Here is a 56,976-nt window from a genome sequence, read left to right as displayed (position 1 = left end):
GCAGCGGCTCGATGGCCAGGCGGACGCCGTGCTCCTCGGCGTACGGGCCGAGTTCCGCGAGCGCGTCGGCGATCCGCTCGCGGGCGCCGTGCAGGTCCTTGGAGCCGGCGGGGAGGCCGCCCGAGACCAGCACCAGGGTGTCGGTGCCCAGGGTCGCCGCCTCGTCGACCGCGCGGCGGTTGTCGGCCAGGGCGGCGGCGCGCTCCGCCGGGTCGATCGCCGTGAAGAAGCCGCCCCGGCACAGCGTGGTGACCGTCAGGCCCGCGTCGCGGACCAGCTTGGCGGTCGCGTCGAGGCCGTACGACTGCACGGGCTCGCGCCACAGGCCGACGTTGCCGATCCCCAGCTCCCCGCAGGCGTCGACCAGTTCGGGCAGCGACAGCTGCTTGACCGTCATCTGGTTGATGGAGAAGCGGGTCAGGTCGAGGTCTTTCACTGGGTCACTCCGTACAGGGCGAGCAGGTTCCTCATCCGCTCCTCCGCCAGCTTCGGGTCCGGGAACAGGCCCAGTCCGTCGGCGAGTTCGTAGGCGCGGGCGAAGTGCGGCAGGGAGCGGGCCGACTGCAGGCCGCCGACCATGGTGAAGTGCGACTGGTGACCGGCCAGCCAGGCCAGGAAGACCACGCCCGTCTTGTAGAAGCGGGTGGGCGCCTGGAAGAGGTGGCGGGACAACTCGACCGTGGGGTCCAGGAGTTCGCGGAATCCGGCGACGTCCCCGGTGTCCAGGACGCGTACCGCCTGCGCCGCCAGCGGGCCCAGCGGGTCGAAGATGCCGAGCAGGGCGTGGCTGAAGCCCCTGTCGTCGCCCGCGATCAGCTCGGGGTAGTTGAAGTCGTCGCCCGTGTAGCAGCGCACGCCCTGCGGGAGACGGCGCCGGATGTCGATCTCCCGCCGGGCGTCCAGCAGCGAGACCTTGATGCCCTCGACCTTGTCGGGGTGGGCGGCGATGACCTCCAGGAAGGTGTCCGTGGCCGCGTCGAGGTCGCGGGAGCCCCAGTAGCCCTCCAGCGCCGGGTCGAACATCGGGCCCAGCCAGTGCAGCACCACCGGCTCGGCGGCCTGGCGCAGCAGGTGGCCGTAGACCTCCAGGTAGTCCTCGGGGCCGGACGCGGCGGCCGCCAGGGCACGCGAGGCCATCAGGATCGCCTGGGCGCCGGAGGACTCCACGAGGGCGAGCTGCTCCTCGTAGGCCGCCCGGACCTCGGCGAGGGACCCGGCGGTGATCTGGTCGGTGCCGACTCCGCACGCGATACGGCCGCCGACCGACTTCGCCTCGGCGGCGCTGCGGCGGATCAGCTCGGCCGCGCCCGTCCAGTCCAGGCCCATGCCGCGCTGGGCGGTGTCCATGGCCTCGGCGACGCCGAGCCCGTGGGACCACAGGTGGCGGCGGAAGGCGAGGGTGGCGTCCCAGTCGACGGCGGCCGGCGAGTCGGGGGTCGTGTCGGCGAACGGGTCGGCGACGACGTGCGCCGCCGAGAAGACGGTACGCGAGGTGAAGGGGGCGCCGGGGGTGACGGCGAACGGTTCGGGGCGGGGCTCGTACGTCCTCAACCCGCCCGTCGGGTCCGGGAGTCGGATGGTCACAGCTGGATCTCCGGTACGTCGATGCGGACGCCCTCGGCCGAGGACTTCAGGCCCAGCTCGGCGAGCTGGACGCCGCGGGCGCCGGCGAGGAGGTCCCAGTGGTAGGGGGCGTCGGCGTAGACGTGCCGCAGGAACAGCTCCCACTGGGCCTTGAAGCCGTTGTCGAAGTCGTCGTTGTCGGGGATCTCCTGCCACTGGTCGCGGAAGGAGTAGGTGGCCGGGAGGTCGGGGTTCCAGACCGGCATGGGGGTCATGGAGCGGTGCTGGACACGGCAGTTGCCCAGGCCCGCGACCGCGGAGCCCTCGGTGCCGTCGACCTGGAACTCGACGAGTTCGTCGCGGTTGACGCGCACCGCCCAGGAGGAGTTGATCTGGGCGATCGCGCCGCCGTCGAGTTCGAAGATGCCGTAGGCGGCGTCGTCGGCGGTGGCGTCGTAGGGCTTGCCGTTCTCGTCCCAGCGCTGCGGGATGTGGGTGGTGGCGATGGCCTGGACGGACTTCACGCGGCCGAACAGCTCGTGCAGGACGTACTCCCAGTGCGGGAACATGTCGACAACGATGCCGCCGCCGTCCTCGGCGCGGTAGTTCCACGACGGGCGCTGGGCACTCTGCCAGTCGCCCTCGAAGACCCAGTAGCCGAACTCGCCGCGGATGGAGAGGATCCGGCCGAAGAAGCCGCCGTCGATGAGGCGCTTGAGCTTGAGCAGGCCCGGGAGGAACAGCTTGTCCTGGACCACGCCGTGCTTGATGCCGGCCTCGTTCGCCAGGCGCGCGAGCTCCAGGGCGCCCTCCAGGCCGGTGGCGGTCGGCTTCTCGGTGTAGATGTGCTTGCCCGCCGCGATCGCCTTCTTGATCGCCTCCTCGCGGGCGGAGGTCACCTGGGCGTCGAAGTAGATGTCGACGGCCGGGTCGGCGAGGACCGCGTCGACGTCGGTCGAGATGTTCTCCGGGGCCAGGCCGTGCTGCTCGGCGAGCGCCCGGAGGGCGTGCTCGCGGCGGCCGACCAGGATCGGTTCCGGCCACAGCACGGTGCCGTCGCCGAGGTCGAGGCCGCCCTGTTCGCGGATGGCCAGGATCGAGCGGACCAGGTGCTGGCGGTAGCCCATGCGTCCGGTCACGCCGTTCATGGCGATACGCACCGTCTTGCGTGTCACGTCATTCCCTTCGTACGCGGGGTCCGCGCCGCGTACGCCCCGTCATTCACTGATGAGCGTCACAGCAAGCGCTTTCTATGACATAAGAAGCTAGCCTCTGACAAGCGGTCTGGACAAGACCGTGACGGGGTCGAGTTGTTCGAGGGGGCGAACAACCGGGGGGTGTGGCCGTAAGGTCTGGTCGAAAACCATGGCCGGGGTCCCCGCGAAACCGTGGCCGTGGCCTGTGCGTGTACAACGAGGTACGACGATGATGCGCGACCGGAGGACGACGAGATGACGGTGACCCTGGCGGACGTGGCGGCCCGCGCGCAGGTCTCGCCCGCGACGGTGTCGCGCGTGCTGAACGGGAACTATCCCGTGGCCGCCTCCACCCGTGAGCGGGTGCTGAAGGCCGTGGACGAGCTGGACTACGTACTGAACGGGCCGGCGAGTTCGCTGGCCGCCGCCACGTCGGACCTGGTGGGAATCCTCGTCAACGACATCGCGGACCCCTTCTTCGGGATCATGGCGAGCGCCATCCAGTCGGAGATCGGCGGTCCGGGCGGCCGGGCCGGCGGTGAGCGGCTCGCGGTGGTCTGCAACACGGGCGGTACGCCGGAGCGCGAGCTGACCTATCTGACGCTGCTGCAGCGGCAGCGGGCGGCGGCCGTGGTGCTGACCGGCGGGGCCGTGGAGGACGAACCGCACGCGGCGGCCGTGGCGGCGAAGCTGCGCAAGCTGACGGAGGCCGGGACGCGGGTGGTGCTGTGCGGGCGGCCGCCGGCGCCGGAGACCGGGGCGATCGCGCTGGCCTTCGACAACCGCGGGGGCGGGCAACGGCTGACCGAGCACCTCATCGGGCTCGGGCACCGCAGGATGGGGTACATCGCGGGCCCCGAGGAGCGGACGACGACCCGGCACCGACTGGAGGGCCACCGGGCGGCGCTGGCCGCGGCGGGCATCGAGGAGGACCCGCGCTGGACGGTGTGGGGGCGCTACGACCGGCAGGCGGGGTACGAGGCCACGCTGGAGCTGCTGCGCCGGGACCCGTCGCTGACGGCCGTGGTCGCCGCGAACGACTCCGTCGCGCTGGGGGCGTGCGCCGCGCTGCGGGAGTCCGGGCTGCGGATTCCCGAGGACGTGTCGGTCGCCGGGTTCGACGATCTGCCGTTCAGCGTGGACGCGGTGCCGGCGCTGACGACGGTGCGGTTGCCGTTGGCGGAGGCGGGGGCTCGGGCGGGCCGGATCGCCATGGGGCGCGAGGAGCCGCCGCCCGGGGGGATCGCGACGGTGCGGGGGGAGCTGATGGTGCGGGGGTCCTCCGGGGGGCCGCGGGTGTCTTGAGGCGCCGGTTGTTGTGAGGTGGCCGGGGTTTGGGCGGGCGTCCACTGGGGGCTGCCGCCCCCAGACCCCCGCTTCGGCCCTGAACGGGCCTCGTCCTCAAACGCCGGACGGGCTGGGGGTGGGGGCCTGGACGGGTCTCGTCCTCGAACGCCAGACGGGCTGGGGGTGCGGGCCTGAACCGGTCTCGTCCTCGAACGCCGGACGGGCTGGGGGTGCGGGCCTGAACCGGTCTCGTCCTCGAACGTCGGATGGGCTGGGCCGGGGGTGGGGCCCTGGGCGGGCCCTCGTCCTCGAACGCCGGATGGGCTGGGCTGGGGGTGGGGCCCTGGGCGGGTCTCGTCCTCGAACGCCGGACGGGCTGGGGGTGCGGGCCTGAACCGGTCTCGTCCTCGAACGCCGGACGGGCTGGGGTGGGGTCCTGGGCGGGCCCTCGTCCTCGAACGCCGGACGGGCTGGGGTGGGGGTGGGGGTGGAGTCCTGAACCGGCCCCGTCCTCGAACGCCGGACCGGCTGAAGGGGGCTGGCCGCATCGGCGTGGGGGGCTTACCCTCGGTTCGGCGGGTATCTCTGACTCAGTCAACCATCCGGGGGCGACGACCATGACCGTTCAGGACATCCGGGCCTTCAACCGCTTCTACACGAACGTGATCGGCGCGCTCGACTACAGCCGGCAGCTGTACGCGCCGTACACCCTCACCGAGTCCCGTGTCCTGTACGAGCTCGCGCACTCGCCGCGGACCGACGCGGCCGATCTGCGGGCCGAACTCTCGTTGGACGCGGGGTATCTCAGCCGGATCCTGAACAAGTTCGAGGAGGCCGGGCTGATCGAGCGCACCACCTCCACGTCCGACCCCCGGCGGCGGCACGTCACCCTGACCGCGAAGGGCCGGGAGACCGCCGCGCTGCTCGCCGAGCGGGCCGACGAGTCCGTCGGCGCGCTTCTGGCCACCGTCCCGCCCGATGAGCGGCCCCGCCTCGCCGAGGCGATGATGACGGTGCGGACGCTGCTGGCCGACGGTCGTCCGCCGCGCCGGGAGGACGTGCTGCTGCGCGAGCCCGGTCCCGGCGACCTCGGCTGGATCGTGCAGCGCAACGCCGCGCTGTACGCGGCCGAGTACGGCTGGAACGCGGACTACGAGGGGCTGGTCGCCCGGATCGTCGCCGACTTCGCCGAGGACCACGACCCGCATCTGGAGCGGGTGTGGATCGCAGAGCTGGACGGGCGGCCGGTGGGGTGCGTGATGTGCGTGCGCGACGACGCCCCGGCCACGGCGCGGCTGCGGTTGCTGCTGGTCGAGCCGGAGGCACGCGGGCTCGGCATCGGCGACCGGCTGGTGCGGGCCGTGATCGACTTCGCGCGCGGCGTCGGCTACCACGAGCTGGTGCTGTGGACCAACGACGTCCTCACCGCCGCCCGCCGCATCTACCAGCGCCACGGCTTCGTCCTCGCCGCCGAGAAACCGCACCGCTCCTTCGGGAAGGACCTCAACGGCCAGGACTGGCGGCTGGACCTGCACAGCACTCGGGAGTGACTCGGCAGGGTTGCTTCGGGGATTCCCGGTGACAATAGGGACCATGCGACTGGCCTTCTCCACCCTCGGCGTCCCCGGCCTGCCCATCCCGGACGTGGTCCGGCTCGCGGCCACCCACGGCTACCACGGCGTCGAGCTGCGCGCCCATCCCGAGGAACCCGTCCACACCGGCATCGGCGCCGGCGAACGGGCCGACGTGGCGGGCGAGTTCAAGGCGGGCGGCATCGAGATCCTGGGCCTCGCGGGATACACGCGGGTGGCCGCGCCCGGCGACGACGGCCCCGTGATCGACGAGATGCGCGAGCTCCTCGACCTCGCCCACGACCTCGGCGCCCCGTACGTGCGGGTCTTCCCCGGCGCCGACCGCGAACAGACCCCCGAGCGGGCCGACGCCCTCGCCGCCCGCAGGCTGGGCACCGCCGCGGAGTACGCCGCCGACCTCGGCGTACGCATCCTGCTGGAGACCCACGACTCGCACCGCACCGCCGCCGACGCGATCCGCGTCCTCGGCCTGGTCGGCCACCGGCACGTCGGCGCCCTCTGGGACGTCATGCACACCTGGCTGGGCGGCGAGCAGCCCGCCGAGACGTACGCGGCGCTCTCCCCCTACCTCGGCTACGTCCAGGTCAAGGACATCGCCTCCGCCGACGACACGACCCCGCTGCCGCTCGGCGCCGGCGTGCTGCCGCTGTCCGACGCCGTGGAGGTGCTCTCCCGCCACGAGTGGGACGGGTGGCTGTGCTGGGAGTACGAGAAGCGCTGGTACGAGGAGGCGGCACCCCTGGAGGGCCTGCTGGAGGCGGGGAGCGCGCATCTGGGGCGGCTGCTCAACGATTCGGCGTGATGCGGGTGGCCGGGTCCAGGCACCAGTGAAGGACCGCGGGCCAGTCGCCGTAACCGGCGTCCAGGTCGAGGTGGGCGGCGCCGGGCAGGACGTCGGTGGGGATGCCCAGGGGGTCTCCGTAGAGTGCGCGGGCGCCCTCCGGGCAGTAGGGATCGTCGTCGCCGGCCACCAGCCGGGTGGGGGCGGGGAGGGTGAAGTCCAGGGCGGGCGGCGCGAACGCGGCGACCTCCGGGTGGCGCAGCAGGACGGAGGCGGAGGGCGGCGCTACCAGGAGGACGCGGTCGACGGCGTCGTCCCGCACCAGCCCGCGCGCGACGGCGTGCAGCCACAGCACCGCGGAGGCGCTGTGCGCGACGACGATCCGCTCGGCGTCCGTGCGCAGCCCGGCCAGGTGGCGGGTGAGCTCCGACAGCCAGGTCTCGAGGTCCGGGTCGTCGGGGTCGGGGAGCTGGGGGTACGTCACCAGGTGGCCGAGTGCGGTGAGGCGGTCGGCGAGGCGGTGCTGCCAGTGGGCCTCGGGGCGGTGGTTCTGCCAGCCGTGGAGGATCAGGACGTGCGAGGTCATGGGGTCACCTTCGTGATCAGGCTTTCGTGATCAGGATTGTCGTGCCTGGGGCCGGGTCAGGAACCCCGCCACCCGCTTCTCCAGCCGTTCGCGGCACCGCGGCCACTCCTGGTCGGTGATGGAGAAGATCGCCGAGTCGCGCAGCCGGTCCTCCTCCCCCGGCGCCCAGGACCGCGACCAGTTGCGCAGGACGCCCTCGAAGCGGGCGCCCACGCTCTCGATGGCCGCCCTGGAGCGGCTGTTGCGGGCGTCCGTCTTCAGGTCGACCCGCGACACGCCCCACGCCTCGAAGGCATGGCGGAAGAGCAGCAGCTTGGCCTCGGCGTTCACGCCGGTACCCTGCGCCGAGCGGCCCAGCCAGGTGAAACCGACCTCGACCGCGTCGAGCCGGTCGTCCGTGTGCCGGCACCGCGGCTCCCAGTACGCCGTGGCGCCCACCGCCCGCCCGGTCGCGCGCGACACCTGGGCGTACGGCGCGAGCCGCCCGGTCGACGCCCGTTCCAGCTGCGCCTCGATGTAGCCGGCCACCTCGTCGGCCCTCGGCACCCAGGTGAAGGCGTACGTGTCCCGGTCCTCCTCGGCCGCCGCGGCGAGGTCGGCCGCATGCCGGGCCGCCAGCGGCTCCAGACGCACCAACTCGCCCTCCAGCAAAGGGCCTTGCAACTTGTGTCCCACCGGGCCGAACCCTCCTCGGTCGCGGAACAGGTGGGTGATCCCGGTCAGCCGCCCAGCCCGCTCCTCAACTCCGCCGCGAACTCCGCGAACGCCTTGTGAAAGCCGGGGAAAGTCTTGCGGACGCAGTCGGGGTCGTCGAACGAGATTCCCGGCACGCGCAGCCCGGTGACCGCGAAGGACATGACGATGCGGTGGTCGCCGTACGACGTGATCTCCGCGGGAGTGGGCGGCGTGCCCGGGCGGATCTCGATCCAGTCCGGGCCGGTGGCCACGTCCACGCCCAGCCGCCGCAGGTTGTGCGCGCAGGCCTCCAGCCGGTCGCACTCCTTGACCCGGGTGTTGGCCACGTCCTCGATGCGTACCGGGCCGGAGGCGAAGGGCGCGATCGCCGCGAGCGTCGGCATGGTGTCGGAGATGTCCCGCATGGCGACCGTCAGGCCGCGCAGTTCGCCCGTGCCGCGGACGGTCGTGGCGTCCGCGCCGACCGTCACGTCCGCGCCCATCCGCCGCAGGACGTCGACGAAGCCCAGGTCGCCCTGGAGCGCGCCCCGGCCCAGGCCCGGGACCGTCACCTGGCCGCCCGGTGTCACCGCGGCCGCCGCGAAGAAGTAGCTCGCGGTGGAGGCGTCGGGCTCGATCGGGTAGGTCGTGGCGCGGTAGCCGCCCGGTGGGACGCGGAAGACGTCGCCCTCGCGGTCCACCCGCGCCCCGAACGCCCGCATCATCGCGATGGTGATCTCCACGTAGGGGGCGGAGACCAGGTCCGTGACCCGGATGCGCAGGCCCTCGCGGGTCAGTGGGCCGAGCAGCAGCAGCGCCGTCAGGTACTGCGAGGACTGGCCGGCGTCCAGGGTGACCTCGCCGCCCGCGACACCGGCCGCCCGGACCGTGAGCGGGTGGTGGCCCTCCGTCTCCTCGTGCCGCAGGTCCACCCCGAGGTCACGCAGCGCGCGGGTGAGCGGCAGCAGGGGGCGGCGGCGCATCTGGGGCGAGGCGTCGAAGCGGTACGTGCCGTGCCCGGTCGCCGCCAGCGCGGGCAGGAAGCGGGCCGTCGTGGCGCCGTCCCGGCAGTACACGTCCGCCTCCGGCACGGCCGGTCCGTGCGGGCGGCCGTCGACCTGCCAGGCGTCCGGGGTCCTGCCGACTCGGTAGCCGAGGCGGGTCAGGCCTTCGGCGAAGCCCTCGGTGTCGTCCGAGCGCAGCGGCCGTACGAGGGTGGTGACACCGTCGGCCGCGGCGGCCAGGAAGAGGGCGCGGGCGGTGATGGACTTGGAGCCGGGGATGTCGACAGCGGGCATGGTTCATGATCGGCCGAGCACCGGCTCGGGTGCCGGACCGTCCACGGGATGGACCGCTTCCCGTCGCCGCCCGGTCACCGACGCGAGCCCCACGCCGCCCACCAGGAGTGCCGCCGCGCACCAGCGCAGGCCGCTCACGGACTCGCCGAGGAACAGCGCCGCCGACGACATGCCGAAGACCGGCACCAGGAGGGAGAAGGGCGCGACCGTCGACGCCGGGTGGCGGCGCAGCAGCCAGCCCCACGCGCCGAAGCCGAAGACGGTGGTGACCCAGGCGACGTAGACGACGGTGCCGGCGCCCTGCCAGTCGAGGGCGCGCAGGGCGTCGTAGTCCCGGGACGGGCCCTCCAGGAGGAGGGACAGGGCGAGGAGGGGGAGGACCGGGACCGTGCTGACCCAGACCATGAAGTTGAGCGCGTCGGGCGGGGCGGCCTTGCGGGTGAGGACGTTCGAGACGCCCCAGCAGGCCGCCGCCGCGATGACGAGGGCGAACGCGCCGAGCGGGCCCGAGGTGCCCTCGTCCACCGCGGCGACGGCGATGCCCGCCAGGGCGACGGCCATGCCCACCACCCTTGTGCGGGAGGGGCGTTCGCCGAGCGCGACGAAGGCGACGGCGCCGGTGAACACCGCCTGGATCTGCAGTACGAGGGACGACAGGCCCGCCGGCATCCCCGCGTCCATGCCGACGAACAGCAGGCCGAACTTCGCCACTCCCAGCACCAGCCCGACCGCCAGCACCCACTTCCAGGCCACCTTCGGGCGGCCGACGAAGAAGACCGCCGGGAGGGCCGCCGCGAAGAAGCGCAGGGCCGAGAAGAGCAGCGGCGGGAAATGGGCGAGGCCGATCTCGATGACGGTGAAGTTGACGCCCCAGACGGCGGCGACGAGGACGGCGAGGGCGAGGTGCGCGGGTCTCATGCGTCGAGCATCACTTCCCCCGACCGTGAAGCACCAGCGATGATTACTGCATGGTCGGATGAAGCATCGCTGATGAATGAGGGGTTTCGCCGTGCTCGATCTCCAGCGGCTGCGCGCCCTGCACGCCGTCTCCGTCCACGGCACCGTGGGCGCGGCGGCGTCCGCGCTCGGGTACACGCCGTCCGCGGTGTCCCAGCAGATCGCCAAGCTGGAGCGGGAGACCCGGACCGTGCTGCTCGAACGCGAGGGGCGCGGGGTGCGGCTCACCGCCGAGGCGCACCGACTGGTCGACACGGCGCAGGAGTTGCTGGCCATCGTCGAGCGGGCCGAGACCGAGCTGGAGGAGCGGCGCGGGATGCCGGCGGGGCGGCTGACGATCGCCGCGTTCGCTTCGGCCGCGCGCGGGCTGATGCCGGCCGTGCTGGCCGACCTCGCCGTCCGGCATCCGGCCCTGGACGCCCGGCTGTCCGAGATCGACCCGCACCTGTCCGTGGACCTGGTCGCCAAGGGCGCGGTTGACCTGGCCGTGGCGCACGACTGGGACATCGCGCCGATGCCCGTGCCGCCCGGGGTCGAGCACGCGGCGATCGGCGACGACCGCAGCACGCTGCTCGTGCCCGAGGGGCATGCCTTCGCCGGGCGGGATTCCGTGCGGCGCGAGGAGCTGGGCGGGCAGCGGTGGGTGTGCCAGCCGCCGGGACGGGTCTGCCACGACTGGCTGCTGCGGACGATGCGCGCGGCGGGGCACGAGCCGGAGATCGTGCACCAGGCCGACGAGAACCCCACGCTGGTCGCCCTGGTCGCGGGCGGCCTCGGCATCTGCCTGGTACCGCGCCTGGGCCGCGGCCCCCTGCCGCCCGGGGTCGTCGAGGTCCGTCTGGACCCCACCCCCGTGAGGCACTTGTACGCCCTGTGGCGCAAGGGAGCCGCCCGTCGTCCGGCGATCGCAGAGACCGTACGCACTCTGCAGGAGAAGTGGCCGGAAGTGGCGGCACACCCGTCCCGCTGAACCCTCCTCCACCAACTTCCGGGATTCGTGCGGAAGGCGGGAACCCACCCCGAATACGGTTCGTCCAACCCGCAGGCTGCCGGATGAGTCTCCGCCGTGCGGTGTCGGCCCTCGCTGCTGGCTGCGATCGCTGACCTACCCTCTCCGCCGTACTGCGGCCGGCAGCACAGCCGCCATCGGCGCGCCCCCCTCCAACAGCGCCGATGGCGGCCCCTTTTTGATCTAGCGTGCGCAGTGTCTTGACTGGCAGAAACTCTCTGGATATCTCATCTCCACGGAAGTTTCCTTCAGCGGATCTTCTCCGGAAGGAGCGCACGTGCCCTCCAGACGTACCGTTCTCGCCGCGACGATGGGTGCCACCGCGGCCCTCGCGTTCGGCGGCACCGCCCGGGCCGACGACGACGGGCTGCGCGCCCTCGTCTCCCGTATGACCCTCGAGGAGAAGGTCGGCCAGCTCTTCGTCATGCGGGTCTACGGCAACTCCGCCACCGACCCCGCCCAGGCCGACATCGACGCGAACCTCAAGGAGATCGGCGTCCGCACCGCGGCCGAGCTGGTCGCCAAGTACCGCGTCGGCGGCATCATCTACTTCACCTGGGCGCACAACACCGAGAACCCGCGCCAGATCGCCACGCTGTCCAACGGCATCCAGCGCGCGTCCCTCGGCCTGCCCCGCGGCCTGCCCGTCCTGATCGCCACCGACCAGGAGCACGGCATCGTCTGCCGCGTCGGCAGGCCGGCCACCCTGTTCCCCGGCGCCATGGCCATCGGCGCCGGCGGCTCCCGCGGGGACGCCCGCACCCTCGGCCGCATCTCCGGTGGCGAGCTGCGGGCCATCGGCATCAACCAGGACTACTCCCCCGACGCCGACGTGAACGTCAACCCGGCCAACCCGGTCATCGGCGTACGGTCCTTCGGCGCCGACCCGGACGCGGTGGCCGCGCTGGTCGCCGCCGAGGTCCAGGGGTATCAGCGCTCGCGGGTCGCCGCGACCGCCAAGCACTTCCCCGGGCACGGCGACACGGCCGTCGACAGCCACTACGGCTTCCCGGTCATCACCCACACCCGGGAGGTCTGGGAGAAGCTGGACGCCGTCCCGTTCCGGGCGGCGATCCGGGCGGGCATCGACTGCGTCATGACCGCGCACATCCAGTTCCCGGCCCTCGACGACTCCGGCGACCCGGCGACCCTGTCCCACCCGATCGTCACCGGCATCCTGCGCGGCGAACTCGGCTACGACGGAGTCGTGGTGACCGACTCCCTGGGCATGGAGGGCGTACGCACGAAGTACGGCGACGACCGCGTCCCGGTCCTCGCCCTCAAGGCCGGCGTCGACCAGCTCCTCAACCCGCCGGACCTCTCCGTCGCCTGGAACGCGGTCCTGAAGGCCGTGCAGGACGGGGAGCTGACGGAGGCGCGGCTGGACGAGTCGATCCTGCGCATCCTGCGGCTGAAGGCGAGGCTGCGGCTGTTCGACGACCCGTACGCGCGAGAGGCCGACGTGGACCGCAGGGTCGGCACGAAGGCCCACCTGGAAGCGGCCGACCGCATCGCCGAACGGACGACGACCCTGCTGGTCAACGAGGGCGGCCTGCTGCCGCTGTCCCCGCGCACCCACCAGAAGGTCCTCGTCGTCGGCGCCGACCCGGCCTCGCCGTCCGGCACGACGGGCCCGCCGACGGGTGTCCTCGCGGCGGCCCTCACCGAACTGGGCTTCACGACGACGGCGCTGTCGACGGGCACGGCCCCGTCCGCCGCCACGGTCGCCAAGGCGGTCACGGCGGCGGGGGACGCGGACGCGGTGGTCGTCGCGACCTACAACCTCACCGCGACGAGCTCCCAGAAGACCCTGGCCGAGCAGCTGGTGGCGACCGGGAGACCGGTGGTCGCCGTCGCGATCCGCAACCCCTACGACGTGGCCCAACTACCGGCTCTGAAAGCCTACTTGGCGTCCTACTCGTGGACCGACGTCGAACTGCGCGCGGCGGCCCGGGTGATCGCCGGGAAGGTCGCGCCGCGCGGACGGCTGCCGGTGCCGGTGCAGCGGGCGGACGACCCGGCGCAGGTGCTGTACCCCATCGGATACGGACTGTCGTACTAGAAGGGGCGTAGGGCCCGTACGTCACACAACCGGCGTACGCCCCCCAAGGGGCCCAAAGCATCCCGCGCGTCTGGCGTGCGCCCGCTGTGGCGGGTCACGCTGGGCGGGGGGTATGTGGGGGGAATGCGATGCGTGCGAGATGGTCGGTGGGGGCGCTCGGCGCGCTCCTGTTCCTGGTCGCCGGGGTGTCGAGCGGGTGCGGGCTGCTGTCGCGGTCCGGTCCGGCCGGGGACGGGGCGAGCGGGACGCCGACGGGGAGCGGGGCCGTCGCCTCGGCGCGGCCGTCGGGGTACGGCGCGGTGTTCCTCGCCGTCGACGAATGCAGTTCGTTCGGCACGAGCAGCTTCAGCGAGGTGCCGTGCACCAGTGAGCGGGCGGCGGCCCGGGTGGTGGCCCGCTTCGACGGCACGGTCGCCCAGGGCCCGCTGTGCCCGGCGACGACCGATTTCGTGCTGCACATCAGCGAGCAGAGCCCGTCGTCCGACGAGGACGGCGACGGCTCGGTGCCGCAGGGCTACGCCTGCATGCGCAACCTGGAGCCGCCGCATCCCGGCGACCCGGGCGGCGGGGGCGGCCCGCGCACCGTCGTCGGCGACTGTGTCTACGGCTCGGGCGACGGCCAGGTCCGCGAGACGGCGTGCGACGGCAGCGGCCCGAAGAAGCCGCAGTACAAGGTGGTGAAGGCGGCGGCCGCGCGGGCCGAGTGCCCGCGGGACACGGCCCTGTACGTACGGCTGAGGGGGACGGACCCGGTGGGCTGCGCCCGGCGGCTGTGACGACCGCCGGGCGCCGCACGCGGGTTACGGCCGCAGCGCCGGCTCGCGCTCCACGTCGCGCACGTCCAGCCTCGCGTCGAAGCGGGCCAGCGGCTTCGCCTGTGCCGTGGACCGGGCCGGGACACCGGCCCACTGAAGGATCCGGGCGGTCGCGAAGGTCTTCTCGTCGGCGACCAGACCGGCCACGTTCGCGCCGTGGTTCATGCCGGGCGCGGTGAGGACGTACGAGTCCTTCGCCCCCTTGTCGACGCGGAACCGCTCCGAGCCCCATGGGTCGTTCTGGCCGTACACGTAGAGCGTGTGACGGGCGTGGTGGCGCACCCAGGTGTCGACGTCCCGCATGGCCCACGGCTGGAACCGCGTCGGGATCTCGCGCGGGACGAAGTTCCGGGGCGGCTGGTAGCCGTAGCGGATGTACCGCTTCTCGATGTACGGGAAGTGGATGGTGGGCGCGCCGAGCTGGGTGGCCGCCTGGTAGTAGTACGGCGTGTACGGCTCCAGGCCCTGGTCGGCGTAGGCGGAGAAGCCGGAGACGGTGTCGATGGAGTTCCAGATCTGGTCGTCGCTCGCGCGCTTCGCGTCCGGCGGGATCAGGCTGTCGTCACCGCAGTTGGCGAGCAGGTTGTACTGCCAGAAGCCCCAGACGTAGTCGAGGACGACCGCCTCGTACGCCTTGTCGAGGCTGCCGACGGTGGTGAAGGTGTAGCCGTTGTCGGCCGCGTACGCCGCGTACTTGCGCTCCAGCGGCTCCCGGCGCACCAGCGCCTCGCGCTGCACCGCGTCGAGGCGGTCGCGGCACTGCTTGGTGCCGACCTTGGTGAAGAAGCGGTCGTAGGCGGAGTCCTCGCCGTTGACGACGTCGTTCGGGGCGACGTAGGCGACGGTGCCGTTCATGTCGCCGGGGTAGAAGCGCTCGTAGTACGTGGCGGTCATGCCGCCCTTCGAGCCGCCGGTGGCGATCCAGTTGCCCGAGTAGATCGGCTTGAGCGCCTCGAAGATGCGGTGCTGGTCGCTCGCCGCCTGCCAGATGTCCAGCTTGGACCAGTCGGCCGGCGCGGGGCGGGACGGGGTGAAGAAGCGGTACTCCATGGAGACCTGGTTGCCGTCCACGATCTGCGTGGGCTCGCGGCGGCCGGCGTTCGTGGAGACGTTGTAGCCGCTGGTGTAGAAGACCGTCGGGCGGCTGACGTCCTTGTGCAGCACGGTGATCCGCTGCTGGAAGGTGCCCTTGGACGGGTGCCGGTGGTCGACCGGCTGGGTGTAGTTCAGGACGAAGAAGCGGTAGCCGGGATACGGCTTCTCTTCGATCAGGCTCATCCCCGGTATGGAGAGCAGCCGATCCTTGATGTCGGTGCCGGTGGCCTCCGACCGGGCGGCGGTGGCCGCTCCGGTCGTGCTCAGCGTGCCTATCAGCACCGTGAGCGCGAGCAGCCATCTGAGCGCCTTGCGCATGCACCCTCCCCTGTGAGTACAGATGTCCGCCGGAAGCTAACCGAGCAACGGACGCCTGCGAAAGGGGAGTTCAAGAAATACCCGGGAGAATCCCGTGATTCAGCAAAGGATCCAGCCGGAGCTGACCGTGCCCCGCCCGACGGAGCCGGTGATCCACACGCACCGGTGTCCGGCGTGCACGGTCACCGGGCCCGCGTGGTGGGTGTAGCGGCCCTTGTCGACGACGGGGCGGTTGCCGCGCGCCTGGACGCCGACGGACATGGAGCGCCTGGCGGCCGACGGCTTGGCGGGGAAGGTGACGGCGCAGACGTAGCCGTCGTGCTTGTAGACGTGCACGACCCCGGTGGAGAACGGCAGGTCCTTCACCTTGCGCCCCGCGCAGTACGAAGCGGCCTGCGCGTTCCCCGGCGCCGCGAGCGCGAGCAGTCCGGACGCGCTCAGTACGGCCATGCCGAGCGCGACCCGCCGACGTATCGCACCAGTGTCCACTGTCGTCCCTCCCCTACCGCCGCCAACGAACGTACTGATGTACGGACGCAGGACGTATGTCGGATGGTTGCACGACCGTCAGTGGGACGCGGCGACCGGCTCCTCGGGGTCCGGCTGGCCGATGAACGTCCGCCACAGCTCGGCGTACCGGCCGTCGCGGGCGAGGAGTTCCTCGTGCGTGCCGTCCTCGACGACCCGCCCGTGGTCCATCACCACCACCCGGTCCGCCCGGGCCGCGGTGGTCAGCCGGTGGGCGACCACGAGGGTCGTACGACGGCCCGCCAGTCGGTCCGTCGCCGCGTTGACCTGTGCCTCCGTGGCGAGGTCGAGGGCGGCGGTCGCCTCGTCGAGGAGCAGGACGTCGGGGTCGACCAGTTCGGCGCGGGCCAGGGCGATCAGCTGCCGCTGGCCGGCGGAGAGGTTGCGGCCGCGCTCGGCGACCTGGTGCAGGTAGCCGCCGTCCAGCGTGGCGATCATGTCGTGCGCGCCGACCGCCCAGGCCGCCGCCTCCACCTCGGCGTCGGTGGCGTCGGGGCGGCCGTAGGCGATGGCGTCGCGGACGGTGCCCTGGAAGAGGTACGCCTCCTGCGGGACGACGCCCAGGCGGTGGCGGTAGGAGGTGAGGTCCAGCGCCCGCAGGTCGGTGCCGTCGACCGTGACCCGGCCGCTCGTGGGGTCGTAGAACCGGGCCACCAGTTTCACCAGCGTCGACTTTCCGGCGCCCGTCTCGCCGACGAACGCGACCGTCTGGCCGGCGGGGATCTTCAACTCGATCCCGCCGAGGGCCTCCTCGTCGTCGCCGTAGGCGAAGTGCACGTCCTCGAAGGCGACTTCGCCGCGCAGGGACCGTACGTCGAGGGGTTCCTCGGCGGCCCGGGTGGAGGTCGGCTCCTGGAGCAGCTCCTGGATGCGGCCGAGGGAGACCGTGGCCTGCTGGTAGCCGTCGAAGACCTGGGAGAGCTGCTGGACCGGCGCGAAGAACAGGTCGATGTAGAGGAGGTAGGCGACCAGGGCGCCGGTGGTGAGAGTGGCGTCCTCCACCCGTCCCGCGCCCGCGTACAGCACGGCGGCCGCCGCGACGGACGACAGCAGCTGCACGAACGGGAAGTAGACGGAGATCAGCCACTGTCCCCGGATACGGGCCTGGCGGTAGCTGTCGCTGCGCTCCGCGAACCGCGCGCCGCCGTCCCGCTCGCGCCGGAAGGCCTGCACGATCCGCAGCCCGGAGACCGACTCCTGCAGGTCGGCGTTGACCAACGCGACCCGCTCACGGGCGAGTTCGTACGCCTTCACGCTCGCCCGCCGGAAGAAGTACGTGCCGACGATCAGCGGGGGCAGCGTGGCGAACACGACGAGCGCCAGCTGCACGTCGATCACCAGCAGGGCGACCATGATGCCGAAGAAGGTGACGACGGAGACGAAGGCGGTGACCAGGCCGGTCTGCAGGAACGTGGAGAGGGCGTCGACGTCCGTCGTCATCCTCGTCATGATCCGGCCGGTCAGCTCCCGCTCGTAGTAGTCGAGGCCGAGCCGCTGGAGCTGGGCGAAGATCTTCAGCCGGAGCGAGTACAGGACCCGCTCGCCGGTGCGCCCGGTCATCCGGGTCTCGCCGATCTGCGCCGCCCACTGGGCGAGCACGGCGGCCAGACCCAGCAGCGCGGCCGCCCAGACCGCGCCGAGGGCCATCGCGTTGACGCCCTTGTCGATGCCGTGCCGGATCAGCACCGGCAGCAACAGGCCCATGCCGGCGTCGACGGCGACCAGCCCGAGGCTGATCAGCAGCGGCGGCCCGAAGCCCCGCAGCAGCCGCCGGAGCCCGTAGGACAGCTCGGGCCGCACCGCCTGTGCCTCGTCGATGTCCGGGGTGTCCGTCGCCGGGGGCAGCGCCTCGACCTGCGCGAGAAGTTCGGGCGTGGCCGGCATCCCCTCCGTCGCCGTGTCCCGCGGGGTCCGCTCGCCGGCCCACAGCCGGGGGGTGATGCCCCGCTCGGCGTCGAACTCGGCGTCCAGCTCCTCCCGGACCGAGGTGTCCTCCCGCGGGCAGGCGGGCTGGGTGTGGCCGGGCGAGACCCCGCCGAGTTCGTCGGGGTCGGTGAGCAGGCGGCGGTAGAGGGCGGAGCGGGCCTGGAGCTCCTCGTGGGTGCCGATGTCGGCGAGCCGGCCGTCCTCCAGGACGGCGATGCGGTCGGCGAGGTTCAGGGTGGAGCGGCGGTGGGCGATGAGCAGGGTGGTGCGGCCCCGCATGACCTGCTTGAGGGCCTCGTGGATCTCGTGCTCGACCCGGGCGTCCACGGCGGAGGTGGCGTCGTCCAGGACCAGCAGGCGGGGGTCGGTGAGGATCGCGCGGGCGAGGGCGACGCGCTGGCGCTGGCCGCCGGAGAGGGTCAGGCCGTGTTCGCCGACCTTGGTGTCGTAGCCGTCCGGCAGCTCCGCGATGAAACGGTCCGCCTGGGCGGCGCGGGCGGCCGTCAGGATCTCCTCCTCGGTCGCGTCGGGGCGGCCGTAGGCGATGTTGTTGCGGACCGTGTCGGAGAAGAGGAACGAGTCCTCGGGGACCAGGCCGATCGCGGCCCTGAGGGAGTCGAGGGTGAGCTCGCGGACGTCGTGGCCGCCGACGAGGACGGCGCCGTGGGTGACGTCGTAGAAGCGCGGCAGCAGGAGGGAGACGGTGGACTTGCCGGAGCCGGAGGAGCCGACGACCGCGAGGGTCTCGCCGGGGCGGATCTCGAAGGACAGGCCCCGCAGGACGGGGCGCTCGTGGTCGTAGCCGAAGGACACGTCGTCGAACTCGACGGTGGCGGGCGCGTCGGCGGGGAGCTCCTTCGTCCCGTCCGTCATCGACGGCTCGGTGTCGATCAGCTCCAGGACGCGCTCGGTGCCCGCGCGGGCCTGCTGCCCCACCGTGAGCACCACGGCCAGCATGCGGACCGGGCCCACGAGTTGGGCGAGGTAGGTGGAGAAGGCGACGAAGGTGCCGAGGGTGATGTGCCCGCCGACGGCCAGCCAGCCGCCGATCGCGAGCATGGCGACCTGGCCGAGGGCGGGGACGGCCTGCAGGGCCGGGGTGTAGGTGGAGTTCAGCCGGATGGTGCGCAGGCGCCCGGCGAAGAGCCGGCGGCTGACCTCGCGCAGCTTCCCGATCTCCTGCTCCTCCTGCCCGAAGCCCTTGACCACGCGTACGCCGCTGACGGCGCCGTCGACCACGCCCGCGACGGCGGCGGCCTGGGCCTGGGCGTACCAGGTGGCGGGGTGCAGGCGGGTGCGGCTGCGCCGGGCGATCCACCACAGGGCGGGGGCGACGGCGAGGGCGACCAGGGTGAGCGGCAGCGACAGCCAGGCCATGATCACCAGGGAGATCAGGAAGAACAGGACGTTCCCGATGGTCATCGGGAGCATGAACAGCAGGCCCTGGATCAGCTGGAGGTCGCTGGTGGCCCGCCCGACGACCTGGCCGGTGGACAGCTCGTCCTGCCGGCGGCCGTCGAGCCGGGTGATCGTCCCGAACATCTCGGTCCGCAGGTCGTGCTGGACGTCGAGGGCGAGGCGGCCGCCGTAGTAGCGGCGGACGTAGGTGGCGGCGTAGACGAGGACGGCGGCGCCGAGCAGGGCGCCGGCCCAGGGGCCCATGGAGCGGCTGTGGCCGCCGATCACGTCGTCGATGATCACCTTGGTGATCAGCGGGACCACGGCCATGACGGCCATGCCGGCGAGCGAGGAGCCGAGCGCCAGGACGACGTCCTTCGGATACCGCCACGCGTACGCGGCCAGTCGCCGTGCCCATCCCCGTTGCTCGCTCACGCGGGTGCCCTCCGTCGAATCTCCTGATGTACCGGAAGGCACCAACACACGAAGAAGCGGATTTCATCCCTCCGCAACAAAACGGGAGGCGACGCCCGGCTCCCTGCCCGCGGGTCCGCTCAGATCCGTACCCGCAGGTAGTAGAACCGTGTCGTCTGTACCGCGTTCTGGTTGTCGTCGCTGACCAGCAGCACCTTCAGGCGGCCCTTCGAGTACCCCGTCACCGCCATGCCCTCGATGTTGTCGAGCAGCGGGTTCGGCTGGGGCTGTTTGGCGGTCGCGCCGAGGGAGGGGCAGGCGGCGATGTCGGCGAGGAGGGTCTTCCCGATCGGGCGGACACCCGGCTGACCGGTCAGGTTCTCGACCGCGGAGGTGTCCGTCGCGTGGCGCGGGTCGGCCAGGTAGAGGCGGACGGTGTTGCCGACGCCGGAGGTGAAGCCGCGTTCCAGGACGAGGAGGCGGCCGTCGGGGGTGGCCTGGACCTCGGGGACGCCGAGGCCGGCGTCGACGGGATAGGCGTACTGGGCGGCCGGGCGGAAGCGGCCGCCCTTGCCGCGCGTCCAGGTCTGGAAGCGGACGAGGGTCGCCGAGTCGCCGGAGATCGCGTTCTCCATCGACGCCAGGAGGGTGCGGCCGCCGGGCAGGAGGGTCAGGCCCTCGAAGGTCTGGTTGGCCGTGGCGCGGCCGGCGGGGGCGACGAGGAGCGGGGACGGGACCGGGAGCCGGTCGAGGATCCTGCCGTCGGCGCTGTAGCGGCGGATCGACGGCTCGGTCTCGGAGGTGATCAGCCGGGTTCCGTCCCGGTCGATGACGAGGCCCTCACTGTCGAGCGCGGCGCCGCTCTCGTCCGCGAGCGCGACGACCCGCTTCGGGGCGAGGGTGCGGGCGTCCAGGTCGAACAGGGAGGACCGGTCCTCCAGGGCGGCGATCGAGCCGTCCCTGTCCACCGCGAGCGCGGAGAAGTTTCCGACGAAGGTGCCGTCGTACGTCGTCTTGTCGAGCGCGTCGGAGAAGCGGTCGAGGGAGACGGTCGGCGAACAGGCGTGAGAGGCCTGCGGGGTGGCCGTGGCGGGCCCGGCGGCGGACAGACAGGTGGCCGCCGCCAGGCCCGCGGTGGTGGTCGCGAGTACGGTTCTCAGGCGCATGGGCGCCACCGTAGGACGGGACGGTGACGGGCGGGAGACCGGCAGGCGTCAACTGGCCGCGAGGTCCTTGTGGATGACCTTCGCCACGCCCTGGATGGTCGTGATGCCGTAGTTCATGGTGCTGTTGCCCCAGGTGAGCACCGTGATCATGTAGTCGTGGCCGCCGCCGTTGAACGTGCCGAGGCTGTGCACCCGCCAGCCGTGCGTGGAGCGCTGCAGCCAGCCGTTCTTCACGTGCCAGGTGACCCCGGACGGGGTGCCGTACGGCGTTCCCCAGCGCTGCGAGGAGATGACCTGGCCCATCAGCTTCAGGATGTAGGCACGGGAACCGTCGCTCAGCACCGAGTTCTTGCCGGTGATCAGCTTCAGCAGCTTCTGCTCGTCGGTGACGTTCACCTGCGTCAGACCCCAGTAGCCGTTGGCGCCGGGGACGGTGTTGGTCATCCCGGCGGCGGCGAGGAAGCCCTTGATCTTCGTCATGCCGAGCTGCTTCCACAGCTTGCTGGCCGCGGTGTTGTCCGACTGGGTGATCATCGCCTTGCTGAGCGAGACCTCGGTGTCGGTGAGGTAGCGGTTGTGCTTCTTCGCGTCCCACAGCAGCGTGGCGAGGATGGTGACCTTGACGATGCTGGCGGAGTCGTAGGAGCTGGTGGCGCGCAGCGAGCAGGTCGTGTTGGTGGTGCGGTCGTAGAGGCCGACGGCGATGGTGCCCGTGCGGCCCGCGACGGCGGCGGTGATGTCCTTCTGCAACTTGGTGGCCAGGGCGGCCTTGGAGGACGTGCAGCTGACGGCGGTGGCGGCCGCGGCGGGCGTGGCGGCCACGGCGGGTATGAGGACGCCGAGTCCGACGGCGCCGATGACGAGCGCTCTGGCACGTCTGGTGGAAGTCCCGAGATTCATGCCCCTGTTGACACACGGGTTCGGGTGAAAGGTTGTACGCGTCACCGGCCGCGTTGGGCAAAGCCTGTCCAATGCGTTACCGCGGCTTGGGCGATTCACAGCCGGGAGCAAGGTCCGGCACAGCCCGCACCCACGCCCCCTCTGCACGATGCGCTCGTGACATCTGCCACCGATCCGCACCCCCACACCGAGCCCGCGTCCGCCGACTGGCCGCCGCCCGCCCCACCGACGGCACCGCCGGACCGGGCGCCGCGCTGGTCGCTGCCCGCCCTGATCGCGATCCTCGTCCTGGCGGCCGTCCTGTACGCCTGGAATCTGTCCGGGTCCTCCATGAACACCTTCTACAGCGGCGCCATCTGGGCCGGTACGAAGAGCTGGAAGGCCTGGTTCTTCGGCTCGCTGGACCCCGGCAACTTCCTGACCGTCGACAAACCGCCGTTCGCGCTCATGGTCATGGGTCTGTCGTGCCGCGTCCTCGGCTTCGGCACCTGGCAGATGATGGCGCCTCAGATCGGGGCGGCCCTCGCCACGATCTGGATCCTGCACTCCTCCGTGAAGCGGGTGTGGGGGCATGTCGCGGCGACCGTCGCCGCGCTGGTGCTGGCACTGACCCCGATCACCGTCGCCATCAACCGCGACAACAACCCCGACACGCTCCTGGTGTTCCTCATGGTGGCGGGCGCGGCCCTCGCGCTGCGCGCCACCCGTGACGAGAGGCTGCTGCCGCTGCTCGGCTCGGCGGCCTGCTTCGGTCTGGCCTTCAACACCAAGCTGCTCGCGGGCTGGATCGCCCTGCCGGCCGTCTTCGCGCTCTACGTCTACGCGTCGAAGGCCCCCTGGGCAAAGCGGATCGTCAACCTCCTGCTGGCCGCGGTCGTGCTGGCCGTCTCCAGCTTCTGGTGGGCGATCGCGGTGTCCCTGGTCCCGGCCGCCGACCGGCCGTACATCGGCGGCTCGACGGACGGTTCCGCCTGGGACCTGATCATGGGCTACGACGGCCTCGGCCGCGTCTTCGGCGGCGAGGGCAACGGCGGGGGCGGTGGCGGCGGAGGCGGCGGCTTCTCCGGCTCCGCGGGCCTGGGCCGCATGTTCAACGACATCCTCGGCGGCCAGATCTCCTGGCTGCTGCCGTTCTCCGCGATCGCCCTCGTCGGCGGCCTGGTGCTGTGCGGGCGGGCCCCGCGCACCGACCTGAAGCGGATGGCGCTGGTGCTGTGGGGCGGCTGGACCGTCCTGCACTACGTCATCTTCGCGACCGCCCAGGGCACCATGCACCCGTACTACACGACCGCGCTCGCCCCGGGCATCGCGGCGCTGTGCGGCGGCGGTGGCGTGATGCTGCTGGACGCCCTCCGCCGCGACCGACGCTGGGCGTGGGTCCTGCCGGTCGCCTTCGGCGTCACCGGCATCTGGGCGATCGTCCTGCTGCGCCGCGCCTCCGGCTGGAACACCTGGCTGTGGCCGGTGGTGGGCGTCCTGACGGTGGCGGGCATCGTGGGCATGCTGGTCCTGCGGTCCGGCAACCGGGCCCGGCTGCTGACGGCGTCCGTGGCGGCGGCCGCGGTCGCCGCCCTGGCGGGCCCGACGGCGTACGCGGCGTCGGAGCCGTTCGGCTCCACCGGCGGCGGCATGGGCGGCACCAACCCGACGGCCGGCCCCACCACGGGCAGCGGCTTCGGCGGACCCGGCGGTGGCGGCGGCAACCGGGGCGGCTTCCCGGGAGGCGGCGAACTGCCGGGCGGCGCCGGGCAGGGCGGCCGGAACGGTCAGGCGGGCGGCTTCCCCGGCGGCGGCGAGATGCCGGGCGGCGGGCAGGCGATGCCCGGCGGCGGCAACGGGGAGTTGCCCCAGCAGAACGACGGGACCGGCACCGGCACCGGCACCGGCACCGGCACCGGCCAGGCTCCCGGCGGCGCCGGCGAGACGGGCGGTACGGCACCGGGCGGAACGGCACCGGGCGCGACCGGTGAGGCCGGGCAGCGCGGCGGCATGGGCGGCGGGCCGGGCGGCATGGGCGGCGCGGACAGCGAGCTCATCGCGTACCTGAAGAAGCACCGGGACGGCGCCAAGTGGCTGCTGGCGGTGTCCAACTCCCAGTCCTCCGCGCAGATCGAGCTCAGCGCCAGGGAACCGGTCATCTCCATGTGGGGCTTCACCGGCTCCGACAACGCGATGACGGTAGCCAAGCTCAAGGAGCTCGTGAAGAAGGGCGAGCTGCACTACGTCCAGATCGGCGGCGGAATGGGCGGCGGCATGGGCGGACCCGGTGGCGGCGGCAACCTCAGCACCGAGGTGTCGAACTGGGTGAAGAAGCACGGCACGGCGGTCAAGGAGAGCGCCTACAGCAAGAGTTCGACGTCGTCCTCGACCTCGGGCACGAACTCCTCGTCCCTCTACCGACTGGACCCGTCCGACGTCGGCTGACACCCGGCGACCAGTGAGAACGGCTCCCGACCACCCGGTCGGGAGCCGTTTTTAACGTCCAGTTCATCGACAAGCCCGCATGTCCATGTCACCCTCCCTGTTGCCGCCTTCAATCAACCCGCGTAGATGGGACAACCTTTATGCCGGCGACACGCGTACGGCGATGGAAGTCGGTGGCCCTGGCCACCGCAGCCGTGATGGTGGGCCTCGCGGCCCCGGCCCTGACTGCCTCTCCGGCCGCCGCCACGACGACCGCGTACGACTCGACGTACTACAAGAACGCGGTCGGCAAGACGGGCACGAGCCTGAAGTCGTCCCTGCACACCATCATCAGCTCCGGCGTGACGAAGCTGTCGTACTCGGCGCTCTGGGACGCGCTGAAGGTCACCGACCAGGACCCGAACAACAGCGCCAACGTGATCCTGCTGTACTCGGGCATCTCCCGCAGCAAGTCGCTCAACGGCGGCGACAGCGGCGACTGGAACCGCGAGCACGTGTGGGCCATCTCCCACGGCGACCTCACCACCTCGACCGGTCCGGGCACCGACCTGCACCACATCCGCCCGGAGGACGTCGCGGTCAACGGCAAGCGCGGCAACCTCGACTTCGACGAGGGCGGCTCCACCTTCACCAACAGCGGCGGCAGCAAGGTCGACTCGGACTCCTTCGAGCCGCGCGACGCCGTCAAGGGCGACGTGGCCCGCATGATCCTCTACATGGCCGTGCGCTACGAGGGCGACGACGGCTTCGCGAACCTGGAGCCCGACGACAAGGTGGCCAACGGCTCCAACCCCTACATCGGCAAGCTCTCGGTCCTCAAGCAGTGGAACGACGAGGACCCGCCCTCCTCCTTCGAGGAGAACCGCAACAACGTCATCTACAACACGTACCAGCACAACCGGAACCCGTTCATCGACCACCCGGAGTGGGTGGACGCGATCTGGTAGCCGGTCAGCCCTCCAGGTGGGTGGGCGCGAACATCCGCAGCAGCGCCGGGAGTACGACGACCGCCGGGCCCGGAGAGGCGAGGGCCTTCGTCAGGTCCTGTTCCAGCGTCTCGGGGGTCGTGCGGACCCCCGGGACGCCGAAGGACTCGGCGAGGGCGACGAAGTCCGGGCGGGTCAGTTCCGTCGCCGTGGTCTCGCCGAAGGCGTCCGTCATGTACTCGCGCAGGATGCCGTAGCCGCCGTCGTCGACGATGAGCCAGGTGACGTTCATGTCGTGCTGCCTCGCCGTCGCCAACTCGGCGACGGAGTACAGGGCGCCGCCGTCACCGGAGACGGCCAGCACCGGCCGGGTCGGGTCCGCGACGGCGGCTCCGATCGCGGCCGGGAAGGCGTAGCCGAGGCCGCCGGCGCCCTGGGCCGAGTGCATGGTGTTGGGGCGCCGGGGGTCGAAGGCGGACCAGGCCCAGTAGGACAGGATCGTCATGTCCCAGAAGGACGGGGCGCCGGCGGGCAGCGCCGCGCGGATCGACGACAACAGCCCCTGTTCCAGGGTGAGTTCCTGGGCGGCGAGGCGCTCGCCCACCCGGGACAACAGCTCCCGCACCCGCTCCGGCGCGGTGGCGTCCTCGCGCGGCGACACCGTCTCCAGCAAGGCCTGGAGCGCGAGGCGGGCGTCGGCGTGGATGCCCAGCGCCGGGTGGTTGGCCTCCAGTTTGCCGAGGTCCGCCTCGATCTGGATCACCCGGCCGCGGGGCCTGAACGTGTGGTAGTTCGAGGAGAGTTCGCCCAGGCCCGAGCCCACCACGAGGAGGACGTCCGCGTCTTCGAGGAAGTCCGTGGTGTGCCGGTCCTCCAGCCAGGACTGCAGGGACAGGGGATGGTTCCAGGGGAACGCGCCCTTGCCGCCGAAGGTGGTCACCACAGGGGCCTGGAGGCGCTCCGCCAGCTGCCTCAGCTTCCCCGAGGCGTCGGCCCGTACCGCTCCCCCGCCCGCGAGGATCGCCGGACGCTCCGCACGGGACAGCAAGTCGGCCGCCACAGCGGTGAGTTCGGGGCGCGGGGGAAGATCCTCCGGCGTCGCGTCCGCCGCCGTGACCACCGGCAGCGCCGTGACGGCCGACAGCACGTCCTGCGGGATCTCCACCCACACCGGCCCGTGCGGGGCCGTCAGCGCCGACTTCCAGGCCTCGGCGATCGCCGAGGGGATCTGGGACTGGGCGCGGACGGTGTGCACGGACTTGACCACGCCCCGGAACGAGGCCGCCTGGTCCGGCAGTTCGTGCAGGTAGCCGTGGCGGCCGCCGCCCAGCCCGGCCGTGGGGACCTGGCTGGCGATCGCCAGCACGGGGGCGGAGGCCGCGCGGGCCTCCTGCAGCGCGGCGAGCGAGGTCAGCGCGCCGGGGCCGGTCGACAGCAGCAGCGGGGCCGCCTCGCCGGTGATCCGGCCGTAGGCGTCCGCCGCGAACCCCGCGTTGTTCTCCACCCGCAGGCCCACATAGCGCAGGTCGGAGCGGCGCAGGGCGTCGAACATGCCGAGCGCGTGCTGGCCGGGCAGGCCGAAGACGGTCGTCGCGCCGAGCCCGGCGAGCGTCTCCACGACCAGGTCTCCGCCGGTGCGGCCGGGCGGAGGGTTCAGCGCGGCCTCCGTCTGGGCCGGCGTCGGGCGGAGCTCCAGGTCGTGGTCGTGGGTCACTTCGCGCGGGCCTCGGCAATCTGGCGGGTCATGATGGTGGTCAGTTCGTACGCCGTGTGGGACGCGGCCACCGACGTGATCTCCGCGTGATCGTACGCGGGCGCCACCTCCACGACGTCCGCCGAGACCAGGTTGCAGGACGCGAGACCGCGCAGGATCTCCAGCAGCTCGCGGGAGGTCATGCCGCCCGCCTCGGGGGTGCCGGTGCCGGGCGCGTGGGCCGGGTCCAGGCAGTCGATGTCGATGGAGATGTACAGCGGGCGGTCGCCGATGCGCCGGCGCAGCTGGTCGGCCACCTCGTCGGCGCCGCGGCGGTAGACGTCCGCCGAGGTGACGATGCCGAAGCCCATCTTCTCGTCGTCGGTGAGGTCCTGCTTGCCGTAGAGCGGGCCGCGGATGCCGACGTGGGAGAGCGCCTCGGTGTCGAGGATGCCCTCCTCGACCGCCCGCCGGAACGGCGTGCCGTGCGTGTACTCGGCGCCGAAGTAGGTGTCCCAGGTGTCGAGGTGGGCGTCGAAGTGGAGCAGGGCGACGGGGCCGTGCCGCTTGGCGACGGACCGCAGAAGGGGCAGCGCGATGGTGTGGTCGCCGCCGAGCGTCATCAGCCGGGCGCCGGTGCCGAGGAGGTCGTCGGCGGCCGCCTCGATCGTCTCGACGGCCTCGTTGATGTTGAACGGGTTCACGGCGATGTCGCCGCCGTCCGCCACCTGGGCGAGGGCGAAGGGGGACGCGTCCTGCGCCGGGTTGTACGGGCGCAGCAGCCGGGACGCCTCGCGGATCGCGTTGCCGCCGAAGCGGGCGCCGGGCCGGTAGGAGACGCCCGAGTCGAACGGCACGCCCACCACGGCGACGTCGGTGCGGCCGACCTCGTCGAGGCGGGGCAGCCGGGCGAAGGTCGCGGGTCCGGCGTACCGCGGGACGCGGGAGGAGTCGACGGGGCCGCGGGGCGTCTCGTTGCTGCTCATGGGGTCATGCCTACTTTCCTACGCTTCATCGCGTATGCACTGCTTCCGCTACGACTTTAGTGGGCGGCCGGGACCGGACCGGAGGCGATTTCGGGGGCACCGCGCCCGGGGAGCCGCTTTCGACAGTAGGTGGCCGGACGGCGGCGGCGAAGTGTACGTTTCATCCACTCGGGCCGTACGGGACGGAGGAAACGCACATCATGCCGGATCCGGCCGTCCCGCCCACGCCGCCCGTGACCCTGGCGGCCCTGCTGGCCCGCGAGGATCTGGCCCTGCGGCAGATCGCGGGGCCCCGCGACCCGGCGACGGCGATCCACTGGGCCCACGCCTCCGAGATGGCCGACCCCTACCCCTATCTGCTGGGCGGCGAGCTGCTGCTGACGGCGGGAGTGCACATTCCGCGGGGCGCGGGTTCGGGCACCTCCTTCGACGATTACGTCTCCCGGATCGTCGCGGCGGGCGGCGCGGCCCTCGGCTTCGGCGTCGCGCCCGTGCACGACACGGTGCCCCGGGCGCTGGTGGCGGCCTGCGACGCGTACGGGCTGCCGCTGCTCGAGGTGCCGCCGCAGACGACGTTCTCGCAGGTGGGCCGTGCGGTGTGGCAGCTGATGGCCGAGGCCCGGCTGGCGGAGCTGCGCCGGGTGAGCGAGGCCCAGCGGTCCCTGGCGGCCGCCGCCTCCCGCCCGGACCCGGTGCCGTCGGTGCTGCGGCAGCTGGCCCGGCGGGTCGGGGGGCGGGCGGTGCTGTACGGGCCGGAGGGCGCGCGGAACGCGGCCGCGGGGCGGCCGGCGGGGAGCGGCGCCGAGGAGGCGCTGGACGCGCTCGCGGAGGTGGTGCGCCCCACGCGCCCGTGGACTCCCGCCTCGGCCACCGAGACCGCCGCCGGCGTCCATCTCGCCGCCTACGCCCTCGGCGCCGGGCAGGGCTTCGTCCTCGGGGTCGCCGCCCCGGGGCGCGAGCCGGGCGACCACACGATCGCCTCCGTCGCGTCGGTGCTGCTGTCGCTGCTGACCGGGGAGCACCACGACGGCACCGGCGCCGCCCGCTCGTCGGCGCTGGTGCGGCTGCTGCTGGGGGCGGCGCCGGAGGAGGTCGCCCCGCTGCTCGGCACCGGCCGCTGGCTGGTCGTGCACGCCCGTCTCGACGCGCGGCCGGCCGACCCCCTGGCCGTCTCCGCCCTCGGGACGGCGCTCGGGTCGCCGCTGGTCGACCTGTCGGAGGGGGTCGTACGGGTCCTGGTGCCCGCCGACCGTGAACCGGCCCCGCAGCCCGGCTGGACGCTCGGCGTCAGCGCCGCCGTCGGCCCGGACGCCTGGCCCGCCGCCGACGCCCAGGCCGCCGGCGCCCTCGCCCGCGCCCGGGCCACCCGTGGCGCCCTGGTCCGGCACGGCGAGCGGGCGGCGCTCGCCGACCTGGTGCCGCAGGACCTGGCCACCGCGCACGCCCGTACCCTCCTCGCGCCGATCGCCGGCACCCCGGCCCTGACCGAGACGCTGCGCGCCTGGCTTTCCCTGCACGGCAGTTGGGACCGTACGGCAGTCGCCCTGTCCGTCCACCGCAACACCGTCCGGCAGCGGATCGCCCGGTGCGCCGCGCTGCTCGGCACGGACCTGGACGACCCGGACGTCCGCATGGAGCTGTGGTTCGCCCTGCGGCGGCAATAGGCGGCGGTACTCAGGACGATGAGTACGTGACCCGCGTCGCAGCGTCCGGGACGCCAGGGACTCGCGCAGTCGGCTGCCTCACAATGGGTTTCATGCCGATACCCGGGACACCCAGCCGCGCCGAGCTCGTCGACCACCTCGTACGGACCCGCATCGCGGGCGACGTGGCGACGCCCCGCGAGAACAACCTCAACCACTACCGCAAGCTGGCGAACGGCGACCGCCACTACTGGCTCGGCCTGGAGCTCGGCGACCGCTGGCGGGACGAGCAGGACGTGCTCGCGGTGATGGCGGAGCGGGTCGGCGTCAACGACGATCCGGAGTACCGGTACGGCCAGGACACCATCGACCCCGAGCTGACGGTCGCCGCGCTGGAGCGGATGGCCGGCCGGCTGCGCAAGGCGGCCGAGGGCCGGCAGCGGGTGCTGCTCGCGACCGGCCACCCGGGCGGTCTGCTCGGGGTGCACCACTCCACGGCCGCCGCGCTGCGGGCCGCCGGCTGCGAGATCGTCGTCATCCCGGACGGACTGCAGACGGAGGAGGGTTACGTCATGCAGTTCGCGGACGTGGCGGTCCTCGAACACGGCGCCACCCTGTGGCACACCCACTCCGGCGAGCCGATGAGGGCCGTCCTCACCGCGCTGGAGCGCGAGGGCCGCCCGCTGCCCGACCTGGTCGTCGCCGACCACGGCTGGGCGGGGTACGCCGGCCGGCACGGCGTGGACTCCGTCGGCTACGCCGACAGCAACGACCCGGCCCTGTTCCTCGCCGAGGCCGAGGGAACCGTGCAGGTGACGGTCCCGCTCGACGACCATGTGGTCAGCCCGCGGTACTACGACCCGATGACCGCGTACCTACTGGCGGAGGCGGGGCTCTCCTAGGACCGTCCCGCGCTCCTAGATGCCGGCTATCGAGGCGGGCGCCCGCTCGGAGCGGGACAGGGCCCGGACGACGTCGGCCGGGCCGTGGCGGCGGACCGCGAGACGGGTGAGCAGGTCGATCACCGGGGCGGTCACGGACTCCGGGAAGCCGGGGGCCGGCAGGCCCACGCTGCACGCGAGGTCGTCGCTGTGGACGACGAGCTCCATCGTCCGGGTCAGCAGCAGGTCGTCCAGTTCCAGCGACCACTCGCCCCAGGTGGCCACGTGCACGGGGCGTTCGGCGGGCACGTCCGGCAGCAGGCCCCGCAGCGCGGCGAGGACCTCGTCGACGCGCCGGCGCAGCCCCTCGTGCCCGTCGGCCGCGGCGGCCTCGCCGCCCTGCCGGATGCGCCCGCTGACCGGTGCGTCGACGCCGGCGTCCAGCCAGGTCACCCGCTCCAGGTAGTACGCGCGCAGGGAGACGACCGGCTCGGCCGGAACCGGCGCGGCGAGCATCCCCGGCAGCGCGAACTCCGGCCAGAACATGTGCCCGGCCAGGCCCCGCACGCTCCACTTCGGCAGCACGCTCGGCCCGTCCCAGGCCTCGGCGACGGCGGGCTCGGCCACCAGGCGGCCGGCGATGTCGGCGGCGGTCAGGTAGGCGTCCCGGATGCGTCCGCCCCGCCAGTTCCACGTCTCTGTCATGGGCTCATCCCACTGCGGACGCCCCGCCGCCTCAACCGAATTCAGCGCGGGACGCGCACCACGCCCTCCTGAATGACGGAGATGGCGAGGCGGCCGTCCTGCGTGTAGATACGGGCCTGCCCGAGGCCGCGCCCGCCGTGCGCGGACGGCGACTCCTGGTCGTACAGGAGCCATTCGTCGGCACGGAAGGGCCGGTGGAACCACATGGCGTGGTCCAGCGAGGCGCCGACGACGTCACCGACCGCCCAGCCGCCGCGGCCGTGCGCGAGGAGGACCGAGTCCAGGAGCGTCATGTCGGAGACGTAGGTGGCGAGGACGACGTGCAGGAGGGGGTCGTCGTCGAGCTTGCCGTTGGTGCGGAACCACACCTGGGAGTGCGGCTCGCGCGGCTCGCCGAACTTCCCGTACGGCGGTTCCTCGACGTACCGCAGGTCGACGGCCTCACGTGCCTCCAGGAACCGCTCGACGACGGCCGGGGCGAGGTGGTCGTAGCCGCGCAGCCGCTCGTGGGAGGTGGGCAGCGTGGCCGGGTCGGGCGCGGGCGGCATCGGGGCCTGGTGGTCGAGGCCTTCCTCGTGGGTCTGGAAGGACGCCGACAGGTGGAAGATCGGCTTGCCGTGCTGGACGGCGACCACGCGGCGGGTGGTGAAGGAACGTCCGTCGCGGATGCGGTCGACGTTGTAGACGATGGGCGCGCCCGGGTCACCGGGGCGCAGGAAGTACGCGTGCAGGGAGTGCGCGGGGCGGTCGGCGGGGACCGTACGCCCGGCGGCGACCAGCGCCTGCGCCGCCACCTGTCCCCCGAAGACCCGGGGGACGACGGCGGAGCGGGACCGGCCGCGGAAGATGTCCTCCTCGATCTGCTCGAGGTCGAGCAGATCGAGGAGGTCCTGAAGTGCCTGGCTCATGGCGTCCAGTTGTAGCGGCCAGTGATTGCGGTGGGCTTACAGACCCATGTCCTTGGCGATGATCGTCTTCATGATCTCGCTGGTGCCGCCGTAGATGCGGTTGACGCGGTTGTCCGCGTACAGGCGGGCGATCGGGTACTCGTTCATGAAGCCGTAGCCGCCGTGCAGCTGGAGGCAGCGGTCGATGACGCGGTGGGCGACCTCGGTGCAGAACAGCTTGGCGCTGGCGGCCTCGGCGGGGGTCAGCTCACCGGCGTCGAGGGCCTCCAGGGCGCGGTCGGCGACCGCCTCGGCGGCGTCCACCTCGGCCTTGCAGGCGGCCAGTTCGAACTTGGTGTTCTGGAAGGAGGCGACCGGCTTGCCGAAGACGGTGCGGTCCTGCACGTACTGCTGGGCGAACCGGACGGCGGCCTTGGCCTGCGCGTAGGCGCCGAAGGCGATGCCCCAGCGCTCGGAGGCGAGGTTGTGGCCGAGGTAGTAGAAGCCCTTGTTCTCCTCGCCGAGCAGGTCCTCGACGGGGACCTTGACGTCGACGAAGGCCAGCTCGGCGGTGTCGGAGGTGCGCAGGCCGAGCTTGTCGAGCTTGCGGCCGATGGAGTAGCCCTCGGACTTGGTGTCCACGGCGAACAGGGAGATGCCGTGGCGGCGGTCCTCCGCGGTGGGCGCGGCGGTGCGGGCGCAGACGATCACACGGTCGGCGTGGACGCCGCCGGTGATGAAGGTCTTGGAGCCGTTGAGGACGTAGTGGGTGCCGTCCTCGCTGAGCTTGGCGGTGGTCTTCATGCCCGCGAGGTCGGAGCCGGTGCCCGGCTCGGTCATCGCCAGGGCCCACATCTCCTCGGCGGAGACGAACTTGGGCAGGAAGCGCTTCTTCTGCTCGTCGGTGGCGAGCATCTTGATGTACGGCAGGGCGAGCAGCACGTGCACGCCGGAACCGCCGAAGTGGACACCGGCGCGCGCGGTCTCCTCGTACATCACGGCCTCGAACTTGTACGAGTCGATGCCGGCGCCGCCGAAGTCCTCGGGGACGTTGATGCCGAAGAGGCCCAGCTCGGCGAGCTTGTAGTAGAAGTCGCGCGGCGCCTGGCCCGCCGCGAACCACTCGTCGTAGACGGGGACGACCTCGGCCTCGATGAAGGCGCGCAGAGTCTCCCGGAACGCCTCGTGGTCCTCGTTGAACACCGTACGGCGCACCGCCGCCACCTCCGCTGACTCAATAGCTCCATGTCTAAGCGCTTGCTCAGATGATTAAGGTACCGGCGGGTAGGGAGGGGCGTCCAGAGGAGATCCCGTAACGCTCGTCACTCCGCCCCTGCCGCCGCGAACGCCCCCCTGGCCATCCGGTGCAGCAGCTCGGCGGTGGTCCCGCGGCCCGGCAGGGAACCCGGGCGGCCCAGGTGCGGGGTGGAGTTCAGCAGGCCGAAGACGGAGTGGACGGCGGAACGGGCGGCGGGCTCCGCCAGGCCCGGATAGACCTCGCGCAGGACCGACACCCACAGCTCGACGTACTGCCGCTGCAACTGGCGCACCAGCTTGCGGTCGCTGTCCCGGAGGCGGTCCAGCTCGCGGTCGTGCAGGGTGATCAGGGGACGGTCGTCGAGCGCGAAGTCGATGTGCCCCTCGATGAGCGAGTCGAGGACCGCCTCGGCCGGAGTGCCGTCCACCTCCGCGAGCCGTCGCTTGGCGCCGGTCAGCAGCTGGCCGCTGATGCCGACCAGCAGCTCGGCCAGCATCGCGTCCTTGCCCGCGAAGTGGCGGTAGAGACCGGGGCCGCTGATGCCGACCGCGGCACCTATCTCGTCGACTCCGACCCCGTGGAAACCGCGCTCGGCGAACAGCCGCGCGGCCTCCTTGAGGATCTGCTCGCGGCGGGTGGGGGCGTCGGTTCTGGTGGCCATGGAGGCAATTCTAGACAGGGAGGTTAGCGGTCGTTAACCTGAAGGAAATGGTTAACGCTCATTAACAGTCGATCACTGGGTGAGGGGACCGCAAGGATGCACGAGGCACCGGAGCTTCACAGCGCGGCCGACCCCGCGTCGGAGGCCTGGAAAGCCAACGAGCGGGCTCATCGCGCGCTCGCCGAGGAGCTGCGCGGCAAGCTGGCCGCGGCCCGCATGGGCGGGGGTGAGAAGGCGCGGGCGCGGCACACCGCGCGCGGGAAGCTGCTGCCCAGGGACCGGGTGGACGCCCTGCTCGACCCCGGCTCGCCCTTCCTGGAGCTCGCGCCCCTGGCCGCCGACGGGATGTACGACGGCGCGGCCCCGGCCGCCGGCGTGATCGCCGGGATCGGGCGGGTGAGCGGCCGCGAGTGCGTGATCGTCGCCAACGACGCGACCGTCAAGGGCGGCACGTACTACCCGATGACGGTGAAGAAGCACCTGCGCGCCCAGGAGGTGGCCCTCGACAACCGCCTGCCGTGCGTCTACCTGGTCGACTCCGGCGGCGCCTTCCTGCCCATGCAGGACGAGGTCTTCCCGGACCGGGAGCACTTCGGGCGGATCTTCTACAACCAGGCCCGCATGTCCGGCGCCGGCATCCCGCAGATCGCGGCCGTCCTCGGCTCCTGCACGGCCGGCGGGGCGTACGTCCCGGCGATGAGCGACGAGGCGGTCATCGTCCGCGGCCAGGGCACGATCTTCCTGGGCGGGCCGCCGCTGGTGAAGGCGGCCACCGGCGAGGTCGTCACGGCCGAGGAGCTGGGCGGCGGCGAGGTGCACTCCCGGATCTCCGGCGTCACCGACCACCTCGCCGAGGACGACGCGCACGCGCTGCGGATCGTGCGGAACATCGCGGCGACGCTCCCCGCGCGCGGGCCGCTGCCCTGGGAGGTCACCGAGCCGGTCGAGCCGAAGGTCGACCCGTACGGCCTGTACGGCGCGGTCCCGGTCGACTCCCGCACCCCCTACGACGTGCGCGAGATCATCGCGCGCGTGGTCGACGGCTCCCGCTTCGCGGAGTTCAAGGCCGAGTTCGGGCAGACCCTGGTCACCGGGTTCGCCCGCATCCACGGCCACCCGGTGGGCATCGTCGCCAACAACGGCATCCTGTTCTCCGAGTCCGCCCAGAAGGGCGCCCACTTCATCGAACTGTGCGACCAGCGCGGCATCCCGCTGCTGTTCCTGCAGAACATCTCCGGCTTCATGGTCGGCAAGGACTACGAGGCGGGCGGCATCGCCAAGCACGGCGCCAAGATGGTGACCGCGGTGGCCTGCACGCGCGTGCCGAAGCTGACGGTCGTGGTCGGCGGCTCCTACGGCGCGGGCAACTACTCGATGTGCGGCCGGGCGTACTCGCCCCGCTTCCTGTGGATGTGGCCCGGCGCCAAGATCTCCGTCATGGGCGGCGAGCAGGCCGCCTCCGTCCTCGCGACGGTCAAGCGGGACCAGATGGAGGCGCGCGGCGAGGAGTGGCCCGCGGAGGACGAGGAGTCGTTCAAGGCGCCGATCCGGCAGCAGTACGAGCGCCAGGGCAGCGCCTACTACGCCACCGCCCGCCTCTGGGACGACGGCGTGATCGACCCGCTGGAGACCCGTCAGGTACTGGGTCTCGCGCTGACCGCCTGTGCCAACGCGCCGCTGGGCGAGCCCCAGTTCGGCGTCTTCCGGATGTAAGGGGGGAGGGACCCATGTTCGACACAGTGCTCGTGGCCAACCGGGGCGAGATCGCCGTCCGCGTGATCCGCACGCTCCGCTCACTGGGCGTGCGCTCGGTGGCCGTCTTCTCCGACGCGGACGCCGACGCCCGGCACGTCCGCGAGGCGGACACGGCGGTACGGATCGGTCCGCCGCCGGCGTCCGAGAGCTATCTGTCGGTGGAGCGGCTGCTCGAGGCCGCCGCCCGCACCGGCGCCCAGGCGGTGCACCCCGGATACGGCTTCCTCGCGGAGAACGCGGCCTTCGCGCGCGCGTGCGCCGACGCCGGGCTGGTCTTCATCGGGCCGCCCGCCGATGCCATCGCCCTGATGGGCGACAAGATCCGCGCCAAGGAGACGGTGCAGGCGGCCGGAGTGCCGGTCGTGCCCGGCGGCCGCGACCCCGAACTGGCCGAGGCGGCGCTCGCGTTGGGTGCGCCCGTGCTGCTGAAGCCGTCGGCCGGCGGTGGCGGCAAGGGCATGCGGCTGGTGCGGGACCTGTCCGTGCTGGAGGACGAGATCGCCGCCGCCCGCCGTGAGGCCCGCGCCTCCTTCGGCGACGACACGCTGCTGGTGGAGCGGTGGGTGGACACCCCCCGGCACATCGAGATCCAGGTCCTGGCCGACGGCCACGGCAACGTGATCCACCTCGGCGAGCGCGAGTGCTCGCTGCAGCGCCGGCACCAGAAGATCATCGAGGAGGCGCCCAGTGTGCTCCTCGACGAGGCGACACGGTCCGCGATGGGCGAGGCGGCGGTGCAGGCGGCGCGCTCGTGCGGGTACCGGGGCGCGGGCACGGTGGAGTTCATCGTGCCGGGCGACGACCCGTCGTCGTACTACTTCATGGAGATGAACACCCGGCTCCAGGTCGAGCACCCGGTCACCGAGCTGATCACCGGCCTGGATCTGGTGGAGTGGCAGCTGCGGGTGGCCGCCGGTGAGCAACTGCCCTACACGCAGGACGACATCACGCTGACCGGGCACGCCATCGAGGCGCGGGTGTGCGCAGAGGATCCCTCGCGCGGGTTCCTGCCCTCCGGCGGCACGGTGCTGAGGCTGGCCGAACCGCAGGGCGACGGCGTCCGCACCGACTCCGGGCTCAGCGAGGGCACGGAGGTCGGCTCGCTGTACGACCCGATGCTGTCCAAGGTGATCGCGTACGGGCCCGACCGGGCGACGGCGATCAGGAAGCTGCGGGCGGCCCTGGCGGCGACCGTGACGCTCGGGGTGCAGACCAATGCCGGGTTCCTGCGCCGGCTGCTGGCGCATCCGGCGGTGGTGGCGGGCGAGTTGGACACCGGGCTGGTGGAGCGCGCGGTGGACGACCTGGTCTCCACGGACGTGCCGGAGGAGGTGTACGAGGCCGCGGCGGCCGTGCGCCTCGACGCGCTGCGGCCGCGCGGGCGGGGCTGGACCGACCCGTTCTCGGTGCCGAACGGCTGGCGGCTCGGCGGCACGCCCAGGCCCGTCGGCTTCCATCTGCGCGTGCAGGACCCCGTCGAGTACGTGCCCCGCGGCACCCACACCGTCACCGACGACGCCGTCTCCGTCACCCTCGACGGTGTCCGCCACACCTTCCACCGCGCCGCCGACTGGCTCGGCCGCGACGGCGACGCCTGGCAGGTGCGCGACCACGACCCCGTCGCCGCCTCCCTCACCCGCGCGGGGCACGCCGGTGCCGACTCGCTCACCGCGCCCATGCCCGGCACGGTCACCGTGGTGAAGGTCGCCGTCGGCGACGAGGTGGCCGCGGGACAGTCCCTGCTGGTGGTCGAGGCGATGAAGATGGAGCACGTCATCTCCGCCCCGCACGCCGGCACGGTCGCCGAACTGGACGTGGCGCCGGGCACCACGGTCGCCATGGACCAGGTGCTCGCCGTCATCACCGCGGCGGAGGAGGACCAGTGACGCTCCCCATGGTCGTACCGGCCCCGGACCTGCCCGCACGGGTCCGCATCCACGAGGTCGGCGCGCGCGACGGCCTGCAGAACGAGAAGTCGACCGTGCCGACGGAGGTGAAGGCGGAGTTCGTCCGCCGCCTGGCCGACGCGGGACTGACGACGATCGAGGCGACCAGCTTCGTGCACCCCAAGTGGGTGCCCCAACTGGCCGACGCGGAGCAGCTGTTCCCCATGGTCCGCGACCTGGCCGCGGACCTGCCCGTCCTGGTGCCCAACCAGCGCGGGCTCGACCGGGCCCTCGCCCTCGGCGCCCGCCGCGTCGCCGTCTTCGCCAGCGCCACCGAGTCCTTCGCGAAGGCCAACCTCAACCGCACGGTCGAAGAGTCGCTCGCGGTGTTCGAGCCGGTCGTGCGGCACGCCCGGGACGAGGGCGCCCATGTGCGCGGTTATGTCTCGATGTGCTTCGGCGACCCCTGGGAGGGCGCGGTCCCCGTCGCACAGGTCGTCCGCGTCTGCCGGGCGCTGATGGACATGGGCTGCCAGGAGCTGAGCCTCGGCGACACCATCGGCGTGGCGACTCCGGGACACGTGGGCGCGCTGCTCGCCGCGCTGAACGCGGAGGGCGTGCCGACCGACGTCATCGGTGTGCATTTCCACGACACCTACGGCCAGGCACTCGCCAACACCCTGGCCGCGCTCCGGCACGGCGTCACGACCGTCGACGCCTCCGCCGGCGGACTCGGCGGCTGCCCGTACGCCAAGTCCGCCACCGGCAACCTCGCCACCGAGGACCTCGTGTGGATGCTGCGCGGTCTCGGCATCGACACCGGAGTCGATCTCGGCCGTCTCGTCGCCACCAGCGCGTGGATGGCCGAACACCTGGGCCGACCCAGCCCGTCCCGCACCGTCCGAGCCCTGTCCCACGAGGACACCGGCGCCCCCGAGGAGCAGTGACCATGGACTTCCGTCTCTCCCCCGAACTGGAGGAACTCCGCCGTACGGTCGAGGAGTTCGCCCACGACGTCGTGGCGCCGAAGATCGGCGACTTCTACGAGCGGCACGAGTTCCCGTACGAGATCGTCCGCGAGATGGGCCGCATGGGCCTGTTCGGGCTGCCGTTCCCCGAGGAGTACGGCGGTATGGGTGGCGACTACCTGGCGCTGGGCGTGGCGCTGGAGGAACTGGCCCGCGTCGACTCGTCGGTGGCCATCACCCTGGAGGCGGGCGTCTCCCTGGGCGCGATGCCGATCCATCTCTTCGGCACGCCGGAGCAGAAGGCCGAGTGGCTGCCCCGGCTGTGCTCGGGCGAGGTCCTCGGCGCCTTCGGGCTGACCGAGCCGGACGGCGGCAGCGACGCCGGGGCGACCCGGACGACGGCCCGCCTGGACGAGGCGACGAACGAGTGGGTGATCAACGGCACGAAGTGCTTCATCACCAACTCGGGCACCGACATCACCGGGTTGGTGACGGTCACCGCGGTCACCGGGCGCAAGCCCGACGGCAGGCCGCTCATCTCCTCGATCATCGTCCCGTCCGGCACCCCGGGCTTCACGGTCGCGGCGCCGTACTCGAAGGTCGGCTGGAACGCCTCCGACACCCGTGAGCTGTCCTTCCAGGACGTGCGGGTCCCGGCCGCCAACCTCCTGGGCGAACAGGGCCGTGGATACGCCCAGTTCCTGCGCATCCTCGACGAGGGCCGGGTGGCCATCGCGGCGCTCGCCACGGGGCTCGCCCAGGGCTGCGTGGACGAGTCGGTGAAGTACGCCAAGGAGCGGCACGCCTTCGGCCGGCCGATCGGCGCCAACCAGGCCATCCAGTTCAAGATCGCCGACATGGAGATGAAGGCCCACACGGCGCGGCTGGCCTGGCGGGACGCGGCGGCCCGGCTGGTGTCCGGCGCTCCCTTCAAGAAGGAGGCGGCCCTGGCCAAGCTGCACTCCTCCACCGTCGCCGTGGACAACGCCCGTGACGCCACCCAGATCCACGGCGGCTACGGCTTCATGAACGAGTACCCGGTGGCCCGTATGTGGCGCGACTCCAAGATCCTGGAGATCGGGGAGGGCACGAGCGAGGTGCAGCGGATGCTGATCGCCCGCGAGTTGGGGCTCACCGGCTGACGCCAGGTCCCCGGCGGCACGGGCTGCTCACAGGCTCGGTGCGGGGCGCACCGCCCCCTGGACAACGAGTGAGGTTAGGCTAACCTACATTCGAACTTGTCCGGCGGGCGCTCCGCCCCGTTCGAAAGCAGTCATACCCATGCCCAATGCCCGTGCCACCCACCTTTCCCGTCGCGGCGTCCTCGCCGCGGGCGGGGCCCTCGGCCTCGGTGCCGCGCTCGCGGCCTGTGGGGACGACGACGCGAAAAGCGGGAGCTCGGGCAGCGGCGAGACGGCGGCCGCCAAGTCCGGTCCCTGGTCCTTCAAGGACGACCGCGGCCAGACCGCGAAGGCGGACAAGGTCCCCTCGAACATCGTCGCGTTCGTCGGCGTCGCCGCCGCGCTGTACGACTACGGCATCCAGGCCAAGGGCGTCTTCGGCCCGACGAAGACCAAGGACGGCAAGGCCGACGTCCAGGCCGGCGACATGGACGTCAGCAAGGTCACCGTCCTCGGCAACGAGTGGGGCCAGTTCAACATCGAGAAGTACGCGGCCCTCGCACCCGACGCGCTGATCTCCACGATGTTCGACGACGCCGGCACCCTCTGGTACGTCCCGGAGGAGTCGAAGAAGAAGATCCTCGCCGTGGGCGCGCCGAGCGTCGGCATCTCCGTCTACGACCGCCAACTGACCGAGCCGCTGCAGCGCATGCTCCAGCTCGCGAAGTCCCTCGGCGCGGACACCGCTTCGAGCAAGGTGAAGGCGGCGAAGAAGGCCTTCGAGGACGCCGCCGCCCGTCTGCGCGCGGCCACCAAGGCCAACCCGGACATCAAGGTGATGGCCGGCTCCGCGAGCCAGGACCTGTTCTACGTCTCGGGCTCCAACCTCTCCATCGACCTGGAGTACTTCAAGGCCCTCGGCGTGAACCTCGTCGAGCCGCCGGAGAAGGCCAAGGCGAAGGGCGGCGGCTGGTACGAGTCCCTGAGCTGGGAGAACGTCGACAAGTACGCGGCGGACATCATCATGATGGACAACCGCACCTCGGCCATCCAGCCGGCCGACATCACCGAGGCGACCTGGAAGAAGCTCCCCGCGGTCAAGGCGGGCCAGGTCATCGCCCGCAACCCCGAGCCGATCCTGTCCTACGACAAGTGCACGCCCCTGCTGACGAGCCTCGCCGAGGCCATCGAGAAGGCGAAGAAGGTCGCTTGACATGACTACGGCCGTAGCCGCTCCGTTCCGTTTCTTCTCCCTTCAGGTGACCCGGACGAGGCGGCTCGGCCCGTCCCTGGTCCGCGTCACCTTCACCGGCGAGGACCTGGCCCAGTGCCTCTCGCACGGCCTCGACCAGTCGCTGTCGCTTTTCGTGCCGCATCCCGGCCAGTCGGCGCCCGTGGTGCCGCTCGACCTCGGCGACGGCTGGTGGCAGGCGTGGCGCGAACTCCCGGACGACGTAAGGGCCGTGATGCGGTCGTACACGCTCCGGGCACTGCGGCACGATCCCGACGAGATCGACATCGACTTCGTGCTGCACACCCCCGCCGGCCCTGCCTCCGCCTGGGCAGCCAGGGCGGTCGCCGGCGACAACGTGCTGATCCTGGGCCCGGCGATCGCCGACAACCGCGCGATCCGCTTCCGCCCGCCCGAGGACACCGACCTCATGGTCCTGTGGGGCGACGAGAGCGCCCTTCCCGCGGTCTCGTCCGTCCTGGAGTCCCTGCCGCCCGGCACCCCCGCCCGGGTCTGGCTGGAGGTGCGCGACGCCGGGAACATCCAGGACCTGCCGACGGCCGCGGACGCCGAGATCATTTGGCTGGTCCGGGACGACGACGCCGAGTGCTCTCCGCTGGCCCTCGACGCCCTGCGCGCCGCCCGACTCCCGCTCGCCGAGCGGCCGTACGTGTGGATCGCGGGCGAGTCGGGCTGCGTGAAGGAGCTGCGCCGGCACTTCGTGCGTGAGCGGGGCATCGACCGGCGGCGAGTCACCTTCGTCGGTTACTGGCGCCAGGGCCTGAGCGAGGAGCAGCTGCGCGCACAGGAGTGACGGCGGTCACGGGAGGGGGAGGATTAGACCCAAGTGACTTAGGTTAGGCTAACCTAAGTTGAAGCCGCAGCTTCCTTCTCTCTCCCACCCCGCACGGACTCCCCACCGGAGGGCCCCCACATGCGCTCGCACCTGCTCAATGACCTCACCGCGGAGCACTACCGCCGCTCCGTGACCGAAGGAGTAGAGCGGGTGGCGGCCAAACTCGCCACCACCGACCGTCCGTTCACCGGTGTCACCGTCGACGCCCTCGCCCCCCGGATCGACGCCATCGACCTGGACCGCCCGCTGGGCGACGCCGGCGCGGTCCTGGACGAGCTGGAGGAGGTCTACCTGCGCGACGCGGTCTACTTCCACCACCCCCGCTATCTCGCCCACCTCAACTGCCCGGTCGTCATCCCGGCCGTCCTCGGCGAGGCCGTCCTGTCCGCCGTCAACTCCTCCCTGGACACCTGGGACCAGTCGGCCGGCGGCACCCTGATCGAGCGCAAGCTCATCGACTGGACGGCCGCCCGCATCGGCCTCGGCGCAGGCGCCGACGGCGTGTTCACCTCCGGCGGCACCCAGTCCAACCTCCAGGCGCTGCTGCTCGCCCGCGAGGAGGCCAAGAGCGACAGCCTGGCCCACCTGCGCGTCTTCGCCTCCGAGGTCGGCCACTTCAGCGTGCAGAAGTCCGCCAAACTGCTCGGCCTCGGCCCCGAAGCCGTCGTCACCGTCCCCGTCGGCCACGACAAGCGGATGCAGACCGTCGCCCTCGCCCGTGAACTGGAGCGCTGCCGGGCGGACGGCCTGGTCCCCATGGCCGTCGTCGCCACCGCCGGCACCACCGACTTCGGCTCCATCGACCCGCTGCCCGAGATCGCCGAGCTGTGCGCCCAGTACGGCACCTGGATGCACGTCGACGCCGCCTACGGCTGCGGACTGCTGGCCTCCCTGAAGCACCGGGACCGCCTCGCGGGCATCGAACGCGCCGACTCGGTCACCGTCGACTACCACAAGTCCTTCTTCCAGCCGGTGAGTTCGTCCGCCGTCCTGGTCCGCGACGCAGCGACCCTGCGCCACGCCACCTACCACGCCGAGTACCTCAACCCGCGGCGCATGGTGCAGGAGCGCATCCCCAACCAGGTCGACAAGTCCCTGCAGACCACCCGCCGGTTCGACGCCCTCAAGCTGTGGATGACCCTGCGGGTGATGGGCGCCGACGGCGTCGGCCGACTCTTCGACGAGGTCTGCGACCTGGCGGAGGAGGGCTGGCGGCTGCTGGCCGGCGACCCCCGCTTCGACGTCGTCGTCCGGCCGACCCTGTCCACTCTCGTCTTCCGCTACGTCCCGGCGGCCGTGACCGACCCGGCCGAGATCGACCGCGCCAACCTCCATGCCCGCAAGGCCCTGTTCGCCTCCGGGGCCGCGGTCGTCGCGGGCACCAAGGTCCACGGCCGCCACTACCTGAAGTTCACCCTGCTCAACCCCGAGACGACGGCCGAGGACATCGCCGCCGTCCTCGACCTGATCGCCGGCCACGCCGAGCAGTACCTGGGAGAGTCCCTTGACCGCGCTTCCTGAACCCGCCTCGCACACCTACGACTTCGTGGGCATCGGGCTCGGCCCCTTCAACCTCGGCCTGGCCTGCCTGACCGAGCCGATCGCCGAACTCGACGGCCTCTTCCTGGAGTCCAAGCCGGACTTCGAGTGGCACGCGGGCATGTTCCTGGACGGCGCCCACCTGCAGACCCCGTTCATGTCGGACCTGGTCACCCTGGCCGATCCGACCTCGCCGTACTCCTTCCTCAACTACCTGAAGGAGAAGGGCCGGCTGTACTCGTTCTACATCCGCGAGAACTTCTACCCGCTGCGCGTCGAGTACGACGACTACTGCCGCTGGGCGGCCGGCCGGCTCGGCAGCGTCCGGTTCGGTGCGACGGTGCGCGAGGTGACGTACGAAGACGGGCTGTACATCGTGCGCACCGAGGCCGGCGACGCCTTCCGCGCCCGCCGGCTCGTCCTCGGCACCGGTACGGTCCCCTTCGTCCCGGAGGCCTGCCGGGACCTGGAGGGCGACCTCGTCCACACCGCGCAGTACGCGCACCGCAAGGCGGAGCTGCGGCGCAAGGCGTCGATCACGGTCGTCGGCAGCGGCCAGAGCGCCGCGGAGATCTACCACGAACTCCTCGCCGAGATCGACGTCCACGGCTACGAGCTCAACTGGGTCACCCGCTCCCCGCGGTTCTTCCCGCTGGAGTACACCAAACTCACCCTGGAGATGACCTCCCCGGACTACATCGACTACTTCCGCGCGCTGCCCGAGGAGACCCGCTACCGGCTGGAGAAGCAGCAGAAGGGCCTGTTCAAGGGCATCAACTCGGACCTGATCGACTCGATCTTCGACCTGCTCTACCAGAAGGACGTCGAGAGCGGCGACCGCCCGGTCCCCACCCGCCTGCTCACCAACTCCTCGCTCGTCAGCGCCCGTTACGAAGGCATACGCTACGAGCTCGGGTTCCACCAGGACGAGCAGGACAAGGACTTCGAGATCCGGACCGAGGGCCTGGTGCTGGCCACCGGCTACCACTACGAGCCGCCGGCCTTCCTCGCCCCCATCCGCGACCGCCTCCGCTTCGACGGCCACGGCCGCTTCGACGTCGCCCGCAACTACTCCATCGACACCACCGGCCGGGGCGTCTTCCTTCAGAACGCCGGCGTGCACACGCACAGCGTCACATCCCCCGACCTGGGCATGGGCGCCTACCGCAACAGCTACATCATCCGCGAGCTGCTCGGCACCGAGTACTACCCGGTCGAGAAGACCATCGCCTTCCAGGAGTTCGCCGTATGACCTTCACCTTCCGCCCGCTGGACCCGCTGCGGGACGCCGAGCTCCTCCACTCCTGGGTGACCCATCCCAAGGCGGCCTTCTGGATGATGCAGGACGCGAGGCTGGAGGACGTCGAGCGGGCCTACATGGAGATCGCGGCCGACGAGCACCACCACGCGCTGCTCGGGCTCGACGGGGACGGCGTGCCCGCCTTCCTCATGGAGAGGTACGACCCGGCCCACCGCGAACTCGTCGGCCTCTACGAGCCGTTGCCCGGGGACGTGGGCATGCACTTCCTCACCCCGCCCACCGACACCCCCGTCCACGGCTTCACCCGCGCCGTCATCACCGCCGTCATGAAGCACCTCTTCGAGGACCCGGCGGTCAGGCGCGTGGTCGTCGAGCCGGACGTCTCCAACAAGGCCGTCCACGCCCTGAACGAAGCCGTCGGGTTCGTGCCCGAGCGGGAGATCCGGAAGCCGGAGAAGAAAGCGTTGTTGAGCTTCTGCACACGCGAACGGTTCGAGAAGGCGGTGCTGGTATGACCCTCGCCGACGCCGTGGCCCACCTCTCCCCCGAACGCTGGGAGAAGGCCAACCGCCACCTGATCCGCAAGGCCCTGGCCGAGTTCGCGCACGAGCGGCTGATCACGCCGGAGAAGGACGGCGACGCGTACGTCGTCCGCGGCGACGACGGCCTGACCAGCTACCGCTTCACCGCCGCCCGCCGCGCCCTCGACCACTGGCGGATCGACCCCGCCTCCCTCTCCCGCACCCGTGACGGAGCCGAACTCCCCCTGGCCGCACTGGACTTCTTCGTCGAGCTGAAGGACACCCTCGGCCTGAGCGACGAGATCCTCCCGGTCTACCTGGAGGAGATCTCCTCCACCCTCTCCGGCACCTGCTACAAGCTCACCAAACCGCAGCTCCCGGTCGCCGAACTGGCCCGCTCCGGCTTCCAGGCCATCGAGACGGGCATGACCGAGGGCCACCCCTGCTTCGTCGCCAACAACGGACGGCTCGGCTTCGGCATCCACGAGTACCTGTCGTACGCCCCCGAGACCGCGAGCCCGGTCCGTCTGGTGTGGCTGGCCGCCCACCGTTCCCGCGCGGCCTTCACGGCGGGCGTCGGGATCGAGTACGAGACGTTCGTGCGCGACGAGCTGGGCGAGGCGACCGTCGAACGCTTCCACGGCGTCCTGCGCGAGCAGGGCCTGGACCCGGCCGACTACCTGTTCATACCCGTGCACCCCTGGCAGTGGTGGAACAAGCTCACCGTCACCTTCGCCGCCGAGGTGGCCCGCCGCAACCTGGTCTGCCTGGGCGAGGGCGACGACGAGTACCTGGCCCAGCAGTCCATCCGGACCTTCTTCAACCGCTCCCACCCCGAGAAGCACTACGTGAAGACGGCCCTGTCCGTCCTCAACATGGGCTTCATGCGCGGACTTTCGGCCGCCTACATGGAGGCGACCCCGGCGATCAACGACTGGCTGGCCCAGCTCGTCGAGGGCGACCCGGTGCTGAAGTCCACGGGTCTGACGATCATCCGGGAGCGGGCCGCCGTCGGCTACCGGCACCTGGAGTACGAGAAGGCGACCGACCGCTACTCGCCGTACCGCAAGATGCTCGCCGCGCTGTGGCGCGAGAGCCCGGTGGCCGGCCTCCAGGACGGCGAGTCGCTCGCCACGATGGCCTCCCTGCTGCACGTCGACCACGAGGGCGCCTCGTTCGCGGCGGCCCTGATCGAGCGGTCGGGCCTGGCGCCGACCGAGTGGCTGCGGCAGTACCTGCGGGCGTACTTCGTGCCGCTGCTGCACAGCTTCTACGCCTACGACCTGGTCTACATGCCGCACGGCGAGAACGTGATCCTCGTGCTGAGGGACGGCGCCGTACAGCGCGCGATCTACAAGGACATCGCCGAGGAGATCGCCGTCATGGACCCCGACGCGGTGCTGCCGCCGGAGGTGCGGCGGATCCGGGTCGAGGTGCCGGAGGACAAGAAGCTGCTGTCGATCTTCACCGACGTCTTCGACTGCTTCTTCCGCTTCCTCGCCGCGAACCTCGCCGACGAGGGGGTCCTGGAGGAGGACGACTTCTGGCGGACGGTCGCCGACGTCACCCGCGAGTACCAGGCGTCGGTGCCCGAACTCGCCGAGAAGTTCGAGCGCTACGACCTGTTCGCGCCCGAGTTCGCGCTGTCCTGCCTCAACCGGCTGCAACTGCGGGACAACCGGCAGATGGTCGACCTCGCGGACCCCTCGGGCGCCCTCCAGCTGATCGGAACCCTCGACAATCCCGTCGCCCGGTTCTGATCACGCCGGGCGGGCACCCCGGAGTACGGTCCTCCGGGGTGCCCGCCCGGCATCAGCGGTCTACCGCGCGGGCCACGGCACCTGCGGCGACCGGTAGTAGCCGATGCCCAGCGCGTCCCACCGCGGCCCCTGCGCGGCGAGCCGCACGCGGTAGGCGTCCCAGTCGAGCGCGGCAGCCTGCGACCAGCCGAGTTCGGCGGCACCCGCGAGCCGCGGGAAGACCATCTGGTCGATGTCGGCGCTCGTCGCGATCGTCTCGGTCCACAGCGGTGCCTCGACGCCCTTGATGGCCGAACTCGGCGCTCCGGGAAGGTAGTCGCCCGGATCCCAGTCGTAGGACCGCCTGACCTCCACCAGGCCGGCCCAGTCCTGGCCGAGCGGGGTGTCCTCGGTGTACTTCATGTCGAGGTAGATCCGGTCGGCGGGCGACAGGATCAGCCCGGTGCCGGTCTGCGCGGCCTTCGCGACCTGCTCCTTCTCCGCGGCACTGGTGTCGTCCAGGCCCCAGTACTGGGCGAGGGCGCCCTTGGCCGGGTGGGCGCCGGTCAGCTGGTGCCAGCCGATCACCGTCTTGCCGTACTTGGCGACGACCGGCTGCACCCGGTCCATGAACTTCACGTAGTCCTCGTGGCTGGTGGAGTGCGCCTCGTCGCCGCCGATGTGCAGATAGCGGCCGGGCGTGATCGCCGCCAGCTCGCGGATGACGTCGTCCACGAAGTCGTAGGTGAGGTCCTTGCCGACGCACAGCGAGCTGAAGCCGACGTCGGTGCCGGTGTACAGCGGGGGTGCCACTCCGTCGCAGTTCAGGTCGGCGTAGGAGGCGAGGGCCGCGTTGGTGTGGCCGGGCATGTCGATCTCCGGCACGACCTCCAGATAGCGGGAGGCCGCGTAGCGGACGATCTCCTTGTAGTCGGCCTTGGTGTAGTGGCCGCCCTCGCCGCCGCCGACCTCGGTCGAGCCGCCGTAGGTGGCGAGGCGGGGCCAGGAGTCGATCGCGATGCGCCAGCCCTGGTCGTCGCTGAGGTGCAGATGCAGCTTGTTGACCTTGTAGAGGGCCAACTCGTCGATGTAGCGCTTGACCTGGGCCACGGTGAAGAAGTGGCGGGAGACGTCGAGCATCGCGCCGCGGTAGGCGTAGCGCGGGCGGTCCGTGATGGTGCCGCCCGCGACCAGCCACGGTCCGGGCTGTACGGAGTCCTTCTCGACGGCCGCCGGGAGCAGTTGGCGCAGGGTCTGGACGCCGTGGAAGAGGCCGGCGTGCTCGTTCGCGGTGATGCGAACGCCGTCGGGTCCGCTGTCGAGGCGGTAGCCCTCCGCCCCGAACCGGCCGTGGGTGAGGCGCAGTTGGATGCCGCTGCTGCCGTGCGTGACCAGCGGCAGCCGGTAGCCGGTCGACGGGCGCAGGACGTCGGCGAGGTACTGGCCGATCCGGCGCGCCTTCAGGGAGTCGTCGACGCGGATGACGGTGGAGTCGGTGATCCGGTACGGCGCGCCGCCCGGCCTGACCGACTCGGGGGCGGGAACCACCCGGCCGAGGGGGGCCGGACTCTCTTTCGTCACCGAGGTCACCGTGGTCGCTCCTACCGTGAAGGTGCCTGCCGCCGCCACGAGCAGCACCGATCCCAGAACGCGGTGCAGTCTCACATGCACTCCCTCCGATTGGTAGAGACCACTCTCCCGCACAACCGGTGAAACAATCCCCCCATGGCGGAAATCATCCAGAAGGACGGCACGTGGGCCTTCGACGGCGACGCCCTGCGACTGACCCCCGGGCGGGAGCGGAACGTCAGCCTTCTTCGCCGGACCCTGGGTGAACTCGTCGTCCCGCTGGGCGCGTTGGCCGGTGTCTCGTTCGAGCAGGGCAAGAAGTCGGGGCGGCTGAGGCTGCGGCTGCGCGACGGCGCCGACCCGCTGCTGCACGCCTCCGGGGGCCGTCTGACCGAGCCCAACGACCCCTACCAACTGCTGGTGGAATCCGACCGCTACGGGGTGGCCGAGTACTTCGTGGACGAGGTCCGGGGCGCCCTGCTGCTGGACGAGGTCCCCTCCGAGCCGGTGGACGCGTACCTGCTGCCGGGCCCCTCCGTGCCGCTGTCGGTCTCCGCCGGGGACGGCACGGCGAGCTTCGACGGCGAGCACGTACGCCTGGAGTGGAACTGGAAGACGGAGGACGCCAAGGCCGCAGCCGGCACCCGCACGCTCGCCGTCACCGATCTGCTCGGGGTGGAGTGGCAGCCGGCCGTCGGCCTGGAGAACGGGCATCTGCGGTTCGCGGTGCGGGGCGCGCAGACGAGCGCGCCGGCCAAGTACGACCCCAACTCCGTGGAGTTGTGGGGCTTCAAGAAGGACCCGCTGATGGCCCTGGTCGCGGCGGCCGTCCAGGCGCGGCTGCCGCACCCGTCGGCGGCGACGGCCGAGGAGCCGCCGAAGGAGCTGCGGGAGGCGCCCCGGGACGACCACGACGCGCTGCTGCGCCGACTGCGCGAACTCGGCGAGCTGCACCGCACGGGCGTGCTGACGGACGAGGAGTTCGCGATGGCCAAGCAGGCGATCCTCAAGCGCCTGTGAGGACCGCCCGCCGGTTCTCGACGCGGGCTACTTGGCCCTGCGCGCCACCGTGAAGTGGTCGATCCGGTCACCGGTCTCGGCGATGCCCGACACCTTCAACCTGGCGTAGCGCCCCTTCGACGCGGGCTCGACGTCCACGCGCAGGAAGGAGTAGTTGAGGTAGCGCACCCGGGACCAGGCGACGGTCTCGTTGACCTTGCCGTCCTTGGTGTTGACGAAGGAGGCGACGGAGTCGCGCTCGTTCAGGTGGCCCTCGTAGGAGTCGGGCGCGCTGAACGCGTACAGGCTGCGGCCGGCGGCGCCCGCCGTCACGTAGACGACGCCCTCGGTCTCGGGGTACGCGGTCTCGCCGATCGGCAGCTTCTTGGTGACCTTGTCGCCCTTGATGAGGTCGGTGCGCTCGTACTGGTGGTTGTGGCCGTTGATGACCAGGTCCACCGTGTACTTCTCGAACAGCGGCACCCACTCCTGCCGTACGCCGCCCTCCGAGGCGTGCGCGGTGGAGGTGCAGTAGGCGCAGTGGTGGAAGAAGACGATGACGAAGTCGATGTCCTTCGAGGCGCGGAACTTCTTCAGCTGGCCCTCGAACCACGTGGTCTGGGTGCCGCCGGAGATGCCGAGGTTGGCCGGGATCTCGTAGGAGACGTCGTTCGGGTCGAGCGAGATGATCGCCGTGTTGCCGTAGACGAAGGAGTACACGCCCGGCAGGTTGGCCTTGTCCGGCCCGTTGTCGGGCAGCGTGAAGCGGGCCTCCTCGCCGCCGTAGCCGTTGGGCGAGTACCAGGCCTCCATGTCGTGGTTGCCGTAACTCACCATCCACGGAACCGACTTGGCGACCGACTCGGTCTGGTACAGGAACTGGTCCCAGGTGCGCGAGTCGAAGCCGGTGTCGGTGGTCTTGCCCTGGCCGGCCGGGTCGCCGTAGGCGATGTCGCCCGCGTGCAGGTGGAAGACCGGGTTCTGGCCGAGGATCAGGCTGTCGTTGGCCAGCGCGTGGTAGCTGACGCCCTGGTCGCCGAAGGCCGTGAAGGTGAACGGCTTGCTGCGGTCGGGGGCGGTGGTGAAGGTGCCCAGGGTGCCCAGCAGGTGCGCCTCGGCCGGGTCGAAGCCCTCGTGGCCGACGCCGTAGTAGTACGTGCGGCCGGGGCGCAGGTGGGTGAGCCGGGCGTGCAGGTAGTACTGCGTGTGATCGCCGCTCGCGCCGACGCCGGCCGGCGTGTAGAGGCTGCGGACCTCGGCCTCGATCTTGCGCGAGAGGTCCCAGGGGTGGGCGCCGACGCGGACGAAGGGCTTCTTCACGGCGACCGGGACCTGCCAGGAGATCGTCATCTCCGTGCGCGGGTCGTTGCCGAAGGCGAGGTGACGCCCGAAGGGGGCGACGAGCGCGCCGTCGACGTACTCGGCCTGGGTGCGGCTCTGGGTCGGCACGGCGGCCTGGGCGGCCGCGCCCGGCACGAACGCGCCACCGGCGACGGCGCCGAGCGTGACGGCGCCGCCTCTCATCAGGTTGCGCCGCGAGAATCTGGCGCGCAGGTACTCGTGCTGCTCGGCCATGCTCATGCGCTCGGCGAGCTTGTCGGGTACGCCCATACGAGGAATGTCCATGGCGTCTGAAACTCGTCCATACGAGCGACCGGACACAAGACGAGGGATGGCCGGACCGCAAACAGAGGTTCATGAGAACCCCAAGGAACCTCTCCAGACCCTTGCCCGATATCGGGCAGGATTCTTGCGAAAGCCTCGCTCGTACCTCAGGATCTACCGGGTGCACGACGAACTCGTTGATCATCTGACGCGGTCCACGCCTCTGAGCCGGGGCGAGGCACTGCGGGTGATTCAGGACGTGCTCGCCTACTTCGACGAGACGACCACGCAGTACGTCCGTCGCCGCCACCGCGAGCTTCAGGCCCAGGGCCTGGTGAACGCGGAGATCTTCGAACGGATCGAGGCGGACCTGCACTACCGTGCGGTGGCTCCGCCGGAGCTCACGCTCAGGCAGCTGCGCCGCATCGTCTACGGCTGACCTGTACGGCCAGAGAAACGGGATACCCATACATGTGCGGAATCGTCGGATACATCGGGAAGCGTGACGTCGCCCCCCTGCTGCTGGAGGGCCTGCAGCGGCTCGAGTACCGCGGCTACGACTCGGCGGGCATAGTCGTCACCTCCCCGAAGACGGCCGGCCTGAAGATGGTCAAGGCCAAGGGCCGGGTGCGCGACCTGGAGGCGAAGGTCCCGGCCCGCTTCAAGGGCACGACCGGTATCGCCCACACCCGCTGGGCCACCCACGGCGCCCCGTCCGACGTGAACGCCCACCCGCACATGTCGGCCGACCACAAGGTCGCCGTCGTCCACAACGGCATCATCGACAACGCCTCCGACCTGCGCCGCAAGCTGGAGGCGGACGGCGTCGAGTTCCTCTCCGAGACCGACACCGAGGTCCTCACCCACCTGATCGCCCGCTCGCAGGCCGAGAAGCTGGAGGACAAGGTCCGCGAGACCCTGCGGGTCATCGAGGGCACGTACGGCATCGCCGTGATGCACGCCGACTTCCCCGACCGCATCGTGGTGGCGCGAAACGGCTCCCCGGTCGTCCTCGGCATCGGCGAGAAGGAGATGTTCGTCGCCTCGGACATCGCCGCGCTGGTCGCCCACACGCGGCAGATAGTGACCCTCGACGACGGCGAGATGGCCACCCTCAAGGCCGACGACTTCCGCACCTTCACCACCGAGGGCACCCGTACGACGGCGGAGCCGACCACCGTGGAGTGGGAGGCGGCCTCCTACGACATGGGCGGCCACGACACCTACATGCACAAGGAGATCCACGAGCAGGCCGAGGCGGTCGACCGCGTCCTGCGCGGCCGCATCGACGACCGCTTCTCCACCGTGCACCTCGGCGGCCTGAACCTGGACGCCCGCGAGGCCCGGCAGATCCGCCGGGTGAAGATCCTCGGCTGCGGCACCTCGTACCACGCGGGCATGATCGGCGCCCAGATGATCGAGGAGCTGGCCCGCATCCCCGCGGACGCCGAGCCGGCCTCCGAGTTCCGCTACCGCAACGCGGTCGTGGACCCCGACACCCTGTACGTCGCCGTCTCCCAGTCCGGTGAGACCTACGACGTCCTGGCCGCCGTCCAGGAGCTCAAGCGCAAGGGCGCGCGGGTCTTCGGCATCGTCAACGTGGTCGGCTCGGCGATCGCGCGCGAGGCGGACGCGGGCATCTACGTCCACGCCGGCCCCGAGGTCTGCGTCGTCTCCACGAAGTGCTTCACGAACACCACGGTCGCCTTCGCGCTGCTCGCCCTGCACCTGGGCCGCACCCGTGACCTGTCGGTGCGCGACGGCAAGCGGATCATCGAGGGCCTGCGCAAGCTGCCCGAGCAGATCACCGAGGTCCTTCAGCACGAGGACGAGATCAAGAAGCTGGCCGAGCAGTACGCCGACGCCCGTTCGATGCTCTTCATCGGCCGGGTTCGCGGCTACCCCGTGGCCCGCGAGGCCTCCCTGAAGCTCAAGGAGGTCTCCTACATCCACGCGGAGGCCTACCCCGCCTCCGAGCTCAAGCACGGCCCCCTGGCCCTCATCGAGCCGGCCCTGCCCACCGTGGCGATCGTCCCCGACGACGACCTGCTGGAGAAGAACCGCGCCGCGATGGAGGAGATCAAGGCCCGCAGCGGCAGGATCCTGGCGGTGGCCCACCAGGACCAGGAGAAGGCCGACCACACCATCGTGGTGCCCAAGAACGAGGACGAGCTGGACCCCATCCTGATGGGCATCCCGCTCCAACTGCTCGCCTACCACACGGCACTTGCCCTCGGCCGGGACATCGACAAGCCGCGGAACCTCGCGAAGTCGGTGACGGTGGAGTAGCAACCGCCCTGTCCGCGGCGGGACATGAACGGCGCGGACGTGAACGACCCCCTGTGTGCCACCGACACAGGGGGTCGTTCCTTCAGGGACCGGAGCCGCCCAACGCTCCGGTCCGCCGCTGCGTCAGCCGGTGGCCGTCACCCCCCGGCCTGCAGCGCGTCGCGCAAGAGGTATGCCCTTCACAAGGGCACAAACACCTCTACGCGCGAGTAGTTTCGCGCTGCACAAGGGAGTTGGGAGAGCGGGGAACTCAGGGGATGACGATGACGGGCCGCTTGGCCCGCTTGGCGAGCCGCCCCGCGACGGAGCCGAAGATCCGTCCGACGATGCCGTGCGTCGAGCCGACGACGATCGCGTCGGCCTCGTACTCGCGCCCCACCTCTTCGAGTTCGTGGCAGATGTCACCGCCGCGCTCGACCAGGATCCACGGCACTTCGGCGAGGTAGTCGGCGCAGGCGAGTTCGAGCCCGAGCACCTCGGTCCGGTGGTCCGGCACGTCCACGAAGACCGGCGGCTCGCAGCCCGCCCACACCGTGGTGGGCAGCCGGTTGGCGACGTGCACGATGATCAGGCCCGAGCCGGAGCGGTGGGCCATGCCGATGGCGTACGCGAGGGCGCGTTCACTGGACGTGGAGCCGTCGAAGCCGACGACCACTCCGTGCTTGAAAGCGGGATCGCAGGAATGGCGTGGCTCTTCCGCCGCCAGGGGCTCGGCCGCCGTGGGGTCGGCGACGGGCCGCTTGCGGTCCCTGGGTTCGAAGAATTCGTGACCGGCCATGGCTGTCTCGGCGTTTTGATCCTTTATGGGAGGGACGACAGTGTGCGGCGGAGCTGTCCGGGAATCATCTTTCCCGCCCCATACCCCCAAGGGTACGGCGGCACGCCTCCTTAGCCCAGATCCCGCCCTCCGTCGGTGGGGGTTCCAGGGAGCATGCACGAGGGGGCGCCCGTAACGCAATGGTTGCTGCGCTGTACAGGCGGTTCGCACAGGATTCACCCGACGCGGGCCCACATCGCGCACGGACGTGCAGTGACCGACCGGTCGAACACGCGTTGAACTCCGTGACCCGTCCCCCCAGGGAGCACGCATGCCCGGACCGCCCCACGCCCCCGACCCGTCCCGCCCGCCCGAGAACCCGGCGACCGACGTCGTGCGCTGGGCGGCCTTCAGCTGCGTCCTGGTGCCCGTGGTCCTCCTCTGGTACGGCACCTCGCTCGCCGGAGCGACGGGAACCGCCCTCGGCCTCGCCGCCGTCACAGCGGTGTGCCGGCTGCTGCTGCGCCAGTCCGAGCGGGGCGCGGCCCGGCTCCCCGCCGAGGAGGACGCACCCCGCCCCGGGCGCCGTCACAGAACGGGTACGGGCGCTCACCGAGGCGGACGTCACACCGGCGGAAGCACACCGGTCGGCTGACCGGTTTCCGCGCACGCGCCCGACGCTTTTCAGCCAACTTCCGACACCCGTGCATCCCACCCCCGGACCACCCCCCAACCCCCGTTCGACCTGCACGGAAAGGGGGTACGGGGCCCCGCGTACCCTATGTGGATTGGCCACCGCGACAAGGCGCACTTCCCTGCACGGCCCACGAGTGCAACGCTTCGTGATCGAATGCTTCACGCCAAGTTGCCATGTCGACAATGTGCCGGTTCCCGAACTGGGTCACCCCGGCACCACGGGACACAGTAGATTCGATCTTGACGTCTTACGGCGGGGGACTCGTGCAGGACCGAGGGGAAACGTGCAGGAGCGACACAACCGAGGAGCCGCGACCACCGAGGGGGGCTTAGCAGTATGAGCCACGACTCCACCGCCGCGCCGGAAGCCGCGGCCCGGAAGCTTTCCGGGCGACGCCGCAAGGAGATCGTCGCGGTGCTGCTGTTCAGCGGCGGCCCCATCTTCGAGAGTTCCATTCCGCTGTCGGTGTTCGGGATTGACCGCCAGGACGCCGGCGTGCCGCGCTACCGCCTGCTGGTGGCGGCCGGCGAGGAAGGCCCGCTGCGGACCACAGGGGGCCTGGAACTCACCGCGCCACATGGCCTGGAGGCGATCTCCCGCGCCGGGACGGTCGTCGTGCCGGCCTGGCGTTCGATCACCTCACCGCCGCCGGAGGAGGCGCTCGACGCTCTGCGCCGGGCGCACGAGGAAGGCGCCCGCATAGTCGGGCTGTGCACCGGCGCCTTCGTACTGGCGGCGGCGGGCCTGCTGGACGGCCGCCCCGCGACCACACACTGGATGTACGCACCGACGCTGGCCAAGCGCTATCCGTCGGTGCACGTGGATCCGAGGGAACTCTTCGTCGACGACGGAGACGTACTGACATCGGCCGGTACGGCGGCCGGAATCGACCTCTGTCTCCACATCGTCCGCACGGACCACGGCAACGAGGCGGCCGGCGCGCTCGCCCGCCGCCTGGTGGTCCCGCCGCGCCGGACAGGAGGCCAGGAACGCTACCTGGACCGCTCTTTACCCGAGGAGATCGGCGCCGACCCGCTCGCCGAGGTCGTCGCCTGGGCGCTGGAGCACCTCCATGAGCAGTTCGACGTGGAGACTCTCGCCGCGCGCGCGTACATGAGCCGCCGCACCTTCGACCGCCGTTTCCGGTCGCTGACGGGCAGCGCCCCGCTGCAGTGGCTGATCACCCAGCGGGTGCTGCAGGCCCAGCGTCTGCTGGAGACGTCGGACTACTCGGTGGACGAGGTCGCGGGCCGCTGCGGCTTCCGCTCGCCGGTGGCGCTGCGCGGCCACTTCCGCCGTCAGCTCGGCTCGTCGCCGGCGGCGTACCGTGCCGCGTACCGGGCCCGGCGTCCGCAGAGCGACAAGCCGGCCGACGTCGACGGCGCGGCCGGTCCGCCGCCGCTGCTGCACCCCGAGGGTCCGGTGCCGCTGCAGAGCCGGCGGGCGGCGGCGAGCGCGGTGGGAGCGGGACCGTCGCTGTCGACGGCGACCGCGTCCGCGGAGAACGGCCGCGAGGCGTACATGGCCGGCCGCGCGAGCGTGCCCGGCCAGCGCAGCGGGACATGACCTCGGAACGCCGGGCGGACTCCGGCCCGTCCGGCGTTCGAGGACGAGGCCCTTCGGGCCGAAGCGGGGTCCTGGGGGCGCAGCCCCCTGGGACGCCGACCGCGACACCGGTCACCCCAAAAACAGGCGCCAGCTTTAGGGTGGTCGCATGAACGATCGCATGGTGTGGATCGACTGCGAGATGACCGGCCTCTCGCTGTCCGACGACGCGCTCATCGAGGTGGCCGCCCTCGTCACCGACTCCGAGCTGAACGTGCTCGGCGAAGGAGTCGACATCGTCATCCGGCCGCCGGACCAGGCCCTGGAGACGATGCCGGAGGTGGTGCGTCAGATGCACACCGCGTCCGGGCTGCTGGCGGAGCTCCCCGGCGGCACGACGCTGCAGGACGCCGAGGACCAGGTCCTCTCCTACGTCCGCGAGCACGTCAAGGAACCCGGCAAGGCCCCGCTGTGCGGCAACTCGGTCGGCACGGACCGCGGTTTCCTGCTGCGCGACATGCCGACCCTCGAGGACTACCTGCACTACCGGATCGTCGACGTCAGCTCCGTCAAGGAGCTCGCCCGGCGCTGGTACCCCCGCGCCTACTTCAACAGCCCCGAGAAGAACGGCAACCACCGCGCCCTCGCCGACATCCGGGAGTCGATCGCCGAGCTGCGCTACTACCGCGAGGCCATCTTCGTACCGCAGCCCGGACCGGACTCGGACACCGCCAGATCGATCGCGGCGAAGCACGTCCTGCCTGCTCAGCAAGGGTGACACGGGTCGCCGGAGGGGGGCCGCGAAAGCCGTGCGCGAGCACCCCTTCGGACCCTGTACACTTTTTCTCGGCCGGTCGGAAAGACCCCAAGTCCACTACCGGTCATGGTGGGTGTAGCTCAGCTGGTAGAGCACCTGGTTGTGGTCCAGGATGTCGCGGGTTCGAGTCCCGTCACTCACCCTGAACGATCGGCCGGTGGCTCCGTGAAGACGGAGCCACCGGCTGATTC

General features: G+C 71.5%; 47 protein-coding genes and 1 tRNA gene (1 of these 48 only partly in view). 27 read left to right on the top strand and 21 right to left on the bottom strand.

Going from position 1 to position 56,976, the window contains the following annotated elements; translation table 11 throughout:
* The 3 genes in view from ACIGDI_RS01245 to ACIGDI_RS01235 are tightly spaced (at most 35 nt apart) and all read right to left on the bottom strand, a layout consistent with a single transcriptional unit that may run on beyond the window.
* Nucleotides 1-397, bottom strand: the beginning of a protein-coding gene (locus ACIGDI_RS01245) for a sugar phosphate isomerase/epimerase family protein (RefSeq protein WP_399890439.1). The gene continues 401 nt to the left of window position 1, outside the view; only the first 397 of its 798 coding nucleotides appear in the window; it begins with the start codon at nt 395-397; its stop codon lies off the left edge, out of view.
* Nucleotides 398-432: 35 nt separating this feature from the next.
* Nucleotides 433-1,584 carry a dihydrodipicolinate synthase family protein gene (locus ACIGDI_RS01240; RefSeq protein WP_399888764.1) on the bottom strand — a complete coding sequence of 384 codons (1,152 nt, stop codon included), beginning with the start codon at nt 1,582-1,584 and terminating at the stop codon, nt 433-435.
* Nucleotides 1,581-2,738 carry a Gfo/Idh/MocA family protein gene (locus ACIGDI_RS01235; RefSeq protein WP_399888762.1) on the bottom strand — a complete coding sequence of 386 codons (1,158 nt, stop codon included), beginning with the start codon at nt 2,736-2,738 and terminating at the stop codon, nt 1,581-1,583. The genes ACIGDI_RS01240 and ACIGDI_RS01235 overlap by 4 nt, the downstream gene beginning before the upstream one ends.
* Nucleotides 2,739-3,014: 276 nt before the next feature.
* Between ACIGDI_RS01235 and ACIGDI_RS01230 the strand changes: the two genes are divergently transcribed.
* The 3 genes from ACIGDI_RS01230 (at nt 3,015) to ACIGDI_RS01220 (ending at nt 6,440) form a co-directional block, all read left to right on the top strand.
* Nucleotides 3,015-4,064: a LacI family DNA-binding transcriptional regulator gene (locus tag ACIGDI_RS01230; RefSeq protein ID WP_272174112.1), complete on the top strand. Its 1,050-nt coding sequence runs from the start codon at nt 3,015-3,017 to the stop codon at nt 4,062-4,064.
* Nucleotides 4,065-4,663: 599 nt separating this feature from the next.
* A complete protein-coding gene (locus tag ACIGDI_RS01225; protein WP_399888759.1) occupies nt 4,664-5,596 on the top strand; it encodes a GNAT family N-acetyltransferase in 933 nt (310 codons plus the stop codon).
* A gap of 43 nt (nt 5,597-5,639) precedes the next feature.
* The gene (locus ACIGDI_RS01220; protein ID WP_399888756.1) at nt 5,640-6,440 is read left to right on the top strand and encodes a sugar phosphate isomerase/epimerase family protein; all 801 of its coding nucleotides are present in this window, start codon (nt 5,640-5,642) and stop codon (nt 6,438-6,440) included.
* On the opposite strand, the gene ACIGDI_RS01215 is transcribed toward ACIGDI_RS01220, so the two are convergent.
* From ACIGDI_RS01215 to ACIGDI_RS01200, 4 genes are read right to left on the bottom strand one after another with little or no spacing between them, the layout of a single operon-like run.
* On the bottom strand, nt 6,424-7,005 hold the full coding sequence (locus ACIGDI_RS01215; RefSeq protein WP_399888753.1) for an alpha/beta hydrolase: 582 nt from the start codon (nt 7,003-7,005) through the stop codon (nt 6,424-6,426). The two genes, ACIGDI_RS01220 and ACIGDI_RS01215, sit on opposite strands and share 17 nt — an antisense overlap.
* Before the next feature lie 30 nt (nt 7,006-7,035).
* A complete protein-coding gene (locus tag ACIGDI_RS01210) occupies nt 7,036-7,680 on the bottom strand; it encodes a GNAT family N-acetyltransferase (RefSeq protein WP_399888750.1) in 645 nt (214 codons plus the stop codon).
* A 44-nt stretch (nt 7,681-7,724) separates the two neighbouring features.
* On the bottom strand, nt 7,725-8,978 hold the full coding sequence (gene aroA / locus ACIGDI_RS01205; protein ID WP_399888747.1) for a 3-phosphoshikimate 1-carboxyvinyltransferase: 1,254 nt from the start codon (nt 8,976-8,978) through the stop codon (nt 7,725-7,727).
* Nucleotides 8,979-8,981: 3 nt separating this feature from the next.
* On the bottom strand, nt 8,982-9,896 hold the full coding sequence (locus tag ACIGDI_RS01200; protein WP_351467261.1) for an EamA family transporter: 915 nt from the start codon (nt 9,894-9,896) through the stop codon (nt 8,982-8,984).
* Nucleotides 9,897-9,987: 91 nt separating this feature from the next.
* Between ACIGDI_RS01200 and ACIGDI_RS01195 the strand changes: the two genes are divergently transcribed.
* The 3 genes from ACIGDI_RS01195 to ACIGDI_RS01185 all read left to right on the top strand — a co-directional run bounded on the left by ACIGDI_RS01195 (nt 9,988) and on the right by ACIGDI_RS01185 (nt 13,782).
* A complete protein-coding gene (locus tag ACIGDI_RS01195) occupies nt 9,988-10,905 on the top strand; it encodes a LysR family transcriptional regulator (RefSeq protein WP_399888744.1) in 918 nt (305 codons plus the stop codon).
* A gap of 316 nt (nt 10,906-11,221) precedes the next feature.
* A complete protein-coding gene (locus ACIGDI_RS01190) occupies nt 11,222-13,006 on the top strand; it encodes a glycoside hydrolase family 3 protein (RefSeq protein ID WP_399888741.1) in 1,785 nt (594 codons plus the stop codon).
* Nucleotides 13,007-13,134: 128 nt separating this feature from the next.
* Complete coding sequence (locus ACIGDI_RS01185) at nt 13,135-13,782, top strand: hypothetical protein (protein WP_399888738.1); 648 nt, start codon at nt 13,135-13,137, stop codon at nt 13,780-13,782.
* Nucleotides 13,783-13,806: 24 nt separating this feature from the next.
* On the opposite strand, the gene ACIGDI_RS01180 is transcribed toward ACIGDI_RS01185, so the two are convergent.
* The 5 genes from ACIGDI_RS01180 to ACIGDI_RS01160 all read right to left on the bottom strand — a co-directional run bounded on the left by ACIGDI_RS01180 (nt 13,807) and on the right by ACIGDI_RS01160 (nt 21,566).
* Nucleotides 13,807-15,234: a S28 family serine protease gene (locus ACIGDI_RS01180; protein ID WP_399888735.1), complete on the bottom strand. Its 1,428-nt coding sequence runs from the start codon at nt 15,232-15,234 to the stop codon at nt 13,807-13,809.
* A gap of 99 nt (nt 15,235-15,333) precedes the next feature.
* A complete protein-coding gene (locus ACIGDI_RS01175; protein ID WP_399888733.1) occupies nt 15,334-15,723 on the bottom strand; it encodes a hypothetical protein in 390 nt (129 codons plus the stop codon).
* Nucleotides 15,724-15,801: 78 nt separating this feature from the next.
* Nucleotides 15,802-19,521 (bottom strand): ABC transporter ATP-binding protein, encoded by a 3,720-nt coding sequence (locus tag ACIGDI_RS01170; RefSeq protein WP_399888730.1) that lies wholly within the window; start codon nt 19,519-19,521, stop codon nt 15,802-15,804.
* 119 nt (nt 19,522-19,640) lie between these two features.
* A complete protein-coding gene (locus ACIGDI_RS01165) occupies nt 19,641-20,666 on the bottom strand; it encodes an esterase-like activity of phytase family protein (protein ID WP_399888727.1) in 1,026 nt (341 codons plus the stop codon).
* A 48-nt stretch (nt 20,667-20,714) separates the two neighbouring features.
* Nucleotides 20,715-21,566: a serine hydrolase gene (locus ACIGDI_RS01160; protein ID WP_399888724.1), complete on the bottom strand. Its 852-nt coding sequence runs from the start codon at nt 21,564-21,566 to the stop codon at nt 20,715-20,717.
* A 156-nt stretch (nt 21,567-21,722) separates the two neighbouring features.
* Here ACIGDI_RS01160 and ACIGDI_RS01155 point away from each other — a divergent pair, with 156 nt between their 5' ends.
* Nucleotides 21,723-23,990: an ArnT family glycosyltransferase gene (locus tag ACIGDI_RS01155; protein ID WP_399888721.1), complete on the top strand. Its 2,268-nt coding sequence runs from the start codon at nt 21,723-21,725 to the stop codon at nt 23,988-23,990.
* A 140-nt stretch (nt 23,991-24,130) separates the two neighbouring features.
* A complete protein-coding gene (locus ACIGDI_RS01150) occupies nt 24,131-24,937 on the top strand; it encodes an endonuclease I family protein (protein ID WP_399888718.1) in 807 nt (268 codons plus the stop codon).
* Nucleotides 24,938-24,941: 4 nt separating this feature from the next.
* On the opposite strand, the gene ACIGDI_RS01145 is transcribed toward ACIGDI_RS01150, so the two are convergent.
* Both ACIGDI_RS01145 and speB read right to left on the bottom strand, forming a co-directional pair.
* Entirely contained in the window at nt 24,942-26,630 is a 1,689-nt protein-coding gene (locus ACIGDI_RS01145; protein WP_399888715.1) for a thiamine pyrophosphate-binding protein, read from the bottom strand.
* A complete protein-coding gene (gene speB, locus ACIGDI_RS01140; protein WP_399888712.1) occupies nt 26,627-27,595 on the bottom strand; it encodes an agmatinase in 969 nt (322 codons plus the stop codon). The genes ACIGDI_RS01145 and speB overlap by 4 nt, the downstream gene beginning before the upstream one ends.
* A gap of 200 nt (nt 27,596-27,795) precedes the next feature.
* On the opposite strand from speB, the gene ACIGDI_RS01135 reads away from it, so the two are divergent.
* Both ACIGDI_RS01135 and ACIGDI_RS01130 read left to right on the top strand, forming a co-directional pair.
* On the top strand, nt 27,796-29,259 hold the full coding sequence (locus tag ACIGDI_RS01135; RefSeq protein ID WP_399888709.1) for a helix-turn-helix domain-containing protein: 1,464 nt from the start codon (nt 27,796-27,798) through the stop codon (nt 29,257-29,259).
* Nucleotides 29,260-29,351: 92 nt separating this feature from the next.
* Nucleotides 29,352-30,140, top strand: a complete 789-nt coding sequence (locus ACIGDI_RS01130) for a phosphatase (RefSeq protein WP_399888706.1) — start codon at nt 29,352-29,354, stop codon at nt 30,138-30,140.
* A gap of 15 nt (nt 30,141-30,155) precedes the next feature.
* Here the strand turns inward: ACIGDI_RS01130 and ACIGDI_RS01125 are convergent, their stop codons facing one another.
* The 4 genes from ACIGDI_RS01125 to ACIGDI_RS01110 form a co-directional block, all read right to left on the bottom strand.
* Nucleotides 30,156-30,824 carry a maleylpyruvate isomerase N-terminal domain-containing protein gene (locus ACIGDI_RS01125; RefSeq protein WP_399888703.1) on the bottom strand — a complete coding sequence of 223 codons (669 nt, stop codon included), beginning with the start codon at nt 30,822-30,824 and terminating at the stop codon, nt 30,156-30,158.
* A 41-nt stretch (nt 30,825-30,865) separates the two neighbouring features.
* Nucleotides 30,866-31,732, bottom strand: coding sequence for an acyl-CoA thioesterase II (gene tesB / locus ACIGDI_RS01120; RefSeq protein ID WP_200700097.1), 867 nt, complete (start codon nt 31,730-31,732; stop codon nt 30,866-30,868).
* 36 nt (nt 31,733-31,768) lie between these two features.
* On the bottom strand, nt 31,769-32,926 hold the full coding sequence (locus tag ACIGDI_RS01115) for an acyl-CoA dehydrogenase family protein (protein WP_200700096.1): 1,158 nt from the start codon (nt 32,924-32,926) through the stop codon (nt 31,769-31,771).
* Nucleotides 32,927-33,033: 107 nt separating this feature from the next.
* Nucleotides 33,034-33,630 carry a TetR/AcrR family transcriptional regulator gene (locus ACIGDI_RS01110; protein WP_351565632.1) on the bottom strand — a complete coding sequence of 199 codons (597 nt, stop codon included), beginning with the start codon at nt 33,628-33,630 and terminating at the stop codon, nt 33,034-33,036.
* A 96-nt stretch (nt 33,631-33,726) separates the two neighbouring features.
* Between ACIGDI_RS01110 and ACIGDI_RS01105 the strand changes: the two genes are divergently transcribed.
* From ACIGDI_RS01105 to ACIGDI_RS01060, 10 genes are all read left to right on the top strand, one after another.
* Nucleotides 33,727-35,343, top strand: coding sequence for a carboxyl transferase domain-containing protein (locus ACIGDI_RS01105; RefSeq protein ID WP_399888699.1), 1,617 nt, complete (start codon nt 33,727-33,729; stop codon nt 35,341-35,343).
* A gap of 14 nt (nt 35,344-35,357) precedes the next feature.
* Complete coding sequence (locus tag ACIGDI_RS01100; RefSeq protein WP_399888696.1) at nt 35,358-37,271, top strand: acetyl/propionyl/methylcrotonyl-CoA carboxylase subunit alpha; 1,914 nt, start codon at nt 35,358-35,360, stop codon at nt 37,269-37,271.
* A complete protein-coding gene (locus ACIGDI_RS01095) occupies nt 37,268-38,218 on the top strand; it encodes a hydroxymethylglutaryl-CoA lyase (RefSeq protein ID WP_399888693.1) in 951 nt (316 codons plus the stop codon). Before ACIGDI_RS01100 ends, ACIGDI_RS01095 begins: the two co-directional genes overlap by 4 nt.
* 2 nt (nt 38,219-38,220) lie before the next feature.
* A complete protein-coding gene (locus tag ACIGDI_RS01090) occupies nt 38,221-39,381 on the top strand; it encodes an acyl-CoA dehydrogenase family protein (RefSeq protein WP_399888690.1) in 1,161 nt (386 codons plus the stop codon).
* A gap of 139 nt (nt 39,382-39,520) precedes the next feature.
* The gene (locus tag ACIGDI_RS01085; protein ID WP_399888687.1) at nt 39,521-40,573 is read left to right on the top strand and encodes an ABC transporter substrate-binding protein; all 1,053 of its coding nucleotides are present in this window, start codon (nt 39,521-39,523) and stop codon (nt 40,571-40,573) included.
* Between the two features lies 1 nt (nt 40,574).
* A complete protein-coding gene (locus ACIGDI_RS01080; protein WP_399888684.1) occupies nt 40,575-41,405 on the top strand; it encodes a siderophore-interacting protein in 831 nt (276 codons plus the stop codon).
* 120 nt (nt 41,406-41,525) lie between these two features.
* Entirely contained in the window at nt 41,526-42,968 is a 1,443-nt protein-coding gene (gene desA, locus ACIGDI_RS01075) for a lysine decarboxylase DesA (protein ID WP_399888681.1), read from the top strand.
* Nucleotides 42,952-44,238 (top strand): lysine N(6)-hydroxylase/L-ornithine N(5)-oxygenase family protein, encoded by a 1,287-nt coding sequence (locus ACIGDI_RS01070; protein ID WP_399888678.1) that lies wholly within the window; start codon nt 42,952-42,954, stop codon nt 44,236-44,238. Before desA ends, ACIGDI_RS01070 begins: the two co-directional genes overlap by 17 nt.
* The gene (locus ACIGDI_RS01065) at nt 44,235-44,762 is read left to right on the top strand and encodes a GNAT family N-acetyltransferase (protein WP_399888675.1); all 528 of its coding nucleotides are present in this window, start codon (nt 44,235-44,237) and stop codon (nt 44,760-44,762) included. Before ACIGDI_RS01070 ends, ACIGDI_RS01065 begins: the two co-directional genes overlap by 4 nt.
* The gene (locus ACIGDI_RS01060; protein ID WP_399888672.1) at nt 44,759-46,528 is read left to right on the top strand and encodes an IucA/IucC family protein; all 1,770 of its coding nucleotides are present in this window, start codon (nt 44,759-44,761) and stop codon (nt 46,526-46,528) included. Before ACIGDI_RS01065 ends, ACIGDI_RS01060 begins: the two co-directional genes overlap by 4 nt.
* A 60-nt stretch (nt 46,529-46,588) precedes the next feature.
* On the opposite strand, the gene ACIGDI_RS01055 is transcribed toward ACIGDI_RS01060, so the two are convergent.
* Nucleotides 46,589-48,172: a beta-N-acetylhexosaminidase gene (locus tag ACIGDI_RS01055; RefSeq protein ID WP_399888669.1), complete on the bottom strand. Its 1,584-nt coding sequence runs from the start codon at nt 48,170-48,172 to the stop codon at nt 46,589-46,591.
* A 60-nt stretch (nt 48,173-48,232) separates the two neighbouring features.
* Here ACIGDI_RS01055 and ACIGDI_RS01050 point away from each other — a divergent pair, with 60 nt between their 5' ends.
* On the top strand, nt 48,233-49,096 hold the full coding sequence (locus tag ACIGDI_RS01050) for a DUF4429 domain-containing protein (RefSeq protein WP_399888667.1): 864 nt from the start codon (nt 48,233-48,235) through the stop codon (nt 49,094-49,096).
* A 27-nt stretch (nt 49,097-49,123) separates the two neighbouring features.
* On the opposite strand, the gene ACIGDI_RS01045 is transcribed toward ACIGDI_RS01050, so the two are convergent.
* A complete protein-coding gene (locus ACIGDI_RS01045; RefSeq protein WP_399888664.1) occupies nt 49,124-50,686 on the bottom strand; it encodes a fibronectin type III domain-containing protein in 1,563 nt (520 codons plus the stop codon).
* Between the two features lie 175 nt (nt 50,687-50,861).
* On the opposite strand from ACIGDI_RS01045, the gene ACIGDI_RS01040 reads away from it, so the two are divergent.
* Together ACIGDI_RS01040 and glmS are read left to right on the top strand one after the other, a co-directional pair.
* Complete coding sequence (locus ACIGDI_RS01040; protein ID WP_142152164.1) at nt 50,862-51,119, top strand: hypothetical protein; 258 nt, start codon at nt 50,862-50,864, stop codon at nt 51,117-51,119.
* 32 nt (nt 51,120-51,151) lie between these two features.
* Nucleotides 51,152-52,969 carry a glutamine--fructose-6-phosphate transaminase (isomerizing) gene (gene glmS / locus ACIGDI_RS01035; RefSeq protein ID WP_200700082.1) on the top strand — a complete coding sequence of 606 codons (1,818 nt, stop codon included), beginning with the start codon at nt 51,152-51,154 and terminating at the stop codon, nt 52,967-52,969.
* A gap of 250 nt (nt 52,970-53,219) precedes the next feature.
* Here glmS and ACIGDI_RS01030 read toward each other — a convergent pair whose 3' ends face one another.
* Nucleotides 53,220-53,747 carry a universal stress protein gene (locus ACIGDI_RS01030; protein WP_200700081.1) on the bottom strand — a complete coding sequence of 176 codons (528 nt, stop codon included), beginning with the start codon at nt 53,745-53,747 and terminating at the stop codon, nt 53,220-53,222.
* Nucleotides 53,748-54,057: 310 nt separating this feature from the next.
* On the opposite strand from ACIGDI_RS01030, the gene ACIGDI_RS01025 reads away from it, so the two are divergent.
* The 4 genes from ACIGDI_RS01025 to ACIGDI_RS01010 all read left to right on the top strand — a co-directional run bounded on the left by ACIGDI_RS01025 (nt 54,058) and on the right by ACIGDI_RS01010 (nt 56,927).
* On the top strand, nt 54,058-54,381 hold the full coding sequence (locus ACIGDI_RS01025; protein WP_399888660.1) for a hypothetical protein: 324 nt from the start codon (nt 54,058-54,060) through the stop codon (nt 54,379-54,381).
* A gap of 378 nt (nt 54,382-54,759) precedes the next feature.
* Nucleotides 54,760-55,989, top strand: coding sequence for a helix-turn-helix domain-containing protein (locus tag ACIGDI_RS01020; protein WP_399888657.1), 1,230 nt, complete (start codon nt 54,760-54,762; stop codon nt 55,987-55,989).
* Between the two features lie 148 nt (nt 55,990-56,137).
* On the top strand, nt 56,138-56,746 hold the full coding sequence (gene orn / locus ACIGDI_RS01015; protein ID WP_272174142.1) for an oligoribonuclease: 609 nt from the start codon (nt 56,138-56,140) through the stop codon (nt 56,744-56,746).
* A gap of 108 nt (nt 56,747-56,854) precedes the next feature.
* Nucleotides 56,855-56,927: transfer RNA gene (locus ACIGDI_RS01010), tRNA-His, on the top strand.
* Nucleotides 56,928-56,976 lie beyond the last annotated feature (49 nt).

It is taken from the genome of Streptomyces sp. NPDC085900 (genome assembly GCF_044540925.1).
Taxonomy (GTDB): Bacteria; Actinomycetota; Actinomycetes; order Streptomycetales; family Streptomycetaceae; genus Streptomyces; species Streptomyces gilvifuscus.
The sequence above is the reverse complement of the archived record's forward strand: the minus strand, read 5'-3'. Positions and strand labels throughout refer to the sequence as shown.

Coding starts and splice junctions, on each gene's coding strand:
- ACIGDI_RS01230 (WP_272174112.1), top strand. CDS start 3,015: ATGACGGTGACCCTGGCGGACGTGGCGGCCCGCGCGCAGGTCTCGCCC.
- ACIGDI_RS01225 (WP_399888759.1), top strand. CDS start 4,664: ATGACCGTTCAGGACATCCGGGCCTTCAACCGCTTCTACACGAACGTG.
- ACIGDI_RS01220 (WP_399888756.1), top strand. CDS start 5,640: ATGCGACTGGCCTTCTCCACCCTCGGCGTCCCCGGCCTGCCCATCCCG.
- ACIGDI_RS01215 (WP_399888753.1), bottom strand. CDS start 7,005: ATGACCTCGCACGTCCTGATCCTCCACGGCTGGCAGAACCACCGCCCC.
- aroA (WP_399888747.1), bottom strand. CDS start 8,978: ATGCCCGCTGTCGACATCCCCGGCTCCAAGTCCATCACCGCCCGCGCC.
- ACIGDI_RS01200 (WP_351467261.1), bottom strand. CDS start 9,896: ATGAGACCCGCGCACCTCGCCCTCGCCGTCCTCGTCGCCGCCGTCTGG.
- ACIGDI_RS01185 (WP_399888738.1), top strand. CDS start 13,135: ATGCGTGCGAGATGGTCGGTGGGGGCGCTCGGCGCGCTCCTGTTCCTG.
- ACIGDI_RS01180 (WP_399888735.1), bottom strand. CDS start 15,234: ATGCGCAAGGCGCTCAGATGGCTGCTCGCGCTCACGGTGCTGATAGGC.
- ACIGDI_RS01165 (WP_399888727.1), bottom strand. CDS start 20,666: ATGCGCCTGAGAACCGTACTCGCGACCACCACCGCGGGCCTGGCGGCG.
- ACIGDI_RS01160 (WP_399888724.1), bottom strand. CDS start 21,566: ATGAATCTCGGGACTTCCACCAGACGTGCCAGAGCGCTCGTCATCGGC.
- ACIGDI_RS01150 (WP_399888718.1), top strand. CDS start 24,131: ATGCCGGCGACACGCGTACGGCGATGGAAGTCGGTGGCCCTGGCCACC.
- speB (WP_399888712.1), bottom strand. CDS start 27,595: ATGAGCAGCAACGAGACGCCCCGCGGCCCCGTCGACTCCTCCCGCGTC.
- ACIGDI_RS01135 (WP_399888709.1), top strand. CDS start 27,796: ATGCCGGATCCGGCCGTCCCGCCCACGCCGCCCGTGACCCTGGCGGCC.
- ACIGDI_RS01130 (WP_399888706.1), top strand. CDS start 29,352: ATGCCGATACCCGGGACACCCAGCCGCGCCGAGCTCGTCGACCACCTC.
- ACIGDI_RS01125 (WP_399888703.1), bottom strand. CDS start 30,824: ATGACAGAGACGTGGAACTGGCGGGGCGGACGCATCCGGGACGCCTAC.
- tesB (WP_200700097.1), bottom strand. CDS start 31,732: ATGAGCCAGGCACTTCAGGACCTCCTCGATCTGCTCGACCTCGAGCAG.
- ACIGDI_RS01110 (WP_351565632.1), bottom strand. CDS start 33,630: ATGGCCACCAGAACCGACGCCCCCACCCGCCGCGAGCAGATCCTCAAG.
- ACIGDI_RS01105 (WP_399888699.1), top strand. CDS start 33,727: ATGCACGAGGCACCGGAGCTTCACAGCGCGGCCGACCCCGCGTCGGAG.
- ACIGDI_RS01100 (WP_399888696.1), top strand. CDS start 35,358: ATGTTCGACACAGTGCTCGTGGCCAACCGGGGCGAGATCGCCGTCCGC.
- ACIGDI_RS01090 (WP_399888690.1), top strand. CDS start 38,221: ATGGACTTCCGTCTCTCCCCCGAACTGGAGGAACTCCGCCGTACGGTC.
- ACIGDI_RS01085 (WP_399888687.1), top strand. CDS start 39,521: ATGCCCAATGCCCGTGCCACCCACCTTTCCCGTCGCGGCGTCCTCGCC.
- ACIGDI_RS01080 (WP_399888684.1), top strand. CDS start 40,575: ATGACTACGGCCGTAGCCGCTCCGTTCCGTTTCTTCTCCCTTCAGGTG.
- desA (WP_399888681.1), top strand. CDS start 41,526: ATGCGCTCGCACCTGCTCAATGACCTCACCGCGGAGCACTACCGCCGC.
- ACIGDI_RS01065 (WP_399888675.1), top strand. CDS start 44,235: ATGACCTTCACCTTCCGCCCGCTGGACCCGCTGCGGGACGCCGAGCTC.
- ACIGDI_RS01060 (WP_399888672.1), top strand. CDS start 44,759: ATGACCCTCGCCGACGCCGTGGCCCACCTCTCCCCCGAACGCTGGGAG.
- ACIGDI_RS01050 (WP_399888667.1), top strand. CDS start 48,233: ATGGCGGAAATCATCCAGAAGGACGGCACGTGGGCCTTCGACGGCGAC.
- ACIGDI_RS01045 (WP_399888664.1), bottom strand. CDS start 50,686: ATGGGCGTACCCGACAAGCTCGCCGAGCGCATGAGCATGGCCGAGCAG.
- glmS (WP_200700082.1), top strand. CDS start 51,152: ATGTGCGGAATCGTCGGATACATCGGGAAGCGTGACGTCGCCCCCCTG.
- ACIGDI_RS01030 (WP_200700081.1), bottom strand. CDS start 53,747: ATGGCCGGTCACGAATTCTTCGAACCCAGGGACCGCAAGCGGCCCGTC.
- ACIGDI_RS01025 (WP_399888660.1), top strand. CDS start 54,058: ATGCCCGGACCGCCCCACGCCCCCGACCCGTCCCGCCCGCCCGAGAAC.
- ACIGDI_RS01020 (WP_399888657.1), top strand. CDS start 54,760: ATGAGCCACGACTCCACCGCCGCGCCGGAAGCCGCGGCCCGGAAGCTT.
- orn (WP_272174142.1), top strand. CDS start 56,138: ATGAACGATCGCATGGTGTGGATCGACTGCGAGATGACCGGCCTCTCG.